The 57671-nt window shown below is 65.5% G+C and carries 51 protein-coding genes (2 of these 51 only partly in view); 24 read left to right on the top strand and 27 right to left on the bottom strand.

Going from position 1 to position 57671, the window contains the following annotated elements; translation table 11 throughout:
- A protein-coding gene (clpA, locus tag A3OK_RS0112035) for an ATP-dependent Clp protease ATP-binding subunit ClpA (protein WP_019905123.1) crosses the window boundary here: on the top strand, positions 1-509 show its 3' portion. Its footprint begins 1984 nt before the window's first position; only the last 509 of its 2493 coding nucleotides appear in the window; its start codon lies beyond the left edge, outside the window; it ends in the stop codon at positions 507-509.
- 282 nt (positions 510-791) lie between these two features.
- Positions 792-1067, top strand: a complete 276-nt coding sequence (locus A3OK_RS0112025; RefSeq protein ID WP_019905121.1) for a hypothetical protein — start codon at positions 792-794, stop codon at positions 1065-1067.
- A gap of 3 nt (positions 1068-1070) precedes the next feature.
- Here A3OK_RS0112025 and egtD read toward each other — a convergent pair whose 3' ends face one another.
- Complete coding sequence (gene egtD / locus A3OK_RS0112020) at positions 1071-2045, bottom strand: L-histidine N(alpha)-methyltransferase (RefSeq protein ID WP_026597192.1); 975 nt, start codon at positions 2043-2045, stop codon at positions 1071-1073.
- A 49-nt stretch (positions 2046-2094) separates the two neighbouring features.
- Positions 2095-3369, bottom strand: a complete 1275-nt coding sequence (gene egtB, locus A3OK_RS0112015; protein ID WP_026597191.1) for an ergothioneine biosynthesis protein EgtB — start codon at positions 3367-3369, stop codon at positions 2095-2097.
- A gap of 195 nt (positions 3370-3564) precedes the next feature.
- Here egtB and murI point away from each other — a divergent pair, with 195 nt between their 5' ends.
- Both murI and rpsD read left to right on the top strand, forming a co-directional pair.
- Positions 3565-4443 carry a glutamate racemase gene (murI, locus tag A3OK_RS0112010; RefSeq protein ID WP_026597190.1) on the top strand — a complete coding sequence of 293 codons (879 nt, stop codon included), beginning with the start codon at positions 3565-3567 and terminating at the stop codon, positions 4441-4443.
- 205 nt (positions 4444-4648) lie between these two features.
- Entirely contained in the window at positions 4649-5266 is a 618-nt protein-coding gene (gene rpsD / locus A3OK_RS0112005; protein ID WP_019905117.1) for a 30S ribosomal protein S4, read from the top strand.
- 201 nt (positions 5267-5467) lie between these two features.
- Here rpsD and gltA read toward each other — a convergent pair whose 3' ends face one another.
- Both gltA and gltX read right to left on the bottom strand, forming a co-directional pair.
- A complete protein-coding gene (gene gltA / locus A3OK_RS0112000; RefSeq protein ID WP_019905116.1) occupies positions 5468-6757 on the bottom strand; it encodes a citrate synthase in 1290 nt (429 codons plus the stop codon).
- Positions 6758-6986: 229 nt separating this feature from the next.
- Positions 6987-8414 carry a glutamate--tRNA ligase gene (gene gltX / locus A3OK_RS0111995; protein ID WP_019905115.1) on the bottom strand — a complete coding sequence of 476 codons (1428 nt, stop codon included), beginning with the start codon at positions 8412-8414 and terminating at the stop codon, positions 6987-6989.
- A gap of 207 nt (positions 8415-8621) precedes the next feature.
- Between gltX and A3OK_RS0111990 the strand changes: the two genes are divergently transcribed.
- Positions 8622-10895 (top strand): ComEC/Rec2 family competence protein, encoded by a 2274-nt coding sequence (locus A3OK_RS0111990; RefSeq protein WP_019905114.1) that lies wholly within the window; start codon positions 8622-8624, stop codon positions 10893-10895.
- On the opposite strand, the gene lexA is transcribed toward A3OK_RS0111990, so the two are convergent.
- The 7 genes from lexA to A3OK_RS0111960 form a co-directional block, all read right to left on the bottom strand.
- Positions 10889-11626, bottom strand: a complete 738-nt coding sequence (gene lexA, locus A3OK_RS0111985; protein WP_019905113.1) for a transcriptional repressor LexA — start codon at positions 11624-11626, stop codon at positions 10889-10891. The two genes, A3OK_RS0111990 and lexA, sit on opposite strands and share 7 nt — an antisense overlap.
- 906 nt (positions 11627-12532) lie before the next feature.
- Positions 12533-12925, bottom strand: a complete 393-nt coding sequence (locus A3OK_RS0111975; RefSeq protein WP_026597189.1) for a helix-turn-helix transcriptional regulator — start codon at positions 12923-12925, stop codon at positions 12533-12535.
- Positions 12926-13122: 197 nt separating this feature from the next.
- Positions 13123-13338 carry a hypothetical protein gene (locus tag A3OK_RS24010; RefSeq protein ID WP_155912010.1) on the bottom strand — a complete coding sequence of 72 codons (216 nt, stop codon included), beginning with the start codon at positions 13336-13338 and terminating at the stop codon, positions 13123-13125.
- Between the two features lie 382 nt (positions 13339-13720).
- The gene (locus A3OK_RS24005; protein WP_155912009.1) at positions 13721-13975 is read right to left on the bottom strand and encodes a hypothetical protein; all 255 of its coding nucleotides are present in this window, start codon (positions 13973-13975) and stop codon (positions 13721-13723) included.
- Positions 13976-13999: 24 nt separating this feature from the next.
- On the bottom strand, positions 14000-15343 hold the full coding sequence (locus A3OK_RS0111970; RefSeq protein WP_019905110.1) for an HlyD family type I secretion periplasmic adaptor subunit: 1344 nt from the start codon (positions 15341-15343) through the stop codon (positions 14000-14002).
- Positions 15343-17088 (bottom strand): type I secretion system permease/ATPase, encoded by a 1746-nt coding sequence (locus A3OK_RS0111965; protein ID WP_036302263.1) that lies wholly within the window; start codon positions 17086-17088, stop codon positions 15343-15345. The genes A3OK_RS0111970 and A3OK_RS0111965 overlap by 1 nt, the downstream gene beginning before the upstream one ends.
- 194 nt (positions 17089-17282) lie before the next feature.
- On the bottom strand, positions 17283-19883 hold the full coding sequence (locus tag A3OK_RS0111960) for a hypothetical protein (RefSeq protein WP_019905108.1): 2601 nt from the start codon (positions 19881-19883) through the stop codon (positions 17283-17285).
- Positions 19884-21600: 1717 nt separating this feature from the next.
- On the opposite strand from A3OK_RS0111960, the gene A3OK_RS0111950 reads away from it, so the two are divergent.
- The gene (locus tag A3OK_RS0111950) at positions 21601-22008 is read left to right on the top strand and encodes a CBS domain-containing protein (protein WP_155912008.1); all 408 of its coding nucleotides are present in this window, start codon (positions 21601-21603) and stop codon (positions 22006-22008) included.
- Here the strand turns inward: A3OK_RS0111950 and A3OK_RS24325 are convergent.
- Positions 21957-22355, bottom strand: a complete 399-nt coding sequence (locus A3OK_RS24325) for a hypothetical protein (protein ID WP_196805496.1) — start codon at positions 22353-22355, stop codon at positions 21957-21959. The genes A3OK_RS0111950 and A3OK_RS24325 overlap by 52 nt on opposite strands.
- A gap of 52 nt (positions 22356-22407) precedes the next feature.
- On the opposite strand from A3OK_RS24325, the gene A3OK_RS0111945 reads away from it, so the two are divergent.
- The 3 genes from A3OK_RS0111945 to A3OK_RS24320 all read left to right on the top strand — a co-directional run bounded on the left by A3OK_RS0111945 (position 22408) and on the right by A3OK_RS24320 (position 25032).
- Positions 22408-22620 carry a hypothetical protein gene (locus tag A3OK_RS0111945; RefSeq protein ID WP_245259349.1) on the top strand — a complete coding sequence of 71 codons (213 nt, stop codon included), beginning with the start codon at positions 22408-22410 and terminating at the stop codon, positions 22618-22620.
- 76 nt (positions 22621-22696) lie between these two features.
- A complete protein-coding gene (locus A3OK_RS0111940; RefSeq protein WP_019905104.1) occupies positions 22697-24568 on the top strand; it encodes a hypothetical protein in 1872 nt (623 codons plus the stop codon).
- Between the two features lie 302 nt (positions 24569-24870).
- A complete protein-coding gene (locus A3OK_RS24320) occupies positions 24871-25032 on the top strand; it encodes a hypothetical protein (protein ID WP_019905103.1) in 162 nt (53 codons plus the stop codon).
- A 150-nt stretch (positions 25033-25182) separates the two neighbouring features.
- On the opposite strand, the gene frc (A3OK_RS0111930) is transcribed toward A3OK_RS24320, so the two are convergent.
- Both frc (A3OK_RS0111930) and oxc read right to left on the bottom strand, forming a co-directional pair.
- Positions 25183-26457, bottom strand: coding sequence for a formyl-CoA transferase (frc, locus tag A3OK_RS0111930; RefSeq protein WP_019905102.1), 1275 nt, complete (start codon positions 26455-26457; stop codon positions 25183-25185).
- Between the two features lie 93 nt (positions 26458-26550).
- Positions 26551-28287: an oxalyl-CoA decarboxylase gene (gene oxc, locus A3OK_RS0111925; RefSeq protein WP_026597186.1), complete on the bottom strand. Its 1737-nt coding sequence runs from the start codon at positions 28285-28287 to the stop codon at positions 26551-26553.
- 813 nt (positions 28288-29100) lie between these two features.
- Between oxc and A3OK_RS0111920 the strand changes: the two genes are divergently transcribed.
- The 3 genes from A3OK_RS0111920 to A3OK_RS0111910 all read left to right on the top strand — a co-directional run bounded on the left by A3OK_RS0111920 (position 29101) and on the right by A3OK_RS0111910 (position 32257).
- Entirely contained in the window at positions 29101-29793 is a 693-nt protein-coding gene (locus A3OK_RS0111920; protein ID WP_026597185.1) for a GntR family transcriptional regulator, read from the top strand.
- A 738-nt stretch (positions 29794-30531) separates the two neighbouring features.
- The gene (oxlT, locus tag A3OK_RS0111915) at positions 30532-31845 is read left to right on the top strand and encodes an oxalate/formate MFS antiporter (protein WP_026597184.1); all 1314 of its coding nucleotides are present in this window, start codon (positions 30532-30534) and stop codon (positions 31843-31845) included.
- A 130-nt stretch (positions 31846-31975) separates the two neighbouring features.
- A complete protein-coding gene (locus A3OK_RS0111910) occupies positions 31976-32257 on the top strand; it encodes a hypothetical protein (protein WP_019905098.1) in 282 nt (93 codons plus the stop codon).
- Positions 32258-32293: 36 nt separating this feature from the next.
- On the opposite strand, the gene A3OK_RS23325 is transcribed toward A3OK_RS0111910, so the two are convergent.
- The 4 genes from A3OK_RS23325 to A3OK_RS0111890 form a co-directional block, all read right to left on the bottom strand.
- Positions 32294-34147: a M10 family metallopeptidase gene (locus tag A3OK_RS23325; protein WP_019905097.1), complete on the bottom strand. Its 1854-nt coding sequence runs from the start codon at positions 34145-34147 to the stop codon at positions 32294-32296.
- A 155-nt stretch (positions 34148-34302) separates the two neighbouring features.
- Positions 34303-35529, bottom strand: a complete 1227-nt coding sequence (locus A3OK_RS0111900) for an HPP family protein (protein WP_019905096.1) — start codon at positions 35527-35529, stop codon at positions 34303-34305.
- Between the two features lie 112 nt (positions 35530-35641).
- Positions 35642-36892, bottom strand: coding sequence for a formyl-CoA transferase (gene frc / locus A3OK_RS0111895; protein ID WP_019905095.1), 1251 nt, complete (start codon positions 36890-36892; stop codon positions 35642-35644).
- Positions 36893-37002: 110 nt separating this feature from the next.
- Positions 37003-37446: a PAS domain S-box protein gene (locus tag A3OK_RS0111890; RefSeq protein WP_019905094.1), complete on the bottom strand. Its 444-nt coding sequence runs from the start codon at positions 37444-37446 to the stop codon at positions 37003-37005.
- A 402-nt stretch (positions 37447-37848) separates the two neighbouring features.
- Here A3OK_RS0111890 and A3OK_RS0111885 point away from each other — a divergent pair, with 402 nt between their 5' ends.
- The 3 genes from A3OK_RS0111885 (at position 37849) to A3OK_RS0111875 (ending at position 39450) form a co-directional block, all read left to right on the top strand.
- The gene (locus tag A3OK_RS0111885; RefSeq protein WP_019905093.1) at positions 37849-38292 is read left to right on the top strand and encodes an OsmC family protein; all 444 of its coding nucleotides are present in this window, start codon (positions 37849-37851) and stop codon (positions 38290-38292) included.
- A 74-nt stretch (positions 38293-38366) separates the two neighbouring features.
- Positions 38367-38735, top strand: coding sequence for a hypothetical protein (locus A3OK_RS0111880; protein ID WP_019905092.1), 369 nt, complete (start codon positions 38367-38369; stop codon positions 38733-38735).
- Between the two features lie 16 nt (positions 38736-38751).
- Positions 38752-39450 (top strand): hypothetical protein, encoded by a 699-nt coding sequence (locus A3OK_RS0111875; RefSeq protein ID WP_019905091.1) that lies wholly within the window; start codon positions 38752-38754, stop codon positions 39448-39450.
- Positions 39451-39479: 29 nt separating this feature from the next.
- Here the strand turns inward: A3OK_RS0111875 and glp are convergent, their stop codons facing one another.
- From glp to A3OK_RS0111840, 7 genes are all read right to left on the bottom strand, one after another.
- Positions 39480-40709, bottom strand: a complete 1230-nt coding sequence (gene glp / locus A3OK_RS0111870) for a gephyrin-like molybdotransferase Glp (protein WP_019905090.1) — start codon at positions 40707-40709, stop codon at positions 39480-39482.
- Positions 40706-41191, bottom strand: coding sequence for a cyclic pyranopterin monophosphate synthase MoaC (gene moaC / locus A3OK_RS0111865; RefSeq protein ID WP_019905089.1), 486 nt, complete (start codon positions 41189-41191; stop codon positions 40706-40708). Before moaC ends, glp begins: the two co-directional genes overlap by 4 nt.
- A complete protein-coding gene (gene trpC / locus A3OK_RS0111860; RefSeq protein ID WP_051093005.1) occupies positions 41188-42039 on the bottom strand; it encodes an indole-3-glycerol phosphate synthase TrpC in 852 nt (283 codons plus the stop codon). Before trpC ends, moaC begins: the two co-directional genes overlap by 4 nt.
- Positions 42040-42050: 11 nt before the next feature.
- Positions 42051-43064 (bottom strand): anthranilate phosphoribosyltransferase, encoded by a 1014-nt coding sequence (trpD, locus tag A3OK_RS0111855; protein WP_019905087.1) that lies wholly within the window; start codon positions 43062-43064, stop codon positions 42051-42053.
- A 35-nt stretch (positions 43065-43099) separates the two neighbouring features.
- Positions 43100-43714 (bottom strand): aminodeoxychorismate/anthranilate synthase component II, encoded by a 615-nt coding sequence (locus A3OK_RS0111850; RefSeq protein WP_019905086.1) that lies wholly within the window; start codon positions 43712-43714, stop codon positions 43100-43102.
- 70 nt (positions 43715-43784) lie between these two features.
- Positions 43785-45140 (bottom strand): MFS transporter, encoded by a 1356-nt coding sequence (locus tag A3OK_RS0111845; protein WP_019905085.1) that lies wholly within the window; start codon positions 45138-45140, stop codon positions 43785-43787.
- Between the two features lie 3 nt (positions 45141-45143).
- Positions 45144-46031, bottom strand: a complete 888-nt coding sequence (locus tag A3OK_RS0111840) for an alpha/beta hydrolase (protein ID WP_019905084.1) — start codon at positions 46029-46031, stop codon at positions 45144-45146.
- A 192-nt stretch (positions 46032-46223) separates the two neighbouring features.
- On the opposite strand from A3OK_RS0111840, the gene A3OK_RS24315 reads away from it, so the two are divergent.
- Positions 46224-46892, top strand: coding sequence for a DUF5625 family protein (locus A3OK_RS24315; protein ID WP_245259348.1), 669 nt, complete (start codon positions 46224-46226; stop codon positions 46890-46892).
- 18 nt (positions 46893-46910) lie between these two features.
- Here A3OK_RS24315 and trpE read toward each other — a convergent pair whose 3' ends face one another.
- Together trpE and A3OK_RS0111820 are read right to left on the bottom strand one after the other, a co-directional pair.
- Positions 46911-48431, bottom strand: coding sequence for an anthranilate synthase component I (gene trpE, locus A3OK_RS0111825; protein WP_019905081.1), 1521 nt, complete (start codon positions 48429-48431; stop codon positions 46911-46913).
- Between the two features lie 7 nt (positions 48432-48438).
- Positions 48439-50340, bottom strand: a complete 1902-nt coding sequence (locus A3OK_RS0111820) for a SurA N-terminal domain-containing protein (protein WP_019905080.1) — start codon at positions 50338-50340, stop codon at positions 48439-48441.
- A 195-nt stretch (positions 50341-50535) separates the two neighbouring features.
- Here A3OK_RS0111820 and tpiA point away from each other — a divergent pair, with 195 nt between their 5' ends.
- The 8 genes from tpiA to A3OK_RS0111780 form a co-directional block, all read left to right on the top strand.
- Positions 50536-51297 (top strand): triose-phosphate isomerase, encoded by a 762-nt coding sequence (gene tpiA / locus A3OK_RS0111815; RefSeq protein WP_019905079.1) that lies wholly within the window; start codon positions 50536-50538, stop codon positions 51295-51297.
- A gap of 152 nt (positions 51298-51449) precedes the next feature.
- Positions 51450-51845: a preprotein translocase subunit SecG gene (gene secG / locus A3OK_RS0111810; RefSeq protein WP_019905078.1), complete on the top strand. Its 396-nt coding sequence runs from the start codon at positions 51450-51452 to the stop codon at positions 51843-51845.
- Positions 51846-52009: 164 nt separating this feature from the next.
- On the top strand, positions 52010-53638 hold the full coding sequence (locus A3OK_RS0111805; protein WP_019905077.1) for a CTP synthase: 1629 nt from the start codon (positions 52010-52012) through the stop codon (positions 53636-53638).
- 16 nt (positions 53639-53654) lie between these two features.
- On the top strand, positions 53655-54053 hold the full coding sequence (locus A3OK_RS0111800) for a DUF350 domain-containing protein (RefSeq protein ID WP_019905076.1): 399 nt from the start codon (positions 53655-53657) through the stop codon (positions 54051-54053).
- Positions 54054-54203: 150 nt separating this feature from the next.
- A complete protein-coding gene (locus A3OK_RS0111795; RefSeq protein ID WP_245259346.1) occupies positions 54204-54815 on the top strand; it encodes a DUF1190 domain-containing protein in 612 nt (203 codons plus the stop codon).
- Entirely contained in the window at positions 54815-55984 is a 1170-nt protein-coding gene (locus tag A3OK_RS0111790; protein ID WP_019905073.1) for a glutathionylspermidine synthase family protein, read from the top strand. Before A3OK_RS0111795 ends, A3OK_RS0111790 begins: the two co-directional genes overlap by 1 nt.
- Before the next feature lie 52 nt (positions 55985-56036).
- Entirely contained in the window at positions 56037-56489 is a 453-nt protein-coding gene (locus A3OK_RS0111785) for a DNA polymerase III subunit chi (protein WP_019905072.1), read from the top strand.
- A 211-nt stretch (positions 56490-56700) separates the two neighbouring features.
- Positions 56701-57671: the 5' portion of a peptidase S10 gene (locus tag A3OK_RS0111780; protein ID WP_245259428.1), read on the top strand. 523 nt of this gene lie beyond the right edge of the window; 971 of the gene's 1494 nt are visible here — the first part of the coding sequence; the start codon lies at positions 56701-56703; its stop codon lies beyond the right edge, outside the window.

Here is a 57671-nt window from a genome sequence, read left to right as displayed (position 1 = left end):
TCTCCTTCGGACATTTGCCGAAGGACGTGGTCGCCAAGGTGGTCGACAAGTTCGTGCTCCAGCTCGAGGCGCAGCTGGCCGATCGCAACGTCACGATCGAGCTCTCGGACGAGGCACGCGAGTGGCTGACCGAGAACGGCTACGACGAAGCGATGGGTGCGCGGCCGATGGCGCGCCTGATCCAGTCCACGATCAAGACACCGCTCGCCGACGAGGTGCTGTTCGGGCGCCTCAAGGATGGTGGCGCCGTGCGCGTGGTCCTGAGGAAAGCCGAGGACGGCGAGACGATCGCGCAGAAGGACGCGCTCGCTTTCGAGTTTCCGGCCGGTCCGGTGACGCCGAAGCCGGAGAAGGATGTGACCAACGCGGGCGGCAGCAAGCGCAAGCGCAGCCGGGCCAAGGCGGCTCCGCGCAAGAAGGACGACACGACGAAAAAGGACGACAAGGGCGGGTCGGGCGGTTCGGGCGGGGTCCGCACCGTGCCGAAGGTGCCTCTCGTCCGGGCCTGATCGTGTCGGCATCGCGCAGAGCGGGGCATGGCTTTCTCACCCGAGAGAGCCATGCCCCGCTTGCGTTCGACGTCGAAAAGAACGGCTCGACGGTCGACATGCTGCGGATCGACCGCTAGCTACCGCCCTTGAAGAAGCGCATCGACACCATTCGATCGTGAAACCTGCGAGGGGGCTCGCCGAGCGACGTCAACGCTCCGTTGTCCATTGCCGGCCAAGGCCGTGGCAGAGGATGTCGGGTTTGGGATCGTTGAAGCCACTCGCGAAAACGGCGGAGTATCCATGAGCGAACTGCAAGAGGGCCCCCTGACGCCGCTCTCCAGCCAAGCGCCTCACGCGCCGGCTCGCCCGCAGAAACTCACACGGCGCGAGGAGCGCAGGCGCCGGCGCGCGCAGCGACGCCGTGGCGAGGAAATCCTCGGCTGGATCCTCGTTCCGATCATCTGCTACGGGATCTACTGGGGCGTGAGCGCCGGTTTCGACGTCCTCGGCACGACCCCCGGCACGGTCTGGGACCAGCTGATGCAGGTCAAGCAGATGCTGGAGAAGAAGGCCTGATCCTCACCGACGGGTGAGGGCATGGACCGAGAAGAGTTGCTCGGCATCGGTCCAGGTCTTCGCGGCATTCCATCCGGCCTGGTCGGCGAGGTCGCGGAACCGCTCGATCGTGTATTTGTAGCTGTTCTCGGTGTGGATCGTCTCTCCCTCGGCGAAGCTGAAGCGGCGGCCCGCCACCACCACGTCCTGAGCCCGCAGGCTGACGAGGTGCATCTCGATCCGCGAGGCGTCGGTCGCGAAGAAGGCGCGGTGAGCGAAGGCCGACGTGTCGAAATCGGCTCCGAGCTCGCGGTTGATCCGAGCGAGCAGGTTGAGGTTGAACCCCGCCGTCACCCCGGCCGCGTCGTCATAGGCCGCATCCAGGACGGCCTTGTCCTTCACCAGGTCGACGCCGACGATCAGGGTCGCATCGCGCCCGAGCACCCGCCCGAAATGAGCGAGCAGGTGGACGGCCTGGGGCGGCTCGAAATTGCCGATGGTCGAGCCCGGGAAGAAGCCCGCCACCGCGCCGTCGGACAACCCCTCCGGCAAGGTGAAGGGCCGCGTGAAATCGGCGGCGACGGGCAGGATCGACAGGTGCGGGAAATCGCCCGAGAGCGTTTCGGCCTCGCTGCGCAGAAAGCTCTCCGAGACATCGACCGGGACATAGGCGGCGAGATCGCTCAAATGGGTGAGGAGCCGCCGCACCTTCACGGTCGAACCGCTGCCGAACTCCACGAGATTGGCGCGTGCGGGAAGCAGGGCCGCGATGTCCGGCCCCGACGCGTCGAGAATGCCGATCTCCGTTCGCGTCGGGTAATATTCCGGCTGGACGGTGATCGATTCGAACAGGTCCGAACCGATCTCGTCATAGAAGTATTTCGCGGGAATGAACTTCTGCGCTGCGGCGAGACCGACCAGCACATCGTCCCGGAACTGCTGCTCCGGTGCGACGGGGTTGAGGGGCGTGGCGCCCGTGAAGACTGGATTGATGGTCACGGACAAGTCTCCGGGGAACGCGGATACGCGAGATCTATGGAAACGACGATCAGTCGCGATAGTTCGACAGGCGAAGCCCCGTGAACTGCCAGCGCTGGTGCGGATAGAAGAAGTTGCGGTAGCCGATGCGGGCATGGCCGTCGGAGGTCGCCACGGAGGACCCGCGCAGGACGAACTGGTTCGACATGAACTTGCCGTTATATTCCCCGAGCGCGCCGGGAACCGGCCGGTAGCCCGGATAGGACACGTAAGCCGAGCGGGTCCATTGCCAGACGAGGCCGAAGGCATCGGCGAGGAGCCCGTCACGGGCGGCGGCCTCCCACTCGAACTCAGTCGGTAGGTCGCGGCCGGACCAGCGGGCGAAGGCATCCGCCTCGAAATAGCTCACATGGGTGACGGGGAGCGAGGGGTCGATGCCCATCTGCCCTGCGAGCGTCATGCTGGACCATTGGCCGGCATCGCTGCGCTGCCAGTATCCAGGCGCTTCCCAGCCCTCCGCCTGCACCGCGAGCCAGCCATCCGAGAGCCAGAGTTCGGGGCGGGCGTATCCGCCATCCTCGATGAAGGCGAGCCATTGCGCGTTGGTGACAAGGCCCTTGTCGATCGCGCAGGGCAGGATGAGCGTCTGGTGACGCGGCGATTCGTTGTCGAACGAGAACCCGTCGCCCTCATGCCCGATCTTCGTCACACCACCCGGTAGCTCGGCGAGCCCGGTCTCGGACCGTGGCCGGGGGAAGCGCCATGCCGCGTCATAGACCGGGCCGAGCGGGTTCTGCGCGAACGCGTGGAGGATGTCGGTGATCAGCAATTCCTGATGCTGCTGCTCGTGATAGAGCCCGATCTCGAGGATCGGCAGCACCGCGTCGAGGGTCTCCTCGGATGCATCCGTCAGCAGAGACTCGACGGCCCGATCCACATGGGCGCGGTAGCCGGCCACCTCCTCGGCGGTTGGCCGGGTGATGAGGCCACGCATGATCCGCGGCTGCCGCGGCCCGGCGGCGACGTAATAGGAATTGAACAGGTAGTGCAGGCGTTCGTCGTAGACGTGGAAGCCTTGCAGGTGATCGCGCAGAAGAAACTGCTCGAAGAACCACGTCGTATGGGCCCGGTGCCATTTCGTCGGGCTGGCATCGGCCATGGACTGGATCTGCTGATCTTCGGGAGAGAGCGGCGCCGCTCGGCGCTCGGTCTCGTCCCGCACAGCCCGGAACGCCGCGATCCAGGCGGCCCGGTCGACCGGCCTCGCCGAGATGCTCGGTGGCGGGAACGCCGCCCGGTCCGATCGATCGTGCGCGGTACCGCGAATTGCCGCCGTCGCTGCCATATCGATCACTCCGCTCATATCCGACAAGGCGGGAGATATGGCTCGTTCACGGTTCGACAACGGGCAGCGTCCCGCGCCCATCGTCGCGGCGATGCGGCATGAAAAAGCCGGGCCTTTTTAACGCCTCAGTGACACGGCCTTAACCGTGCCTGCCCGACACTCGTCCATCCCCACACAGTGTCCGGGCAGACTCGTATGCGGATCGATCTGATGGCAGGAGCGATGACAGCGGCCCTGGCGGCCGAAATCCGGCCGACGCCGACGATCCTCGTCTTCGATTCCGGGCTCGGCGGCCTCACCGTGCTGGAGCAGGTGAGGCGCGCGCGGCCCGACGCGCGCTACGTCTACGCCGCCGACGATGCCGCCTTTCCATACGGCCGGCTGTCGGAATCGATCCTCGTCGGGCGTGTGCTGTCGGTGATGGAGCGGCTTCTCGCGCGCCACGCTCCCGACCTCGTCGTCATCGCCTGCAACACGGCGTCGACCCTGGTTCTGCCCGCCCTCCGGGCCCGCTTCTCGACGCCCTTCGTCGGCGTGGTGCCGCCGATCAAGCCGGCGGGCGAGGCGACGCGCTCGCGCCTGATCACCCTGCTGGCGACGCCGGGTACGGTGGCCAGGCCGTATACCCACGACCTGATCGAGACCTATGCGAGCGCCTGCTCGGTCACCCTCGTCGGATCGCCGAACCTCGCGGCATATGCCGAGGCCGAACTCGCGGGCCATCCCGCCGACGACGCGTCGCTCGCCGCCGAGATCGCGCCGTGCTTCGTCGAGAGCGATGACGGGCGGCGCACGGACGTGATCTGCCTCGCCTGCACCCATTATCCGCTGCTGCTGCCCCGCTTTCAGCGTCTCGCCCCGTGGCAGGTGACCTGGATCGACCCCGCGCCTGCCATCGCCCGACGGGTGACGCAGCTTCTCGGACCCTCCCGGCGCAACCCGCTCGACGACGTCCCCCCCGGCCTCACCGCCTTCACCAGCGGCGCCGGTGTGACGCCGTCCCTGCGTCGCTCCCTCGACGCGCGCGGCGTCGGCGACGTCGCGGTGGAGGCGATGCCGCTCGTGCTGCAATAGATCCATTGCCGTCTCGGCATTGACCTGCGGGCATCTCTCGCCTATGCACCGCGACAGTTACGGGGCTCCGAGAGGGGCCCCGCAGCTTTTTCAAGCGCACCCGTGAGCGGCAATGTCCGCTCTGTCGTTCCACTTCGGCCCCCGGCCGGTTCGGAAAGAGGAGGGCGCGTTCCTCGACCAATCTCACTCGCTGAGAGGAACCGCGATGTCAAAACGTATTCAGGCGAAGCACAAGCTCGATCGCCGTATGGGCCAGAACATCTGGGGCCGCCCGAAGAGCCCCGTCAATCGCCGCGAATACGGCCCCGGCCAGCATGGCCAGCGCCGCAAGGGCAAGATGTCCGACTTCGGCACGCAGCTGCGCGCCAAGCAGAAGCTCAAGGGCTACTACGCCAACATCACCGAGAAGCAGTTCCGCCGTTACTACGCCGAGGCGATCCGTCTCCGCGGCGATTCGAGCGAGAACCTCGTCGGCCTGCTGGAGCGTCGCCTCGACGCGGTCGTGTATCGCGCCAAGTTCGTGCCGACCCCCTTCGCTGCCCGTCAGTTCGTGAACCATGGCCACGTCAAGGTGAACGGTCGCCGCGTGAACATCGCCAGCTTCCTCGTGAAGCCGGGCGACGTGATCGAGGTGAAGGATTCCTCGAAGCAGCTCGAGATCGTCGTCGTCGCTTCGCAGCTGCCCGAGCGCGACGTGCCCGACTACATCGAGGTGGATCACGCCAAGATGACGGCTCGCGTCACCCGCGTGCCGAGCCTCAGCGAGGTTCCCTACCCGGTCCAGATGGAACCGAACCTCGTCATCGAATTCTATTCGCGCTGATCCCTCCGGGGCATCGCCGAGACGAGAAAGGCCGCCCGAGAGGGCGGCCTTTTTTGTTGGGAGCGACGACCCGGATCGTCTGCCGACGTTTCAAGCATCTGGCGTGCGTATCTCCCTGCCGGGGGGAGGGGGCGGACGGACAGCCGCTTGTCCCGACGGGTCGCACCCTCTCCCGCCAAGGGGAGAGGGTCGCTCACGGCGTCAGCCGCGATTGCCGATGGGCACGTAGTCGCGCTTGTCCGGCCCGATATAGAGTTGGCGCGGGCGGCCGATCTTCTGCGAGGGATCCTCGATCATCTCGGCCCATTGGGCGATCCAGCCGACGGTGCGAGCGAGCGCGAACAGCACCGTGAACATCGAGGTCGGGAAGCCCATCGCCTTGAGGGTGATGCCCGAATAGAAATCGATGTTCGGGTAGAGTTTCTTCTCGATGAAATACTCGTCCTTGAGGGCGATCTGCTCGAGCTGTACCGCGACTTCGAGCAGCGGATCGTCCTTGATGCCGAGCTGCGCGAGAACCTCATGCGTGGTCTTCTGCATGATGCGGGCGCGCGGATCGTAGTTCTTATAGACGCGGTGGCCGAAGCCCATGAGACGGAACGGGTCGTTCTTGTCCTTGGCCTTGGCGACGTATTTCGCCACGTTTTCCGGCGTGCCGATCTCTTCCAGCATCTTCAGCGCCGCCTCGTTGGCGCCGCCATGCGCGGGCCCCCACAGACAGGCGATGCCGGCGGCGACGCAAGCGAAGGGGTTGGCGCCCGACGAGCCGGCGAGACGCACGGTGGAGGTCGAGGCGTTCTGTTCATGGTCGGCATGCAGGATGAAGATCCGGTCCAGCGCACGCGCGTAGATCGGGTTGACCACGAACTCCTCGCACGGCACCGCGAAGCACATCCGCAGGAAGTTCGATGTGTAGTCGAGGTCGTTCTTAGGGTACACGAACGGCTGGCCGATGGAATACTTGTAGGCCATCGCGGCCAGCGTCGGCATCTTGGCGATCATGCGCAAGCTGGCGATCATCCGCTGCTTGTCGTCCGAGATGTCGGTCGAGTCGTGATAGAAGGCCGACAGCGCGCCGACGCAGGCGACCATGATCGCCATCGGGTGGGCGTCGCGGCGGAACCCCTGGAAGAAGCGGTTCATCTGGTCGTGCACCATGGTGTGGCGCGTGACCCGGTAGTCGAAATCCGCCTTCTGGGCGGGGGTCGGCAATTCGCCGAACAGCATCAGGTAGCAGGTCTCGAGGAAGTCGCCCTGCTCGGCGATCTGGTCGATCGGGTAGCCGCGATAGAGCAGGATGCCGGCGTCGCCGTCGATATAGGTGATCTTCGATTCGCAGGACGCGGTAGAGGTGAAGCCCGGATCGAAGGTGAACATGCCGGTCTTGGCGTGGAGCTTGCCGATGTCGATGACGTCAGGTCCGATCGTGCCGGTCTTGATCGGCAGATCGACTTGGTTGTCGCCCACGGAGATCGTGCTGGAGGCGCTCATGGAGACATGGACCCTTTCTTGGCGGAAGGCAGACCTTGGCAGAGGGTAGCACCGGCCCGCGTGGTGAAAATCGCCACTTCGGCCCAGGGCGCACCGGCAGATTTATGCTGCAAGTGCTCACACATCTATCGCGTTAGCGGATCGGCCGACCGCCATCAACCGATGCCCCTCGCCACCGGCTGGCTCAAGCGAAAACCGGGCCGATCTGTCACCCGCCGCAGGATGACGATCAGCCCGCCGAGACCTGATCTCCGAGGCGGCCGAGACACTCGTCGCGACCGAGCACGGCCATGACGTCGAAGACCGGCGGGGACGTCGCGCGGCCGGTCAACGCGGCCCGCAGGGGCTGGGCGATCAGGCCGAGCTTGAGCGCGTTCTCCTCGGCGAAGCGGCGCACCGCACCCTCGGTGGAGGCCGCATTCCATTCCGGCAGATCGGCGAGGGCCGGCAGGATCGCGGCGAGACGCTGACGAGCCTCCTCGCTCAGGAGCGTCTTCGCCTTCTCGTCGAGGCCGAGGGGGCGCGAGGCGGTGAGGTAATAGGCGCTGTCGAGAAGCTCGACCAAAGTCTTGGCGCGCTCCTTCAGGCCGGGCATCGCCGCGCCGAGTTTCTCGCGCAGGTCGGGAGACAGGGCATGCGGCATTCCGCGATCGGCGGCGAGCACCGGCAGGATCGTCTCGATCGCATCGATCAGCACGGTATCGTCCGCACCACGGATATAGAGTCCGTTGAGGTTCTCGAGCTTCGCGAAGTCGAACCGGGCGGCGGAGCGGCCGATCGATGTCAGGTCGAACGCCGCGATCATCTCCTCCGTGGAGAAGACCTCCTGGTCGCCATGGCTCCAGCCGAGGCGGACGAGGTAGTTACGCAACGCCGCCGGCAAGTAGCCGAGATCGCGATAGGCGTCGACGCCGAGGGCACCGTGGCGCTTCGACAGCTTGGCGCCATCGGCGCCGTGGATCAGCGGGATATGCGCCATGATCGGCGCCGACCAGCCGAGCGCGTCGTAGATCTGGCGCTGGCGGGCGGCATTGGTAAGGTGGTCGTCGCCACGGATCACGTGGGTGACGCCCATGTCGTGGTCGTCGACGACGACGGCGAGCATATAGGTCGGATTGCCGTCCGAGCGCAGCAGGACGAGATCGTCGAGATCCTTGTTGGCCCAGGTGACGCGGCCCTGCACCTGGTCCTCGACCACCGTCTCCCCCTCCAGCGGGGCTCGCAGGCGGATCACGGGCTTCACCCCGGCCGGCGCCTCGGCGGGATCACGATCGCGCCAGCGGCCGTCGTAGCGCATGGGGCGACCCTCGGCGCGCGCGGCCTCCCGCATGGCGGTGAGCTCGTCCGGCGTGGCGTAGCAATGATAGGCGTTGCCCGAGGCGAGCAGGCTCTCGGCGATCTCCCGGTGCCGCGCCGCGCGGGCGAACTGGTAGACGACGTCGCCGTCCCATTCGAGGCCGAGCCAGCGCAGACCATCGAGGATCGCGTCGATGGCGCCCTGGGTCGAGCGCTCGCGGTCGGTATCCTCGATGCGAAGAAGCATACGGCCGCCGAAATGGCGGGCGTAGAGCCAGTTGAAGAGCGCCGTGCGCGCTCCCCCGATATGCAGGTACCCCGTGGGGGAGGGGGCGAAACGCGTGACGACGGGTGACGACATCGGGCGGCTAAACTTGTGCGTGAAGGTGGGGGGCGGATCGACCGGCCCGGATCGGCGCATGTAGCATGCGTTTGCGGTGACGTTAAGAAACCGTCTTGCCGATCCGGCGATCAGGTGACGATCCGGGGGGCAGCGAGGTGATCGCCGGCGCGACGATCCCCTCGCGTCGGTCGAACCTCGTCAATCTGAGGGAGGGCGCACCGGAGGATGGCGCAGGCCAGCGCGCGAGCGACGGGCGCCGCTATCGCCTCCTGGAGCCGGTGGCGATCGCCGTCGTTCCTGATCGAGACGGCGAAGGACTGGTGCCTCGACGGACTCCGCCAGGAATCCGAACAACGGCGGCTGTTCCCCTGGCTGGCTGTCGCGTTCGGCATCGGCATCCTCGTCTGCCTCACGGCGACGAGCGGGCAGCCGTCATTGGCGGCACCTCTCCTCGTCGCGTCGGTCCTCGCGGCCGCGATCCCCTTCCTCGGCGCCAGACCAATTGCCCTCGCTCTGGTGCTGGGGCTCGCCGCGTCTTTCTTCGGCTTCTCGGCCACGGTGCTGCGTCTGCAGCTCGTGGCGGCTCCGGTCCTCGCCCGGACCACCATCGCGCCCCTCACCGGCCTCGTGGAAGCCCTCGACGAGCGTGAGGTCGGCGCGCGCCTGATCGTCCTCGTGGAGAGTTTCGGCACTCTCCCGCCCGATCGCCGGCCGACCCGCGTCCGCGTCTCCTACAAGAAGGCATTGGCGCTGAAGCCGGGTGATTTCATCTCGGCGACCGCACGGCTGCTTCCCCCGCCCGAGGCAGCGCGGCCCGGCGGTTACGACTTCGCGCGCGACGCCTATTTTCGCGGGATCGGCGCCGTCGGCTCCCTCGTCGGCAAGATCGAGGTGAAGCCTCCTCCGACACCGCTCCCCTGGACCGTCTCCCTCGCGGCCGCGGTGGACGACGCGCGCAATGCCCTGACGCGGCGCATCACCGACGCCAATGGCGGTCAGGCCGGCGCGGTCGCCGCCGCCCTGGTGACCGGCAAGCGCGGCCTCATCAATGCGGAGACCAACGAGATCCTGCGCGCGGCCGGCATCTACCACGTGGTCTCGATCTCGGGGCTCCACATGGTGCTCGCCGCCGGCGTGGTGTTCTGGCTCGTGCGCGCGCTCCTCGCCCTCGTGCCCGGCCTGGCCTTGCGCTGGCCGATCAAGAAGATCGCCGCCGGCTTCGCCATGGTCGGCGTCACCGCCTATTGCGTCTTCTCGGGCTGGGACATCGCCGCCGAACGCTCACTGATCATGACCCTGGTGATGCTCGGCGCGATCCTGGTGGATCGCCCGGCCCTCAGCATGCGGAACCTCGCGCTCGCCGCATTGATCGCGCTGGCGCGCGAGCCGGACGGGCTTCTCGGTCCGAGCTTCCAGATGTCCTTCGGCGCGGTCGCCGGCCTCATCGCCTGCGCAGGGGCTCTCAACCGCGTGATGCCGCAACGAGAAGGAAGCGGCCCGTTCGGCCGCGCATTCCGCTTCGTCATCGTCGCGATCACCGGCACATTGGCGACGACCCTTGTCGCCCAGATCGCGACCGCTCCCTTCGCCACCTACCATTTCCAGACCGTCCAGCCCTTCGGCATCGTCGGCAATGCCCTGACCCTTCCCCTCGTCTCCCTCGCGGTGATGCCGGCCGCGGTCCTCGGCATCCTCGCCTATCCCTTCGCGCTCGATCAGCCGGTCTGGTGGCTGATGGGGCTCGCGGTGCGCGGGATGCTGACGATCTCCGGGTGGATCAGCGGGTTCGGCCACGCCACGCTCGTCGTCCCGGCCTTCGGCAGCGCGGCGCTGTGCCTGCTCGCCGTCGCCCTGCTGCTGCTGACGCTTCCCGTCTCGCGCCTGCGCTGGATCGGTCTCGCTCCGGCAGCTTTCGGCCTCCTGCTCGCCGCGACGCCGCAACGCTACGATCTCTACGTCGATCGCGAGGGGGCGGGTGCCGCATTGCGCGATCGGGACGGCCGCCTGACGATCCTCGGCAAGCCACCGGATTTCGTGCTGGAGCAATGGCTCAAGGCGGATGGTGATTCCCGCAAAGCCCGCGACGTGACCGCCTCGACGGCGAGCCGATGCGATGCCGTCGGCTGCACCATCTCCGTGGAGCCCGGTCGTGTCGTCGCCCTGGTCAAGGACAAACGGGCCTTCGCGGAGGATTGCGCGCGCGCCACCGTCATCATCGCCCGCCGGGACGCGCCGCCGGGCTGCCGGGCGAGCCTCGTCATCGACAGAGCGTTCCTGGCTGCGCGAGGGGCGACGGCTCTGCGCTTCGAGCCGGATGGCCCGGTCGCGACATCGGCCCGCGAACCCGGTTCCGCCCCGCCCTGGCGACAGGCCGTCGCGGACCCGCCCTCGACGCCCTCGACGATGTCAAAGCCGGTGGACCTTCCGAAACCTTCAATCCCATCCGAGGAGGACGAGAGCGAGCCGCCGGCGGATCCGCTCCCGGATCGGCTTCAGTAGCGACGCACCAGACTGACGAGGCGGCCCTGGATCTGAACGCGGTCGGGACCCAGAACCCGGGTTTCGTAGGCAGGGTTCGCGGCCTCCAGAGCGATAGAGGAACCGCGGCGACGCAGGCGCTTGAGCGTCGCTTCCTCGTCATCGATCAGGGCGACGACGATATCGCCGGTATTGGCGGTGTCCTGCTTCTTGATGACCACCAGATCGCCGTCGAGGATACCCGCCTCGATCATCGAATCGCCGCGGACCTCCAGGGCGTAATGCTCGCCGCCGGACAGAAAATCGGGTGACAGCGTCACCGAATGGCTCTGGTTCTGAATCGCCGAGATCGGTGTACCGGCCGCGATGCGACCCATGACCGGGATCGTGATCGCCCGTCCGCTCTCATCCTGCGCCTGCGCCATCGGCTGGCGCATCGGCGGCGCCGCCTTGGACCGGCCCCCTTCCACCACGCTCGGTGTGAAGCGGCGAACCTCGCCCGTCTGGACGGGACGTTGAGCGGGAGCGCTGGTCATGCTCTCCGGCAACCGGATCACCTCAATGGCCCTGGCCCGGTTCGGCAGCCGCCGCAGAAAGCCACGCTCTTCCAACGCCGTGATCAGCCGGTGGATGCCGGATTTCGACTTCAGATCGAGCGCGTCCTTCATCTCATCGAACGAAGGCGGAACGCCGCTCTCCTGCATCCGTTGCTGGATGAATTGGAGAAGTTCCAGCTGCTTACGCGTCAACATACTGATCACTCTTCCACTGAAGCCAACGGCCGCGGCTAACGCCCATCGAAACAAAACACGAACACGGTAGACGTTCCGCAAGTGTTCTGCAAGGGTTCCGTTAACTTAGCTTTGGGGCGGTGGTCGAAGGTGAGAGGTGGTCCGGGGAATCAGAACAGTCGATCGAGCGGAACTCCGGCCTGACAGCGGCCGAGATGGTCGTGGTTCGGGCGGCGGGGTGAGAGAGGAAGCATGCCAGATCCCTCCGGGCCGCCGAAGTGACGGTTACTCCGCCCAACTGGCTGAGCAGGTCAACGCGACCAAGTTAACCCGGCATGTTGCCGTCACTTCAATTCGGACCATAAAGAGGCTTCTCACGGGGGCTGCGGTGACAACCGCGCATTCCAATGATGGCTGGTTTTGGCCTATACGTCCCTGCACTGCCTGCCATAGGTCTCAGTGCCGCTCGGGCTTCCGCGATGTAAATGGCAGAAAGAGCCGGTAGCCAGCCGTTGCGGCCGGGTCGCGATCGTTAGAGCAGCCGAGGCCAATTCTGCCTACCTGTGGTCGCGCATGGACAAGCAGGCGATCTTGTGGACGGCGCCGTAAGAGACGGCAGCCATAACGTTGCATCTCTGCTGAGAGACGGGAGGTTTCCCTTGATAGAAGTGCGTTTCTAGCGACACCGTAAGAATCACGGCGTGAACACTGCTCGCGACCAGATACATCGTCTGGATCTTCACGTTGAGCTTAGTACTCACGTCCCGTCACTGCAGACAAACCCCTTCCCCGTCAAAATCAAACGGCCTCGAGATCGCCGCGTAACTGGGGCAGGGTCAGATGCGCGCTAGTAGATGGATTGCCAGTAGGGCAATAGTAGTCTCTCAGCGCCGTACCTGACGAACCTCAGCGCAAATCCGCCAAGCCTCAAGCGCTTTGCAGTGGAGGCTTCACGCTGATCCGAGCGATGCTTCGAACGATGGACAATACCGCGCGCTTATATTGATCGTCATCGATCGAAGCATAGGAACGCAGGATCTCAATAGCGCCCGGCTCGGCTAAGAAACGGAAGATCTCGATCTGCTCGTCAGGTTCTTGCTCGCCGAAAAGGGCGGAGACCGGGACTTTAAGCGTATCTGCTAATTGTTGCAGACGACTGCTACCGATGCGGTTCGTCCCCTTCTCATACTTTTGAATTTGTTGGAATGTGATGCCGACAGCGGTGCCCAAAGCCGTCTGTGACATCCCTCTAGCTTTGCGCAGTGCAGCAAGACGAGCGCCAACTTCTCGATCGATGTCAGAGGTGATTCGGAGAGCCACAACTAGCCTCTATCCACATAAATAAAAACTAACATAGATTACGGGCACAAGTTCAAAATCGAGAACATTTGTGATGAGACGCTGCCTCTGTTATTAGAAAACTTTTAGGCAATATGGAAGCGTCATTTGCATCAAAAGACGCTTTAATGAGCACGGATGTTGTTTTGATATGCTACCGCTGCGACATCCAGGACGTGCTATCCGCGAATGTTGCTCCAGCAATGCTCGGAGCATATCCGCGCATACATCAGCTTCGTTCTATTTTTGTTTTTGGCGACTTCATCGACGGAGTTGTTGACCTTTTCAGTATAATACGTGATCTGCCCAATGTATTCTTTTTGTAAGGCCGACCAGATGGCGTTCGTCTTTTTATAGGCCTCTTGAATTTTACGATCTGACGCCGCATCCGCCATGTTGCTCTACCCTCGACAAATTACTTCTGGATATTTTTAGACAAATATTGTTGCTAGTCTCAAAAAAGCGAGATCTCCATTCGATGGAATATTTGTGCATCGAAGACGACCGATTTGCTGAGTTAGGCGCTAGTCGATCGACATATTTGCCACAAACGACCGCATCTTATTAAAACCCATTCCGATAAGAGCGATCGAAATTATGACGGCTGCTCCGACCCAAGGTCCGAACATAAAAGCTAAGCCCGAGATTAGCCCTGCCAGATATATATATACTGTCATGTCTCTATCCCTTTTGAACGCTCATCTTTAATTGTCTACAGTCCCAGGCATTAAACGACACCGCGGTAACAGCTCGAAATCGCTAGAAACAAATCATCTCTCAAGATTTCAAAGCAATTCGCTCGACCTCTGACCTGACTTTCTCCCGCGTCTCTTCGGGCGAGGCGAACCAAAAGACGGACAAAATCAGACAAATGGCGCTGAAGGCATAGCCAAGAGATTGGACGACCCCCATCATGCTTAGAATGAGCGGAACAAAAGCTGAAGCGATAGATATATTCAAATTCCCGCTCATATAGAAAACAGAGCCAAATGCAATGGCTGCCATTATTATGGGTTTGGTTATATTATCCATTTTTCATGTTCCATGTGGGAAGATTTACTTCTCTCGCCAGGCTTTCGAGATTTGATCGGAGAGAGGCTTGATAAGATATGAGAGCACGGAGCGGTCCCCGAGTTGCATGAAGGATTCGACAGGCATTCCCGGAACGAGCTGAACTTTGCCCAGGCGACCGATCTGCTCTTCGGACAGGCGAATACGGGCCGTGTAGTAACTGACACCTGTCTTCGCATCCTGGGTCACATCAGCGGATAAGCGATTGACCTCGCCATCAATCTCCGGCGTCGTGCGCTGGTTGAAGGCAGGAAAGCGCAGAACGGCACGTTGGCCGACGCGAACGTTGTCGATGTCCTGCGGCTGGATCTTTACCTCGACGGTCAGCTTGTCGGCATCCGGGACGATCAGCATGGCGGGCTCCCGCGGATCGACGAGGCCGCCGATCGTGTGCACCGTCATTTGATGAACCGTCCCGCTCTGAGGCGCGCGCATATCGATTCTCTTAAGTTGATCCTCGGCTGCAATCCGTTTCTCATCGTACTCTGACCAACGCCCACGAATATCGGCGAGTTCCTTTCCAGTCTCAGACCGCATATCCTGATCGACCTGAAGGATTTGTAGTTCAGTCTCGGTAATCTTTCCTTTTGCCGACGCGGTGGAAGCGATAATCTGCCCGCGCTCACCCTGCAGGCGGGCGCCGTCTCGCTCCAGAGCGGTCACCCTCGGCAGGGGCACAAGGTTCTTGGCGTAAAGCTCACGCACGCCCTTCAGCTCGCTCTCGATGAAGGTCGTTTCCCGCGCCTTCGCGGCGGCCTGCTCGGTGAGCCCCTTGATCTCTTCGTCGAGCTGCGAGACTCGCTCGCGCAGCTGAGCCTTCTTGCCTTCTCGGCCCGCGATACGGGACTCGAACAGGCGGGTCTCGCTGTCGATCAGGTGGCGAACCGCCGGATCGAGGGTCTTGCGGAGTTGGAGTTCGAGCGGAAAGGCGATGGTTTTCGCACCATCGCGCTCTGCTTCGTTCCTGGCGCGACGGCCGGTGAGCTCATCGAGCGCCTTCAGGACGATGTCGAGATTGGCGCGGGTCTGGGTCTCGTCGAGGCGGATCAGGATGTCGCCGGCCTTGACCCGCGCGCCCTCCCTGACTCGCAACTCACCGACGACGCCGCCGGTCGGGTGCTGCACCTTCTTCACGTCGGATTCGACGACGAGCTGCCCGGGCGCGATCACTGCGCCCGAGATCTGGGTGAAAACGGACCAGCCGCCAACGCCGACGACGAGGAGGACGCTGACACCGATCGCCACCAGGAGGTGGCGATCGATCGCGGACTGAGCCGTCGTCTTGGATTGTGCCGGTGCAATGCGGGTCGGTGCCAGGGCGATGGTCATCACGCGCTCTCCCTCACGGTCGACAGACCGGGAGCGGCACGCTTGGCTTCCACGGACCGATCGGGTGCTGCGTGCAACACGCGTTTGAGCACCTCGTCCTTGGGTCCGAAGGCCTGCGCGCGTCCGTCGGCCATCATCAGGATCATGTCGACGGCGGCCAGGGCGCTCGGGCGGTGGGCGACGACGATGCAGATGCCGCCGCGCTGGCGCACCCCGACGATGGCCTGGGTCAGGGCGTTCTCGCCCTCGCCGTCGAGGTTCGAGTTCGGCTCGTCGAGCACCACCAGGAAGGGTTCGCCGTAGAGGGCGCGGGCCAGGCCGACGCGCTGGCGCTGGCCCGCCGAGAGGCCGGCTCCGCCCTCGCCGATCCGCGTGTCGTAGCCCTCGCCCAGCCGCAGGACGAGGTCGTGGATGCCCGCCGCCTTGGCGGCNGCGATGACGGAGCCCGACTGGGCGGCCGGGTCGAACCGGGCGATGTTCTCGGCGATGGTGCCGGCGAACAGCTCCACCTCCTGNGGCAGGAAGCCGATATGCGGCCCGAGATCGGCGCTCGACCATTGGTCGATGGCGGCGCCGTCGATCCGGACCTTGCCGCGCTGGGGCGGCCAGACGCCGACGACGGCGCGGACCAGGCTCGACTTGCCCGACGCGCTCGGGCCGATGATGCCGAGGCCCTGGCCTCGCTGCAGGGTCAGGCTGACATCCTGCACGACGATGCGCTGGGTGCCGGGCGGCGCCAGGCTGACGCCTTCGATGGACAGGGATTGCGTCGGGGCCGGCAGGGCATGCGGCTGTTCGACGGCAGGCAGGCGCGCGAACAGGTCCGAGAGCCGGGCCCAGCTCTGGCGCGCCTGGACGAAGCCCTTCCAGTTGGCGATGGCGAGTTCGGCCGGCGCCAGGGCGCGGGCGACGAGGATCGACGAGGCGATGATCACGCCGGCCGAGGCGAGGTTGTTGATGACGAGCCAGGCCCCGAGCGCGAGCACGCCCGATTGCAGCGCCATGCGGAAGATCTTCGAGCCGGCGCCGAAGCCGCCGGCCACGTCCGACACGCTCATCTGCGACTGCATGTAGTCGCGGTTGGCGCCGCCCCAGCGCTCGGCGAAGCGCCCCTGCATGCCCATGGCGGCCAGGACCTCGGCGTTGCGGCGCCCGGCTTCGGCCAGACCGTTGCGGCGCATGCCGTGGGCGGTGGCGGTCTGGGACGGACCGCGGGTCGAGCGGTCGGTGGTGAGCGCGAGCACGGCCAGGACCGCCGCGCCGACCAGGGCCGCCGCGCCGATGAGCGGGTGGAACAGGAAGCAGATGAAGACGTAGATCGGCATCCACGGCAGATCGAAGAAGGCCGAGGGGCCGGTGCCGCCGAGGAAGGCGCGCAGCTGGTCGAGATCGCGCAGGGGCAGCAGGCCGTCGCCGGGGGTGGCGCCCTTCAGGGGCGCGCGCACGACGATGTCGAACACCCGTGCGCTCAACGCCTCGTCGAGGGCCGCGCCGACGCGGGCCAGGATGCGCGACCGGATCGTCTCCAGCACACCCTGGAAGACGTAGAGCACCAGGGCGAGCACCACGAGGCCGATCAAGGTCGGCACGCTCCGGCTCGGGATCACCCGGTCGTAGACTTCCAGCATGAAGAAAGAGCCGGTGAGATACAGGACGTTCACCAGCCCGCTCATCACCGCCACGCCGATGAAGGCGGTCCGGCAGCGGGCCAGGGCCGCGGATATCTCGTTCACGTTACGGCTCATGCTGGCCAATTCCTGACGTGGATCCCGTGTCGAGTCTTCGTGCGCGCCAATATCGAGGCGATCGCCGATCAAACGAATGCTTTGGAAATTCCGTCTTTGATTCTGAAATATTGGCAGTCGGTCATGATGGTGAAGGGGCGGCCTTGCGGCCGCCCCTTCGTGTGTCGGTAAGTCAATCCTCCGAGAGGATCGAATTACACGATGCCGTTCGTCGTCAGGCCGAGATCGTTGAAGGACAGGCCGCTGGTGCCGAGACCGGCAACATTGATCTGCATGTCAGCCTGCGTCAGCGAACCGTCATGGTTGGCATCGACGTAGAGCGTGCTCGACGACCGATCGAACACGGCCGCGTAGTCCTCAGCGTTACCGGTATGGAACGTGGCAATCGCAGCCTGAGCTTCGGCGAAGCTGACGGCATTACCGAGGAAGTTCAGCGTTGTGATGTCGTTCACAGCACCGGAACCATTGACGACAGCAGTGACGTCGTCGCCAGTGGCGCCACTGAAGACGCTGCCTGAGCCAGCACTGTACACGTTATTGAACACGAGGGTGTCTGCGCCGGGGGCATTGTTGGCGCCGTGCGAGACGAAGTTGTTGACCGTGTCGGCCGAGTTGAGCGCGAGATCGGAATCCAGCGAGTTCTTGTACACGATCGTGTCGGTGCCGCCGGCAGACAGGTTGAAGACGTCTGCACCGGCGCCGCCGATCAGGGTATCGTTCCCCGAACCACCGGTGACGGTGGCACCGTCGCCCGAGATTCCGAGCCCGGCATAGGCAGTCCCGCCGTTGTAGCCAGCGGTCATGTTGAGATCGCCGGTCAGTGCGGACGCGTTGACCGAGGTCAAATCGGAGCCGGTGAAGTCAGGATCGGTGCCGATGCTGAGATCGCGGCCACCGTCGATGATGATCGACGACAGGCCGTCCTGATCGATGAGGTTCAGGATGTTGCCCGCGCCGGCATCGGTGCCGAGGCTGGAGAGGTTCAGCGTGGCTGTGTCGGAGTTGAGATCGAGATTGATCGAGACGGCGTTGGTGCCGGTGATGTCTCCAGGGATCGTCTCGCTCAGATTGACGTCAAGAACATGGCCTGGAACCGGAGAATCGACGAAGTCTGTCTGGACATTGCCGCTGCTGTGGAGATTGAAGGTCACTGCATTGGTAACGTTGGTGAAGTTCAGATCCTGGCCGATGCCCTGGTCGGCATTGATCGTCGTGATGGTCGCGAGACCAGTTCCGAGATCGAACTCTCCTGTCGAATCGCCCACGAGGTCGAGGGTTTCGAAGTTGACGATGTGAGTTCCTTGCTCGGCCGAGATGCCAGCCAGGTCCACGACGATGCGATCCGTGCCATCACCGGTGCCGCCGTCGAAGGTGTCGAAGGTCGGGCTAAGCACGGTTGAAAGCAGATCGGGAGTGATGTCGCTGATATCCAGCAGATCGCTGTTGGCGCCCATCTGAACCGAGTTGTTCACGCCGGTTGCGATGGACGTGATGTAGACCTGATCCGAGTTGGCGCCGGCGTCGATCGAAAGCGCACCCTGGAACATATCGACGTTAATGACGTCGCTGCCATCGCCGCTGGCGATGGTGACGTTGCCAGTGCTTTGGCCGAACTGGTCAATCACGATGCTATCGCGTCCGGCGCCGCCGTCGACGGTGACGGAACCAGCATCGAACATGTGGATGGTGGCCGCGTCATTGCCGGCGCCCAGCACGACGTTCGACGCTGCCGCACCCTCGAGGTCGACATGATCGAGAGTATCGTTGCCGGATCCCAGATTGATGCTGACAGCCAGGGCTTCGATGTAATCGATTGTATCAGCGCCCGATCCACCGGTGACACGCACGGACGATGCGGTGTCCGACGTGATCGACTCGACCGAATTGGTGCCACCGTTCAGAGCGACCGCGAAGGTTCCGGCCGTAGACGACGTGATGTCGGCGAAGGTGTCGTTGCCCTGGCTTCCACGAACAACCGTCAGATCGCCGGAGATGTCAGAGTCGACCGTCAGCGCGCCAGTCATGGCCGAGGCATCGAACGAGGTACCGAGGGTGAAAGTACCCTCGTTACCAGAAGTCGAGACTTCGAGATCGCCGGACCCGCGCAGGAGCAGCCGGGTGTAGCTGTCGTCGAGGAGGGTGACGTCGTTGGAACCGCTCGCGCCGCCGGAAGCCAGCTTGAGCGTACCGGTGACGTCAGCATCCAGACGGACCTGGGAATCGGTCACCGTGAACAGCACGTCGCGGAAATCGGCGCCCGAGCGGGTGTCGAACGACAGGGTCTGAGCGTTCTCGGGATTTGCCGCGAAGACGTTGTCGGCGGTGATGCTGATATCCGACCGGCTGATCCCGGTCACGGCCAGGCCATCGTTATCGGCCGGATCGGCAACCGTATTGCGCACCTTGTAGGACGCGATGTCACCGGCGTTCCGCACCTGGACGAAGTTGTTGGACGACTCGCTGACGAAGGTCTTGATGCCGGTCGACTGCAGGAAGTCGAGGGTCGAGGGGCTCTGGTCGTTGGAGCCGGAGTTTCCGGACAGGGACGTCACCTGCACGGTCTCGATCGAGGTCAGCAGCGGCCGAGCGAAATAGGCTTGGACCAGTTCGTTGCCGTCGGCCAGCAGGGTCGCCACGAGACGATCGGTGCCCGCGCCGCCATTCAGCCGGTCACCGGTCTGGAGCGTCGAGCTCTGAGCGCCGAACGTGCTCGTGAAGAGCGGAGCGTTGAAGAGATCCGGATTCGAGGTTCCGGTCAGGTTGTCGACGTTCTGGGTTAGATTTCGAGTCGCCATGACAATGTTCCTACCAAGCGTTTCTGGTCGCGCGATCGTGAAAAATTCAGCCTGGATATGAGGCCGCCAACCGCCGAGTCGAGCGAGCGCAACTTCTCTACAACGCGCCCTGGTGGCATTTCAAGGCGTATATTGCATTGAGATAAGGCCGGTAATTACGGTGTGTCCGGCACGCAACATTACTATAAAAGGAATTTACTGAATGATTAATGGTATTAACTTACGAATAAAACCTTATTAGCCGCGATAAATATCATATCATATGTCATTTTATCGAGATAAAATCTGTTTAGCTTCGTGATTAATTGGAATAAACACACGGTTAGAGATATATTTGGATGATAAAGATTCCACGATTAGCCTAATTCGGAGATCGGTCTCAATCGCTCGTTTCTACGTCTCAAGCGATAAGCACCGTAGTTGATATCGCTCCGGTTGTATGAATGCGGCCTAGTCGGCATTATTATGCATGCCCTCACAAGTTGGAGAGGGTAGGAATTTAGCGACATTCTGCTCATTTCAGTTGCACAAATAAATTTTACTGAATGCAATATCGAGCGACGCTTGATTTTGGATAAAATTGGATAGTTCTGCGTGAATGGTCGGATTCATTCGCAGCATTGCCTCGCAGGGCGAAAAAACGCGCTGAACTGGCATGCTTGGGCCAGCGAATACGGTGCTGCCGTATTCCGCCGGTCATCCGGCGGTGTGCCTATGGAGTGCGATGGTCATTTGTCGTGGGAGCGCGAGATTTAACGCGAGAGTCGGCTGCTCATTTCCCCGGCGCTGCGCCCATCTCAGCGAGGAGATGCAAGATGCCGGAGGTGCAAAGACCCGGGATATGGCCGTTGCCGGGGCCTCGCGCTGCGGGAAGGGGGCAGACACGGTCTGCCGGGGTGACCATCAACTGGGCGCATTGGATGCGGATGGCTCGTGCGGGATAGGCCTCCACGGTGGAAGGCGCGTCCGCGCTTCGTTCCTTGCCCTTGAGAGGTAGGACGAGGCGATCCCTTCGAGGATCGCCGATGCGGGCGGGATGGCTACCGCGCAACGGAGTGAGGTCGCTTGCTCTCTCTATTCTACAGGAGGGTAAGGAAGGCTGCCGCATACGCCGACGGGGTCGTGCGGCGGACGGTGCTGTAATCCGAACGGCCGACCGACCAAGAGTGTATGTGGAGGACCCCGCCTCTAGCCAACCCCCAGAAGCGAAGCTGCAACCCAAAGCGGATCCGCGGCGTCCGGTGGAGAAGGGACGCCGGTACCGAGCTCGGGGAGACGAGTAAGCCCGCAATCGCTGCGGCCGCCCTTGAGGTGATCGAGCCGGCCGACATCGCCGGTAGCGTCTTCAAAGGAGCAGCCCTCATCCGCCGCTCTGGCGCGATCCGTTTGAACCGGACAGCGGGAGGAGCGTACGACTGGTGGGCGATATCACCATGCAGGGAGCGCCTCGATCGGCTTGGATCCCATCGTCGGCGCCCGGCCCAGTCCGAGATGACTCTGGTTCCCGCTCCAGGACGCCAGGGAAGTGACTGGGTAGCGACGCCTGCCGTGCCGCCAAAGCAGCATGAGATGTCCCGCGATGCGTGAGCGGTTCCCTGCAAGGACCCTTACATTCAGTCTCGCCTGATGCACCATAGTGCCCCATCGACGTTGACATGGGGTATTATGAATACCAGTGTTGCAGTCAGAAACGCCATTCCGCAGGGAGGACGACGCCATGGCAGCCAGCCGACCGAGCGGACAGGGCGGCGCGGGTCTGCACTATATCCGTATGGACCGCTCCGCTCGTGACGCGTTGCGCCTGTTGCGCGATCCTGGCGTGGACGCCCTGGTCGTCATCGATGGCGATCGCGCGATGGATGGCGCCATCGTCGGCATCGTCACCGAGCGCGAGATCTTTCGGGCCATGGCGGCGCGTGGACCCGACGTGCTCGACAATCTGGTCTGGGTGGTGGCCAAGGAGGATTTCACCTCCGTGGATGTCGGCATGTCCAATTCCGATCGACTGAAGCAGTTCTGCGCCCACAAGACCGATCAGATCGCGATCACCGACGGCTTCGTCCTGCAATCGGTTCAGAGCATCTGGAGCTGCGTCGACGACACCTCCGCCTCGGCACAGGCCTGACGCCCGATGGGTGGCCGGCGGGTCGGACAGGGATACTTCCTCCGGTTGTGATGGCTGGCGATGAAAAGTAAATGACGCGCAATCGACATGTCTTTGCTAGTATTGCATCGCAATAAATCGATGGCGCAAACGCAAAATGAGATATTCGGCCTGTCATCATTGACCCGAACCCATTTTGCATTCAAAATTTCTCCAAGGTACCTCGGCGCTTCGTCCTTCGCCTGAAGGCGCGATTCAAGCTCGGTATCGCAGCAGGGAGACGCCGCGGGGCCGCTCATGTCGGACGAGAGATCGACGATGCGCGGCACGTGGCCAACAGGGTTGGCAGCAATGCGGTACTTGGCCATTCTCGAATGCCCCGTCATCTTCAGCGGTGAATCCGCCTACGGGATGACCAGCATGGATATGTGTCCCTCGGCGGGCATCACGCGCGGGCTCATCAGCCGCCACGTGAAGGTGATCGATTCGAGGATCATCGCCGTCTGCATCTGGCAGAGCGAATTCTGCGCCAAGCTGTTCTTCAACGCGGATTGGTACGAGAAGGCCGAGGTTCTCTGGGGCGACCGCTACCAGCTGCGGCTCGAGGCCATCGACGAGGCGGCCGTCGCCTGAAGCCGGGCGAAGAGTGCGCCTGTCGATCACGCCGCCTGGTCTCTCTCGAAGGCGCTGAGTTCCGGAGCGGCGGGCCATGTCGATCCTGAATTGCGACGCCACACGAACCGTCGCGCCGCTCCCGTCGCCGGATTTCGGCCCCTGGAATCCGGGGCTGGAATCGAGCCTGCCCAGGGGCTTCCTCCCGTTAGCGACGGTCTTCAGGCCGGAGAACATCGAGACCGGGCTCGATGCCGCCCGCGAGATGAGCGACGCCAGCGGGCTTCCCCTCACCAGCGTGGTGCGGTTCCGGGTTCAGCGGCTCGTCGTCCATGAAGTGCTGATCCGCGTCATGGCCGACCTGTCGGTCCCGGTCGGCCGGACCTACGGCGATCTCGGCGTCAACTTCCGTGCGATCGTCAGCACCATCCTGCGTGACGGGATCGCATCCCATGCGCACGACCTCTCGATCCTGCTCGACGACATTCGCCGCGATGCGGCGCTGATCCTCGATCGCGAACTCTCGGAGATGCTGGGCGGTCGGCCTCCGGCCGAAGTCGCTCGGGAACGGCCTTCCCTCTGGCAGGCCCTGTTCGGCAGGCAAGAACCGGCAAGACGCCGCGAGGTGTCCGGCACGACCGAGGATCTGGTGCTCCAGCGTCTCGACGCCTGGCAGGAACGCTGCACGAAGCCTGTCGAATCCCTGGAATCGGCAGCCTGTGCGGCCTTGCGGGCCGTCGTAACCAGCATGATCAGCCGGCGCGGTTTCCTCATTCGTGACAAGGCACTTCTGTCCCATCTCGCCTGCACGCTGGTCTCGAATCAGTACGGCAGCAGCCGGATCGGCGAGAGGATCGAGCCCCTGTTCCGCGACGTCGTCGTCCGCGAGGGCTATCATCGGCTGAATGCCCAGGCGCATCCCGTGATCATGAACGTCAAGGGCGCATCGGCCTCGGGCAAGAGCACGATCCGGCCCTATCAGCGCGCTCTAGCCGGGGAGTTGGGCCTCCACTGGTCGGATTTCGCGGTGATCACCCCCGATGTCTGGCGCAAGTTCCTGCTCGATTACGACAGTCTCGGGCAGGCGCGGCGCTATGCCGGGACGCTGACCGGCCACGAAGTCGAGATCATCGACCGCAAGCTCGACCGGCACATGGCGGTGAAGGCCGCCGAGGGGCGCATCTCGCATCTCCTCATCGATCGGTTCCGCTTCGACAGCTTCGCGGTGGATCCCGGCGCCGAGACCGGGAGCCAGTTGCTCACCCGCTTCGGTCACCGGGTCTACATGCAGTTCATGATCACCCCGCCGGACGCGACCGTGGAGCGGGCGTGGAAGCGCGGCGAACAATTCGGCCGCTACAAGGCGGTGGAGGATCTGCTGGCCCATAACGTCGAGGCCTATACCGGGATGCCGCGACTGTTCTTCACCTGGGCTCTGCGATCCGACAAGGAAGTGCATTTCGAGTTTCTCGACAACAGCGTGCCCGAGGGCGAGCGGCCGAGGACGATCGCATTCGGCGTCAACGGCACGATGAACATCCTCGACCTGAAGTTCATCTTCGACATCGACAGGTATCGTCGGATCGACATCGCCGCGCGATCGGCCGACGAAGTCTATGCCGATGCCGGCTCGATGGAGCCCCGGCAGAACATGAGCTTCCTGCGCGACTGCGTCCGCCGGATGACGACGATCCGTTTCGCCGATCATGAGACGGGCCGCGTCTATGCCCGCGTGGATCGGGGTCGCCTGACCGGTCTGGCGGCGGAGGTCATCGCGCGGGCGGTGGAGGATTCCGACCTGCAGGCCGCCTTGTCGGCCATGGGTGTAGTGGGAATGGGGGTAGCGGGAATGGGCGCATCGGGAATCGATGCATCCGGGTCTGGGCTGGGTGTTCCCCAGCCGGATGAGCAGCTTCGGCCGGACGAGGCTCAGACCTTGGGTCGTTGGGGCGGCTCGGTCTCAGGCTGAGTCCAACGCGAACGCGACCTCCGTTTCTCCCGACTTCGCACGAACGATTTTCGCAGGCCGCCTATCGAGCGGTCACCGGGCCGAGACCGCGCGCCGAATCGAGGCGCGATCGTGTCCGCATCGGCTAAGTCGATGAACAAGAATGGATTCTCAGCCCTGCTCTCGGATGCGCTCAGCGCTGGCCGGCTGCTGGAAAGGCTCGTGACATGCAATGACGGAATGCCTGGTCGATGGAATGTGGTATATCAACTTTTGCTGCGGTGCGGCATGAATGCGGTGCAACACGTCACCGGGAGCCCACCATGCTCGTCACCATCCTCGCCGCCGTCCTCTGCATGATCGCTCTTCAGGTGCTCCTCGTCGTGAAGGCCGCCGATCTCCTTTCGGTCCGCGCCGAAAAGAGCCGCTCCGAGAGCCGCGATTACCTGCCGGGTTCGGCTGGCCGCTTCACCGGCATCGCCTGATCGAGCCGGCACTGCGACGTCGATCCGTCCTCCACCGGAAAGAGCGCGGTACCGGGCCTTTGGCCGATACCGCGCCAAGTCGGGAGGTTCACGTCGTGCGCAAGAACCGGGATGCCGAGACACCCGGCTCGCGCGTCGTTCAAGGGCTGATTATTCGGCGGCGATCCTCTGGATCGCGCCTATCGCCCCTGATTCCGAGATTTTGAGCCGGTCGTTCTCGGAGTAACCGAGGACGTCGCGCAGGATTTCTTCGGTATGCTCGCCAAGCAATGGCGAACGCTTGACCTCGACTTGGCTGGCCGAAAGCCGGATCGGGTTGCCCACGGTCAAGTATTTGCCGCGCTCGGGATGGTCGACCTCGACCACCGTGCCGGATTTCCGCAGCGATTCGTCCTCGGCGATCTCTTTCATCGACAGGATCGGTCCGCACGGGACGTGCAGCGCGTTGAGGATCTCCATCGCCTCAAACTTGGTCTTGGACATGGTCCAGGCTTCGACCCGCGTGAAGATCTCGTTGAGATGGGGAAGCCGCCCCTTCGGCGTTGCGTAATCGGGATCCGTCTTCCAGGTCGGCTCGCCGATGACGTCGCAGATCGGCTCCCAGGCCGCGCCCTGGGCGATGAAATAGATGTAGGCGTTGGGATCGGTCTCCCAGCCCTTGCATTTCAGGATGCGGCCCGGTTGCCCTCCACCTGAATCGTTGCCGGCACGCGGCACCGAATCGCCGAAACCGATGCCCTCGCCGTATTGGCTGTATTCCTTGAGCGGCCCCCGTTCGAGCCGCTGCTGGTCGCGCAGCTTCACCCGACACAGGTTGAGGACACCGTCCTGCATGGCGCAATCGACCCGCTGCCCGAGACCCGAATGGGTCCGCTGGTACAGGGCGGTCACGATGCCGAGGGCGAGGTGGAGGCCGGTTCCGGAATCGCCGATCTGGGCTCCCGACACCATCGGGATGTCGGTGCGAAACCCCGTGGTCGAGGCCGCGCCGCCGACGCATTGGGCCACGTTCTCGTAGACCTTGCAGTTCTCGTAGGCGCCCGGACCGAAACCCTTCACCGAGGCGAGGATCATGCGCGGATTGGCGGCCTGGATCGCTTCCCAGGTGAGGCCCATCCGGTCGAGCGCGCCGGGGGCGAAATTCTCCACCAGGACATCGCATTCCTTCACCAGGCGCCACATCACCTCGATCCCCTTGGGGTTCTTGGTGTCGAGGGTGATCGAACGCTTGTTGTGGTTCAGCATCGTGAAATAGAGGCTGTCCACATCCGGAATGTCCTGAAGCTGCTGACGCGTGGCGTCGCCGATTCCCGGACGCTCGACCTTGATGACGTCCGCGCCGAACCAGGCCAGGAGCTGGGTGCAGGTCGGTCCCGATTGGACATGGGTGAAGTCGAGGATCTTCACGCCTTCGAGGGCATTCATGGGCTTGATCCGAGTTGAAGGATGTTCGGTGGAGGCGAGCGCCGCCGGCTCTCACGCATCTCGCGCGAGAGCCGGCGGGCGCCCGGACGCGACCTACTTCTTCTTCACCACGCTCTGCGGGTTGAGACTGCCGATATTGCCGCTCTCGGTGCCGGCCTGGGGGTCGATCACCGCGTTGATGAGCGTCGGGCGGCCGGAATCCATCGCCGCATTTACGGCCTGGGAGAGTTCGTCCGGCGTGGTCGCGTTGACGCCGACGCCGCCGAAGGCCTCCATCATCCGGTCGTAGCGGGAATCCCTGACGAACACCGTGGTGCCGGGATCGCGGCCGGTCGGGTCGATGTCGGTGCCGCGATAGATGCCGTTGTTGTTGAACACGACGATGCAGACCGGCAGGTTGTAGCGGCAGATGGTCTCCACCTCCATGCCGGAGAAACCGAAGGCGCTGTCGCCCTCGACCGCGAGGACGGGCTTGCCCGTCTCGACGGCGGCGGCGATGGCAAAGCCCATGCCGATGCCCATGATGCCCCAGGTGCCGACATCGAGACGCTTGCGCGGCTGATACATGTCGATGATGCCGCGGGCGAGATCGAGGGTGTTGGCGCCCTCGTTGACGAGGATGGCGTCGGGCCGTTCCGCGATGATGGTCTTCAGCGCGCCCAGCGCACCGTGGAAGTCCATCGGCGTCGAGTTCTTGCGCAGCTTCGACGCCATCTTGGCGAGGTTCTCCTCCTTCTTGGCGGAGATCGCATCGGTCCAGGATGCGGGCGGGACCTGCCAGCCGCTCTTCATGCCGTCGAGCAAGGCGGTGACGCAGGAGCCGATATCGCCGACGATCGGCGCGACGATCTCGACGTTAGAATCCATTTCCTTCGGCTCGATGTCGATCTGGATGAACTTCTTCGAGCCGGGAGCGCCCCAGGTCTTGCCCTTGCCGTGGGAGAGCAGCCAGTTGAGGCGCGCACCCACCAGCAGCACCACGTCGGCATCCTTCAGGACCAGCGAGCGCGCCGCTCCGGCCGATTGCGGATGGTTGTCGGGCAGGAGGCCCTTGGCCATGCTCATCGGCACGTAGGGGATGCCGCTCGTCTCCACCAGGGCACGAACCTCGTCATCGGCCTGGGCATAGGCCGCGCCCTTGCCGAGCACGATGAGGGGGCGCTTGGCGGTCTTCAGGACGTCCAGGGCGCGCTTGATCGCGGAGGGAGCCGGCAGCTGGGCGGGCGCCGCGTCGATGACCTTCACCAGCGACTTCGCGCCGGCTTCGGCTTCCATCACCTGCGAGAACAGCTTGGCGGGCAAATCGAGATAGACGCCGCCCGGACGGCCGGAGACGGCGGCGCGGATGGCGCGGGCGACGGCGATGCCGATATCGGCGGCGTGCAGCACGCGGAAGGCCGCCTTGCACAGGGGCTTGGCGATGGCGAGCTGGTCCATCTCCTCGTAATCGCCCTGCTGCAGATCGACGATCTCGCGCTCGGACGAGCCGGAGATGAGGATCATCGGGAAGCAGTTGGTGGTGGCGTTGGCCAAAGCCGTCAGGCCGTTGAGAAAGCCGGGCGCCGAGACCGTGAGACAGATGCCGGGCTTCTTGGTGAGGAAGCCGGCGATGGCGGCAGCGTTGCCGGCATGCTGCTCATGGCGGAAGGAGATGACGCGCATGCCCGCTGCCTGGGCGAGGCGGCCGAGATCGGTGATCGGAATGCCGGGCACGCCGTAGATCGTGGTGATGTCGTTGAGCTTGAGCGCGTCGATGACGAGATGAAAGCCATCGGTGAGTTCCGGCTCCGCCGCAACGTCGACATCGGTTCTCTGAGCCAAAGCGGACATCGTGTTCTCTCCCTGATTTTTTGACGTTTTGTTCTGGACGTTTCGTTCTGATGGACGGCCCGCTCGGCATGCGGACCGGTAATGCGGCTCTCGGTCGGCGCGGGCCTGGAAGGCGGCGTCGGCCCAGGAGCGATTTCGATGGGCCGGAGGCGCGATCCAGCCTGAAATCTCGTGCGGCGACCGCGCTACGATCCCGGCGACGGCCCCGATCGACCGGGGCAGAGACGAGCGCGGAGGACGTTCATTGCCGCTTCCTCACGATAAACCCGCATTTTTCTTTTCGCGGATCCAAAAATTTATGACCACGTCAAGTAGAGCCGGTGTCGTGACCGTCCGGGTACCGAAATCGCCTTCGCCGAAGCGCTGCGACTCACGTCTGAGTTATAATGCAGCTCTCGTTCCTGCCCTGGTGCACGGCACCCGTCGCTTTCGCCCTTCGGACCCGGTTGATAGCCTCGCTTACCTCTGCCAGACCCATCAGCCACCCCCGAAGCACTTGGTGACGACCTATCGATTGGTGGCATACCAAATACCAAGTGTCAATCGGATTTGCACCATCTTGCCGATCCGCGCGGGCTCGTCCGGAAGCGGGATCGATGAATCACACGACGGGATGGATGATGCCTGCTTGCACCACGTGCGGAAGCAGACCGGTTGCTTCTACCAGTGCGACAACATCGGACTTGCTATTCTTGTGTAGAGCCACTTTTCAGAGCCGAGGCGTTCCTTGTATTTCAAAGGCGGCTTCGGCATACTTCACACCATATGTGCTCGACCATGCGTGCGAGTTAGACGCGTTCCAGGTGCCCCCAGATGGTTAAAACCGACACGTTTCAGGTAAAGCCTATCGTTGCGACTTCGAGCTTGCGTGCCCTTGCTTATGATGCGCTCAAAGAAGCGATCACCAATATGAATATCTACAGCCAGCGCGAGGAGGTTCGGCTCGACGAGCGAAAGCTGTCCCTGAATCTCGGCGTCAGCCGCACGCCGGTCCGCGAGGCCCTCACGGTCCTCGAGCAGGAAGGGTTCGTCCGGTTCGAGGCCCGGCGCGGCGTCTTCGTCATCAAGAAGTCGAAGAAGGAGATCGTCAGCATGATCCAGGCCTGGTCGGCCCTGGAGAGCATGGCGGCGCGCCTCGCCTGCTTGAACGCCACCGATGAACAGCTTCATTGCCTGCGCGAGCATTTCCCCGAATTCTACGAGGGCCGCCCGTCGGATCATCTCGACGAATACTCGGAGGCCAATATCCGCTTCCATCAGAAGATCATTTCGCTCGGCCAGTGCGACGTGATCAAGGACATCACCAGCAACCTGCTGATGCATGTCCGCGGGATCCGCAACACCGCCCTTCGCCAGGGTGAACGCGCCGCCAATTCCATCAAGGAACACGTGGCGATCATCAAGGCGCTCGAAGCACGCGACGCGGACCTCGCCGAACGCCTCGTGCGCGAGCACGGCCTCGGACTGGCCAGCCATGTGGAAAAATACGGCGACTATCTCGACTGAGACCGGGGGTGGGAGAGGCGCAGCAGCGGGAATCGAGCGTCCGGCTGCGCTTCATCAGTCTCATGGACAGAGAATCAACACAGCTCTAAATGCGCCAATCGCGACGCAGCTCGCGGTCAGTGAGGAACCGGCTGGGCCGATCCCTCGTCGAGCAAGGCCGATGCGGTGCCGGCACGAGCTGGCAGGCATCCGCCGAAAGACTTCCGTTTCCGATGAGAGGCGGTGGCGCTTGACGCCGAACCCCTCGCGACGCGAGCCATGAGGCATAACGGTCATCGCGTCGATGGAGAGGATCGTCCTCCTCGGCCTTCCATCGGTGATCGAGCGAGACATCACACCGGTGGCGCACGGTGAGCTATCTGCTGCTTTCACCCGCGAGAAACATCCCTGTCCCGGCTTGAGACGATACAGCGGGGAGGGCCACGTCTAGGGGTCTGCCGCCGAGCTAGCCACGCCGGGAAAACGACAGCGTATTTATCGAGAACACCGCAATTATTGCGGAGCCTGTCTTAAATGCTGAAATCTCAAGCGAAAACTTCAATTTAATCCCTCTTTGCTGCAATGCGGAATCGATTTTTCTTCATCGCGCCCTTGACGAGCCAGCACGTACGAGAGAGGCTGGTATTCCAAATACCAGGACGTCGGCATCACCAGTTGCCGGCTTTCGATAAGAGTTGAGGTCGGTCAACCGGCCCGATGCCGCGATTGGTGCACAACAGAACAAACCGGAGGACAACAATGACGAGGGCGGAAACGACGACTGGGCGAGTATCCGATGGATATCGCTGGGGTCAGCTGGTGATCGGCGTGATCTGCATGGTGATGATCGCCAACCTGCAATACGGCTGGACGTTCTTCGTCCCCGACATCCAGAAGAAGTTCGGTTTCGATCGCGCCGCGATCCAGTGGGCCTTCACCCTGTTCGTGCTGTTCGAGACCTGGCTCGTCCCGATCGAGGGCTGGTTCGTCGACAAGTACGGCCCGAAGGTCGTCGTCCTGTTCGGTGGCCTGCTCTGCGGCATCGGCTGGGTCATCAACTCCTACGCCACCTCGCTCAACATGTTCTATCTCGGCCAGGTCATCGCCGGCATCGGCGCCGGCGCCGTCTACGGCACCTGCGTCGGCTCGGCCCTGAAGTGGTTCCCCGACAAGCGCGGTCTGGCCGCCGGCATCATCGCCGCCGGCTTCGGCGCCGGCTCGGCGCTCACCGTCGCCCCGATCCAGTGGATGATCGCCGATCACGGCTTCCAGGCCGCCTTCTTCAACTTCGGTATCGGCCAGGGCCTCGTCGTCTGCATCCTCGCCTTCTTCTTCGCCTCGCCGAAGAAGGGCCAGGTGCCCGAGGTCGTCGCCAACGCCAACATCATCCAGACCCGGCGCAACTACACCCCCGGCGAAGTCGCCCGCCAGCCGATCTTCTGGCTGATGTACTTCATGTTCGTCATCGTCGGCGCCGGCGGCCTGATGATCACCGCCAACCTCAAGCCCATCGCCGCCGATATCGGCGTCGACAAGGTGCCCGTCACCATCATGGGCATCACCATGGTCGCGATCACCTTCGCCGCCACCATCGACCGCGTCCTCAACGGCATGACCCGCCCGTTCTTCGGCTGGGTCTCGGACAAGATCGGCCGCGAGAACACCATGTTCGTCGCCTTCGCCATGGAAGGCTTCGGCATCTACATGCTCTACCTCTGGGGCCATGACCCGCTGTGGTTCGTGCTGCTCTCGGGCTTCGTCTTCTTCGCCTGGGGCGAGATCTACTCCCTCTTCCCCTCGACCTGCACCGACACGTTCGGCACCAAGTTCGCCGCCACCAATGCCGGACTGCTCTACACCGCCAAGGGCACCGCCGCCCTCCTCGTCCCCGTCGCCAACTACCTCCAGCAGAGCACCGGAAGCTGGGACGGCGTCTTCCTCGTCGCAGCAGGCGCCAACATCCTCGCATCCCTCCTCGCCATCGCCGTCCTCAAGCCGTGGCGCAAGAAGGTGGTCGCTGAAGCCCTCGCGGTTTCCGAGGCGCAGGCCGGCCCCCGCCCCGTCACCGCCTGAGACGGGACCGAGCGACACCACCGAGCGCCGCCCCATCACAGGGGCGGCGTTCTTCGTTGACATTCGGCCGGCACGGGAAGCCGGAGCGACAGCAGAGCCCATCCTTCACAGCGGAGCGGGAGACCGGCCCATGCCTGAGAATGCCCTGTGGCAGCCCATGACGACCGCGCCCGAGACCGTCGACCGGCTCTGGCTCAATCACCTCACCCTCGGGGCCATTCAGGTCGAGGGTCGGAGCGGACGCTGGTATTCACCGAGCCGGTCGCATCAGGTCTGGCGGTGGTATCGCCCGAACGGCGACGACGCCCTGGAGCCTTTCACCGGATGGCTGCCCTTCGACGTCGCCGAAGAGACCGGCGAAGAGACCGGCGACGGGACCGCCGCGCCCGAGGCTCATCTCAAGTCGCAATGAGGGTGACCCATAGGTCAGGCTCATCGAGGTCTGGTCTCAGAGCAGGAAATCGCCCGCCTGAAGCGTGAGATGACCGCGCAGGAGCACGCTGAAATCGGCGCTGCCGTTGCCGTCGACGTCGCCGCTCACCAGGGTATCGGCACCTGCCGCCACGGCCCGCAACTCGCCGGCGGTTTTATGGAACGCCGCGCCGCCGATGAAGCTGAAGGACTGATTGTCCGGCAGGCCGGCATGGGCATCGATGTCGCGAAAATCGAGGCGGTCGTGCTGGGCTTGCGAGAAGTCCTTGATCAGGTCGCGCCCGGCGGATGCCACCGTGCTGTCGGCCAATGTCCTGAACACGAAGAAGTCGGCGCCGGCTCCTCCGGTCAGCGTGTCGTGCCCGGCGAGGCCGACGAGCTTGTTGGCGGCGCCGTTGCCCGTGAGGACGTTGGCGAGGGCGTTGCCGATGCCGTTGATCGCCCCCGAACCGCTGAGCGTCAGGTTCTCCACGTTGGCGCCGAGCGTCAGCGTGCCGGAACTGACCACCCGGTCGGTGCCGCCCGTGGCGGAGGTCTCGGTGATCGTGTCGAGGCCGTCGCTGACATAGGTGTCGTTGCCCGCTCCGCCCTTCAGTTTGTCCGCACCGCCGCCTCCGGTGAGCGTATTGGCGGCCCCGTTCCCGGTGATGGAATTGCCCGCCGCATTGCCGGTGCCGTTGATCGCGCCAGAGCCGGTGAGAATCAGATTCTCGAGATTGCCGCCGAGCGTCAGGCTGACCGAAGACTTGACCGTGTCGGTGCCCTGACCCGCCGATTCGATCGCCCGGTCGCCGGCAGCGTCGATGAGGTAGACGTCGTTGCCGAGGCCGCCCTTCATCGTATCGGCCCCGGCCCCTCCATCGAGACGATTGGCGAGCCCGTTGCCGGTGATCCGGTCGGCGCCGGAACCGCCGATGGCGTTGGTGATGACGCAGCCATAGGCGAGCGTCACGGCGGACGAGCCGTCATATTGATCGGGAAGAGCGATGCCGAAGGGCAGGTCTTGGCTGATCGCGAGATGGCTGGTCTTGCCCGCGTTCAGGTCGATGGTCGAGGACCCGGTCAGCGCCGAGCAGTCGATCGTATTGTCGGGGCCGGTATCGTACAGCGTCGCGAGGGTCGGGTCGCTCGGCGAGAAGGCGAAGACCTTGTTCCCGGCCGAGGCCTGCGGCTTGCCGTAGAGGTATTGCAGGGCGGCGATATCGTAGAGCCCGTACGTCTCCGGGGCGAGGTTCGAATATCTGTACGAGTAGCTGCTCGCGTTGCCGGTCACGATGGCCACGTTCGAGGGCTGGTACGGCGTGTAGGACATCACCGTGCGCGAGAGATCGTCGAGATTCGTCGGCATGATCGAACCCGGATCGCCGGCGATGTTCGGCTCAAACGGATGTTTGAGGCCCAGCGCGTGCCCGATCTCGTGCAGCAGCGTTCCCCAGCCATGGCCGCCGATGTCGTTCGCCGTGATGCCGCCGGGGACGAAATCGCTGCCGGCGAGGCTCGATGACCCGGTATTGGAAAGGACGACAGTGGCGTTCTGGATGCCCGAATTCGTGTAGCCGTAGGTCGCCCGGCCGCTGACGCCGGAGCCGAAGGCGGAGAGGTCGCCATTGGCGAATTGCAGATCGCCGGCGGCCGCGCTCGTTTCCACGAAGGTGATGCCGGTGAGCGAGGCGATATAGTCCAGCGCCTCGCGCGTCGCCGCGATCTCGGTGGCCGAGAAGGCGGTGAAGTTGGGATAGCTCGTATCCGAGCGTTGGGTCGTGGCGAAGCTGTAGGAGATCGTCACCGGGCGGCCGACCGGGGAATCGGCACCCCAGCGCGCCGACGATTCCGATGCCAGAAGGTCGTAGACGTATGAGGGCGCTGCCATGGCACTGCTCCGTTCCGATCACGCTCGTCGAAACGGCGCAGACGATCCTCCGCCCCTCGTTGCGCGGAGGCAGTGCCGATGACGTAAGCTAGCGCGATTCGGCGATAAAAGCTGCGGGGAGGCGCTGCGATCCGCGGGCTCGCCCGATCATGGAGTCAGACCGCTTCGGCGATCGATACCGCGCTCGCCGGAAGCGGTGCCGGGTCACTCGCAACCCTGCGGGGCAACGGGTCGGAATGGCCCGACATCTCGGCCAGGAGTTCGGCGACGAGGTCGGTCTGAGACACGATGCCGACGAGCCTTCCGTCGGGCCCGACCACGGGAAGATGATGGAGGCCGGAATCCGACATCCACAGCACGATGTCGGCGATCGGCGTCTCCGCTCGCGCCGTTCGCACCGGCGCGGTCATGATGTCCTCGACGCTGCCATGGGGCGCGCGGCCCCGCGTCAGGGTCAGGCCCACCCGCCGGCCGAGGCCGAGGCGCGGTCCGCGCATCTCCCACACCGTCTTGTGCAGAATGTCGGTCTGGGTGACGATTCCCAGCACGCGCGCGCTCTCGTCCGTGACGGGGAGGGCCTTCACGCGGCGGCGGCGCAGGAGATCGAGGACGGTCTTGAGCGAATCGCCGGGTGCCACCGCGATGACGTCACGGGACATGATGTCGGCGCAGGTCGCCTGACCGGTGCGGCGCCGGTAGGCGTGGATCTGCGCCTGCAGGATGATCGCCTGGAGATCGCCGCGCCGGACATCGAGGATCTGGTCGTATTCGCCGAGCACCGCATCGAGATCGGCCGCCGTGATGCCGGCGCGGGCGGAGGGGGCGGGGTCCTTGGTTCCGTGATCGACCGGGGTCGGCACGGTCACGTGCGGATAGGAGCGGCCGGTCAGGTTGTTGAACAGCAGCGCCACGGCGAGGAGCAGGAGCGAGTTGGCGCCGACCGGCCACAGCACGAAGGCGTAGCCGAGTTCGTGGATCTCGTGGCCGCCGAGAACGGCGGTGAGCGCCACCGCTCCGCTCGGCGGGTGAAGGCAGCGCAGGGCCATCATCAGGGCGATGGCGCAGGAAATGGCGAGGGAGGCGGCCAGGAACGGGTTCGGCACCAGCGCCGCGACGGTCACGCCGACCAGAGCCGCGACGAGGTTGCCGCCGACGATCGACCAGGGCTGAGCCAGGGGGCTCGCCGGCACGGCGAAGAGCAGCACCGCCGATGCGCCCATCGGCGCGATCATCGCGGGGAGGGCGCTATCGGAACCGATGGCCGCCCGGCTGAGCAGGCCGGTGGCGAGAATCCCGATGAGGGCGCCCATTGCCGAGCGGATGCGCTCGCGATGGCTCAGGGGCGATGCATCCGGGATGAGACGGCGCAGGAATGAGTGCATCGGCTGACGGACCTCGTGTGGAGCGTTGCAGCGGGATTGAATCGACCGGCGGCAGAAACGAAGACGGCGCGCCCGAGGGCGCGCCGTATCCGATATCATGAGACGGCGTGCGTCAGACGGCGCGTGCCTGATGCAGGCGCTCGATCTGCTGCTGGGTGTAGCCGAGGTCGAGCAGCACCTCGTCGGTGTGCTCGCCGAGCAGCGGCGAGGCCTTCACCTCCACCGGCATGTCCGAGAACTTGATCGGGCTGCCGACGGTCAGGTACGAGCCGAGCTTCGAATGCGGAACCTCGACGATGGTGCCGCTGGCGCGGAGCGACGGATCGACCGAGAGCTCCTTCATCGACAGGACCGGCGAGCACGGGATGTCGAACTTGCGCAGGATGTCGACGGCCTCGAACTTGGTCTTGTCGGCGAGCCACTCCTCGATCGTGCCGAAGATGTCCATGATCTTGTCCTGGCGGGCACGGGCGGTGCTGTAGGCCGGGTCGTTCTCCCATTCCGGCTTGCCGATCGCCTTGCAGATCGGGGCCCAGGCATGACCCTGGATGGTGAAGTAGATGTAGGCGTTGGGATCGGTCTCCCAGCCCTTGCACTTCAGCACCCAGCCCGGCTGGCCGCCGCCGCCCGCATTGCCGCCGCGCGGCACCACGTCGGTGAACTCGCCATGCGGGTATTGCGGGTATTCCTCGAGGTAGCCGAGGGCGTCGAGGCGCTGCTGGTCGCGCAGCTTGACGCGGCAGAGGTTCAGCACCGAATCCTGCATCGACACGGCGACCTTCTGGCCCTTGCCGGTCTTGTTCTTCTGGTGGAGCGCCGTGAGGATGCCGATGGCCAGGTGCATGCCGGTGTTGGAATCACCGAGGGCGGCGGCGCTGACGGTGGGGGGGCCGTCCCAGAAGCCGGTGGTGGAGGCGGCGCCGCCGGCGCACTGGGCCACGTTCTCGTAGACCTTCAGGTCCTCGTAATGGTGGCCGTCGGAGAAGCCCTTCACCGAGGCGAGGATCATGCCCGGGTTGAGCTCCTGGATGCGAGCCCAGGAGAAGCCCATGCGATCAAGCGCGCCGGGGCCGAAATTCTCGACCATGACATCGGATTGCTTGATCATGTTCTCGAGGACTTCCTTGCCCTCGGGGGTCTTGGTGTCCAGCGTCAGCGAACGCTTGTTCGAGTTGAGCATGGTGAAGTAGAGGGCGTCGGCATCCTCGACATGGCGCAGCTGCGTGCGCGTCACGTCGCCGGAGCCGGGACGCTCGACCTTGATCACGTCGGCACCGAACCAAGCCAGCAGCTGGGTGCAGGCAGGCCCCGCCTGGACGTGCGTGAAATCGATGATCTTGGTGCCTTCAAGCGGCTTGCTCATCTCGACGTTCTCCCTTTCGATTGTAATTCTGTAACGATGGATCGGATATTTCGGCTGCCCGGTTCCGGCCCGGAACTGTTCTTGGCCTCTAGTCCGGCGAAATCGTTGATCTAGGTGGCGGTGCTTTCGAGTTCGGTCAGGCGCTTGCGCATCTGACGCTCGTCGTTCCACCTCTTGGTCTCATCCCGGATGATCGCCAGGATGCCCGTCACCGTCCCGTCCGCCCCGTGAAGCAGCCCGACGGTGAAGGCGATGGAGAGCGATCGCCCGTCCTTGTGGATCGCCGGCACCCGCAGCACCTCGGTGCCGTAGCGGGTGACGCCGGTGCGCATCGTCTTGGCGTAACCGTCCCAGTGACGCTGACGCTGGCGTTCGGGGGTGATCAGGTCGAGGGATCGACCGATCGCCTCGGATTGCGAGAACCCGAAGATCCGTTCCGCCGACGAATTCCAGACCACGATGGCACCGTCGGGATCGGAGACGACGATGGCGTCACCCGCCGCTTCGACGATCTGAGTCATGTCGATTGTGGCGGGATTGGCTTGGTCCGACATGCCCTGGCTCGTGTCTTCGCTCGAAACCCGTTTCACGTGCTGCGCCGGGTTACCCGGCTTTAGCTGCGATGGGTCGCCGGGAGAGCGCGGCGTCGTGCTACGCTCCAAGTCGTTGCGGAGGGACCGACCTCAACGGAGACAATATTGCGGTTGCGAATGCTGCAATGCATCATCGTGATCGCTTCCTCCACTTCGCGGAAAGGCGTGTTCCTTTCCGAGAGATGATCAGCGCACTTGCTTTTTCTGTGCGTCTATCGTTGGTATTTGGTATGCCAATGACCGCGGGCTGTCAACACGGGTGAAGAAGCCGGATCGGGATGGAACTGTCGCTCGGTCCCGGTTCGTTGCCTCACCGAGACGGACGGCCCCCGGCACCAAGAGCGCCTCGAGGAGACATCCCAGATGGGCGACAGCCCCGGCATCACGATCAAGCAGATCGAAGGCTATCGGTTCGAGATCGATTTCGGGGAGGCGTTTCCGAACCTCCTCGTCGACGAGGCGGCGCCTTATGGCAGCGGGGAGGGCCCGTTTCCGGAGCAGATTCTCGTGGCCGGCGTCACCAACTGCCTCTGTGCCAGCCTCGTCTTCGCGCTCGGCAAGTACAAGCAGGATGCGACCGGGATTGCCGCGCGATCGAGCTTCCGCGTCGAGCGCAACGAGGCGGGACGTTTGAGGATCACCGGGATCGAGGTCGGCATCGCGCTCGGCGCTCCGGCGGAGACCCTGCCGCGCATCGACAGGGTGCTGGAGCAGTTCGAGCGCTTCTGCACCGTCTCGGAGAGCGTGAAGGCGGGCATTCCGGTGACCGTCGCGGTGCGTGATTCCGAGGGAACCCTGCTGACCTAGACGAGATCTCGCAGACCAGACGAAGTCCGGCGGACAGACCGGCTCAGATGAAAAAACTCAGGAAAGGAAACACCATGGAGCGCTCGCCCGCCCACTCACCCGAAGATCTCGCGCGCCTGTTCAACGAACGGGCCAATGCCGGCGACGTTGAAGGGCTGGTAGCCCTCTACGAGACCGATGCCGTCCTGGCCGCCGGCAAGGTCGTGGCGACCGGACAGGAGGAGATCCGCACCTTCTACACCGACCTCCTCGCGCGCCGGTCGGAATTCCCGGCCGCCGAGGCGCTGCCGAGCATCCGCAACGGATCGGTCGCCATGACCTTCGCGCGCCTGCCGAACGGGACCATCTCGGTCGAGACCGCGCGGCTGCAGGAGGATGGCGGCTGGCTCTGGATCATCGATCAGTTGAAGATCAAGCCGGCGACCGAAGCGAAGCGCGATTAGAACGCAGGTCCGCAGCATGATCGATCCCCACCTCGCCGGGCGGCTCACCTTCGCGCACCGCCTGCCGACCCTGGAACCGCTGCCGCCGGGTCGGCACCGGCTCGGCCTGTTCGACGAGCGCGACGCCGTGCTCGTCGTGCCGCCGGGGATCGATCCGCGTCGGCCGGCACCGCTGGTCGTTCTCTTCCACGGAGGCGGGGGTAGCGCGGAGAAGATCCTGCCGATGCTGGAGGATCACGCGGCGGCGCGCGGCTTCCTCCTCCTCGCCCCGCAATCGCTGTTTCCGACCTGGGATCTCGTCATCGGCGGTCACGGGCCGGACCGCGAGCGGCTCGACCTCGCCCTGACCGACGTGGCGTCGCGCTACATGCTCGATCCGCTGCACATCGTCTTCGCCGGCCATTCGGACGGCGGCAGCTATACCCTCTCCGCCGGCCTCGCCAACGGCCATGTCGTGACCCACCTCATCGTGTCCTCGGCGGGGTTCCTCTCGGTCCACCTCCAATCCGGCGCACCCCGCATCTTCATCTCGCACGGGACGCGGGACGAGCAGATCCCGATCGATCGCAGCGCGAGGGTGCATACCGAGCAGCTGAGGGAGGCGGGCTACGACGTGACCTCGGTGGAATATGACGGCCCCCATGCCTACCAGCCGGAGATCGTGGCGAGGGCCGTGGACTTCGTCTTCAGACCCGAGGGCGACGGGTCGTCATAGGGCGCACGCTCAGCGGTTTACGCCGGGGATCAGAGCAGCGTCCGGTCGAGCCGGATGATCCGGCACGGATCGCCGATTTTCGCCGCCGGGGCGCCCGGCGCCCTGACGAGCAAGGCTTCGGAATGGCCGAGCACCGAGAGCATCGAGGAATCCTGGCGCGTCTCCGCGAAGACCAGAGGCGGACCATCCGACGCGACCTCGACGCGGGCGCGCATGTAATCCTGGCGCACGTCGTTGGCCGGCATGTCCGCACCGAGGATCGCGGGCTCGCTGCGATCGGCCCCGGCCTTGGGATCGCCGAGTAGGGCGCGGATCGCCGGCACGACGAAAAGCAGGCCGCAGACCACGGCGGAGACCGGATTGCCGGGCAATCCGATCACCATCATCGGCCCGAGCCGCCCGTGCATCAGCGGTTTGCCCGGCCGCAGGGCGACGCGCCAGAACCCGAGTTCCAGCCCCTCGCGGTGCAGGGCCGCCTGGACGAGGTCGTGGTCGCCGACGGAGGCGCCGCCAAGGGTGACGAGGAGGTCCGCCTTCGCGTCCCGCGCCCGGCCAAGCGCCGCTTCGAGGGAGGCGAGGCTGTCGCCAGCGATCCCGAGATCGATCGGTTCGGCGCCGGCCTCGCGGGCGAGGCTCGCCACCGCCAGCCCGTTCGAGGCGACGATCTGGTCCCAGCGCGCCGGGCCGCCCGGCGCCACCAGTTCATCACCAGTGGCGAGGATGGCGACACGCGGCTTGCGTCGCACCGACAGCGTGGCATGGCCACCCGCCGCCGCGAGGGCTAGGCGGCGCGCGTCGAGGCTCTCGCCCGCGCGCAGGAGCGGATCGCCGGACCGGAAATCGAGGCCGGGAACACGGATATGGCGACCGGCGGCCACCGGCTCGATCGCGGTGACGACCGTATCCGCGACGTCCGCGTTCTCCTGGATCAGGATCGTGTCGGCGCCCTGAGGAACCGGGGCGCCCGTGAGGATCCGCACCGTTTCGCCGGGACCGATGGTGCCGGAAAAGCCATGGCCGGCCGCGCTCATGCCGATGAGCGTCAGCCGCGCCGGCACGGTCGCTACATCCTCGGCCCGCACCGCATAGCCGTCCATGGCCGAGGCGGGGAAGGGCGGCTGCGTGCGCAGGGCGGCCACGTCCTCGGCCAGCGTCCGGCCATAGGCCTGCGCCACCGCGACGGTCTCGGCCTCCACGGGCTCGGCGGCGCTTTTCAGGATGCGGGCGAGGGCCTCGGCGACCGGGATCAGCTTGCTCACGAACCGTCCCCGGCGCGGTAGGAACCCGAGCGGCCGCCATCCTTGGCGAGCAGGTGGATCCCCTCGATCCGCATGCCGCGGTCGGCCGCCTTCACCATGTCGTAGATCGTCAGGCAGGCGACGGAGACGGCGGTGAGCGCCTCCATCTCGACACCCGTCGGACCGATCACCTTCACTTCGGCGGTGACGCGCAGGCCCGGCAGGGAATCGTCCGGCTCGCATTCCACCCGGACCTTGGAGATCAACAACGGGTGGCAGAGCGGAATCAGTTCGTGCGTGCGCTTCGAGGCCATGATGCCGGCGAGCCGCGCCGTGCCGATCACGTCGCCCTTCTTGGCATCGCCCTCGCGGATCAGGCGCAGTGTCTCGGGCAGCATCACCACGACGCCCTCGGCGCGGGCGGTGCGGGTGGTGGCGGCCTTGTCGGAGACATCGACCATGTTGGCGGCACCCGCCGCGTCGAGATGGGTGAGCGCGCTCATTTGCCGACCTTGCCGAACAGCAGGCGCTTCGTCGCCTTGGTCACGTCGGCCTCGCGCATCAGGCTCTCGCCGACGAGAATGGTGCGCAGGCCGCCGTTCTCCAGGCGCAGGACGTCGTCATGGCCGGTGATGCCGCTCTCGGCGACCGCGATACGGTCCGCCGGCACGCCCCTGGCGACGCGGATCGCCGTGTCGAACGAGACTTCGAACGTCTTCAGGTCGCGGTTGTTGATGCCCAGAAGCCGGGTGCCGAGCGGAATGGCGCGGGCGAGTTCCTCCTCGTCATGGACCTCCACCAGCACGTCCATGCCGAGATCGTGCGCGGTCTCGACGATGGCCAGGGCCTCGTCGTCGTCGAGGCAGGCCATGATCGCGAGGACGCAATCGGCGCCCCAGGCCCGCGCCTCGAACACCTGGTAGGGCTCGAACAGGAAGTCCTTGCGCAGCACGGGCAAGGAACAGGCGTCGCGCGCCTCGGTCAGGTATTCCGGCTTGCCCTGGAAGGACGGCGTGTCGGTGAGCACGGAGAGGCAGGTGGCGCCCCCCGCCTCGTAGGCGGCGGCGAGCACGGCCGGGTCGAAATCCTCGCGGATCAGGCCCTTCGACGGCGAGGCCTTCTTCACCTCGGCGATGAGGGCCGGCCGGCCCTCCCCGATATGGGCGGCGATGGCATCGGCGAAGGGCCGCACCGGGGCGGCCTTCTCGATGCGCTTCTCGAGCTTGGTCTGCGGGACGCGCAGCTTGGCTTCGGCGATCTCGCGGCGCTTGTACGCCTCGATCCGCGCGAGCACGTCGCGGCGGTCGGTCGTTGCCGGTGCGGCGTCCGCCATCGGTTTAGCCTCGCTCATCGGGGCCTCTTTCATGTGTTCGAGACCGCGACGAGGCGCGCGAGCGTCGCGCTCGCCGCGCCGTCGTCGATGGCGGATGCGGCACGCGCCACGCCTTCCGCCAGCGTCTGGGCAGCTCCGGCGACGACGAGGCCGGCTCCCGCATTGAGAACGGCGATGTCGCGGTAGGCGTTGCGTTCGCCCGCGAGGACCGCGTTCAGCGCGTGTGCGTTGTGATCGGGATCGCCGCCGCGAAGATCCTCGAGGGTCCAGAGCGGCAGGCCGACCTCGCGCGGGTCGATGGTGAAACGGTCGATTCGCCCGTTCTCCAGCGCCACCACCGGCGTCGGTCCGGTGACGGTGATCTCGTCGAGCCCGTCCGACCCGTGCACGGTCCAGACCCTTTTGCTGCCGAGTTCGCCGAGAACCCGTGTCAGCGGCTCGGCCCAGGCGGCGGTGGAGACGCCGAGCAGCTGGCGCTCGACGCCGGCCGGGTTCGAGAGCGGTCCGAGCAGGTTGAAGATCGTGCGAGTGGGCAGTTCGGAGCGCACCGGCGCCACGTGGCGCATGGCGCCGTGATGGGTCTGGGCGAACATGAAGCACAGGCCCGCCTCGGCCAGGCAGCGCGCCAGCCCGTCCGGGTCCTGGCCGATCCTGACGCCGAGGGAGACCAGCACGTCGGCCGCGCCCGAGCGGGATGTGGCGGCGCGATTGCCGTGCTTGGCGACGGGCACGCCGCAGGCGGCGGCGAGGATCGCGGCCAGGGTCGAGACGTTGTAGCTGCCGGAATGGTCGCCGCCCGTGCCGACGATGTCGATGGCGCCCGGCACCGGGGCGACCCGCACCATCCGCGCGCGCATGGCCTCGACCGCGCCGACGATCTCGTCCTCGGCCTCGCCGCGCACCTTCAGGGCGATGAGGAAGGCGCTGGCCTGAACCGGCGTCACCTCGCCGGAGAGCAGATGGTCGAACGCCGCGCGCGCCTCCACCCGGTCGAGACTCGACCCGGCCGCGACTTTGGCGAGGAGCGGCTTGAAGATGTCCATGGATTAGAACGCGTCGGTCACCCTTGATCGCTGCGTCAATGCACGCCGGGCTCGTGCTTGTCACGCGCCGCGTTCCAGGCCGCCGCGATGTCGAGGAAGTTGCGGAGGATCTGCGATCCGTGGTGGGAGAGGATGCTCTCCGGGTGGAACTGCACGCCGTGGACCGGGAGCGTCGCGTGTTCCAGCGCCATGATCAGGCCGTCCGCTTCGGCGGTGACGATCAGATCCTGCGGGCAGCCGCCGCGCTCCACCACGAGGGAATGGTAGCGCGTGGCATCGAACGGGCCGTTCAGCCCCCGGAAGACGCCGGTCGCCCGGTGGCTGATGCTGGAGACCTTGCCGTGCATCGGTTTTGGCGCGCGCACCACGTCGCCGCCGAAGGCCTGCCCGATCGCCTGCAGGCCGAGGCAGACCCCGAAGATCGGCACCGCGCCGGAGAGATCGCGCACCACGTCGAGGCAGATGCCGGCCTCGTTGGGCGTACACGGGCCCGGCGACAGTACGACGGCGTCGGGCGCGCGCTCGCGGATCTCGTCGATGGTGATCCGGTCGTTGCGCACCACGTCGATCGATCCGCAGAGCGGCCCGATGAGATGGACGAGATTCCAGGTGAAGGAATCGTAATTGTCGATGACGAGGACGTTGGACATGATCGCGCTTCTCTTGTCCTCCTCGTGTGACGACGTGAGGGAAGGGGGTCAAGCGTCCTCGCGTTGCGGCCTATCGCTGCGCGGCGTCCGGCGGCATGGCCCGGCACAGGACGAAACCCACGGCCCCGGCCGTCGCGATCACCGCCATGACCGCGTCGAGGCCGCCGGACTCGAAGGCGAGCGCGGCGAGGGTGACGCCGAGGCTGCCCCCCAGGAACGTCCCGGCATTGACGAGGCCGGAGCTCAGGCCCGCGCCCTCGGGTGGCAGTGCCGCCAGAGCGAGGCGCGGCGCCGTGGCATAGGGCAGCGCGAGGCCCGCTCCGATCAGCAGCAGGCCGAGCCCGAGGTAGACGAGCGTCCGGTCCCCGGCGCCCAGCGCGATGACGGGGCTCGCCCCGACGATCGCCAGCATCGCCGCCATCATCGACCGGCGCGTGCCGAGGCGGCGCACCAGAACCGGTGCTGAAAGGGAGATGCCGAGCAATCCGGCGCTCATCGGCAGGGTGGCGAGGCCGGCCTCCACGGCCGTGAGCGCGAGGCCGTCCGCTCCCTGAAGATCGAGGTTCAGGAACATCAGCAGCGGCAGGATGCAGAACATGGCGACCGCACCGGTCGCGGTCGCCCTCAGGAAGGCCGGATGCGCGAGGGTATCGAGGTCGACGAAGGGGTCGGTCGCCCTCCGCTCGACCCTGACGAACAGGAAGAGGGACATTGTCGCGACGGCGAACGGGACGAGGACGCGCAGGGGGGCTTCGAGCATCGTCCGCAGGCCCTGCAGCGTGACGATGGCGGCGACCATCAGGAATGCCAGCAGGACGAAGCCGGCGACGTCGAGCCGGGGCGGGGAGCCGGTGCGCTCCGGCGCAAGGAGGGGTGACGACAGACCGACACCGATCGCGGAGGCGAGCATCACCGCGCCGTTGACCCAGAAGATGTCACGCCAGCCGAAGAAATGGGTGAGGGCGCCGCCGATGAGCGGGCCGAGGCTGAAGCCGAGCATCAGGAACCCGGCCCAGGCGCCGATCGCCGCCGCGCGCCCGTTCGGCGGTACTGCCCGGCCCACCAGGGTCAGCGTGCCGGGAACGGCGAAGGCCGCGGCCAGACCCTGCAACGCCCGGCCGACGAGCACCCAGGGCGCGGAACCGGCGAGCGCGATGACGACGGAGGCGAGGGTGAAGAGGACGAGGCCGATCAGGGCGATTCGCCCCGCGCCGGCCCGGTCCGCCATCTTGCCGCCGAGGATGATGAAGGCCGCCGAGGCGAGGAGATAGGCGTTCACCACCCATTCCACCTCGATCCCGCCGAGGGCGAGGTCTTCGCGCATGGTCGGCAACGCGGCCATGATCGCGGTGCCGTTCGCGCCGAGGCACAGCATGCCGAGGCAGGACGCGGCGACGACGATGCGGCCTCCGGCGGCCTCTTTCACCGATCAGCTCGCCAGCCGGGCGCGCATGAAGCCACCTGCGCTCGCCAGCGACCGGCGCCCCTCCGAGAGCTGCCGGTAGAACAGGTGCCAGGCATGGATCATGTGCGGCCACACCTCGAGCGTCACCGCGACATCGGCAGAGGACGCTACGCCGGCCAACCGAAGGGCGTCGTCGAGTAGGGTCTCGGCCGTGCCGACCTGGATCAGCATCGGCGGCAGGCTGCGAAGATCGGCGTGGAGCGGAGAGATCAGCGGCGTGGCCGCATCGCTCTCGGCACGATAGGCTGTCGCGAGTTCCGTCAGGTACTCTCGGTTGATCAGGGGATCGACCGCCGCCTTGGTGTCCATGCTGGCGCCGGCCATCGCCAGATCGACCCAGGGGGAACTCAGCCAGAGACAGCCCGGGAGCGGCAGGCCCGCGTCACGCAGGGAGATCGCCGTCGCCACGGCCAGCCCGCCTCCGGCGCTCTCGCCGGACAGGGCGATCCCGTCCGGACCGATCCCCGAATCGAGCAGGAAGCGGTATGCCGCAAGGGCGTCGTCGAGGGCTGCGGGAAACGGGTGCTCGGGCGCGAGACGATAGGCGAGGGCGAGGGTCCGCGCTCCGGCCGCGCGGCCCGCTTCGGCCACCATGTGGCGATGGCTCGCGAGCGAGCCGGAGACGTAGCCGCCGCCATGCAGGAACAGGAGAACGCGGGCGGGATCGGCCGAGGGCGTCGTCGTCCATTCCGCCGCCACGCCGCCGGCATCGACCGGCACGACCGCGACATCCTCCGCCACGGGATAGCGTGCCCCGAACCCATCGAGACGCTCGCGGCGCTGCGCCAGATCGGTCGAACGCGGGCTCGCGGCGAGCAGAGCCCGAACGGCATCGATCTCGCTCCTCGCCATCCTGTCGCCTCCGCAGCCGTGACGACGATCTCGCACGCGACGGCGCATGTCGATGAAAGCTGGGCCGGCCCCGACGATGTACAACCGATTCGATGGCGGCCCGCAACTCATGCAGAAGTCCCGGCTGGATCGGGCGCTCCAAAAGCCCTAGCGCTTTCGGTCTGACGACGCGTCGATCCAGAGCTTCATCGAATGAGAGCCTTCCTCAAAAGGCGCCGAGCGTGGGCGACGGTGATCTTCGTCTTGGCCGCTTGGCTTGTGGGGTTCCGACTTTGGTCGGATGAGGTGACGGAATCTCCGCTGGATCGACCGATCTCGCTCTCTCCCGCCGGCCGCGTGGATCAGGATATTCGTGTGAGATTGGACGGGCCTCACGAACTGAGACTCGAATTCTCGATCGCCACGCGCCCTCGGCAACAGGCGATGACGCTCATCGGCAAATACTCGCCTCTTGGAGAGGACGGGCGCCGTCAGCGACCATCGGGAACCAGTGTCCCGCTACGATGGTCGCTCACCGATCCATCCGGACGAACCGTGGCCTCGGGCGATGGGGATACCTACGGACGCGATGGCCATGCGACGACGCAGGTCTGGCGGGTGATCTCCCGGCCGATCGTCGTCACTCCCGGACCCTATCGTCTTGAGGCCTCCATCTTGCGCGATGTGCCTGAACTCGACGGCATTACGGCGCGGCTTCAATTCGCGCTGCCGGGTGGCAAACGATCCTACGGCTGGCGGAGCGATCTCCTGTTCTGGGGCGGCCTCGCCAATCTATATCTGATCGGCCCCTTCACACTCCTTCTGGCCCTCATCCTCATGGGGCTGGAAGTTCGCTACTGGCTCGCGTCCCGCCGAACCTGACGCCGGGCTGATGTCGGCCTATTGCCCCCGCCGTGCCCGGCTCGCGAATATCACGGCATCCTCGGCTGCGCGGAACAGGGCCTTGGCCTTGTTCACGCATTCCTGCTGCTCCGAAGCCGGATCGGAATCGTAGACGATGCCGGCGCCGGCCTGAACGTGCATCCGGCCGTCCTTGACGATGGCCGTGCGCAACACGATGCAGGTGTCCATCTCTCCGCGCGCGCCGAAATAGCCGATGCAGCCGCCATAGGGGCCGCGCTTCTCGCGCTCCAATTCGTCGATGATCTCCATCGCCCGGACCTTGGGCGCACCCGAGACGGTGCCGGCCGGAAATCCGGCCGAGAGGGCACCGAGCGGGTCGTGGCGCGGGTCGAGATCGCCTTCGACGTTCGAGACGATGTGCATGACGTGGCTATAATATTCGAGGAAGAACGACCCCGTCACCGTCACGCTGCCGATGCGCGAGACCCGGCCGACATCGTTGCGGCCGAGATCGAGCAGCATCAGGTGCTCGGAGCGCTCCTTCGGGTCGGCCAGAAGCTCGTCGGCGAGGGCCTTGTCCTCGGCCGGAGTGGCGCCGCGCGGCCGTGTACCGGCGATGGGACGGATCGTGACGCGACCGTCCCGCACTCGCACCAGGATCTCGGGCGACGAGCACACGACCTGGAAGTCCTCGAAATCGAGGTAGCACAGGAACGGCGCCGGGTTGGTCCGCCGCAGGGAGCGATAGAGGGCGAAGGCCGGCAGCGTGAAGGGCGCCTCGAAACGCTGCGACAGTACGACCTGAAACACGTCGCCGGCGACGATGTACTCCTTCGCCCGCGCGACCATGGCCAGATAGGTCTCGGGCGTCGTGTTCGAGACCGGTTCCGGATGAGCGATGGAGCGGGGGTCGATCCGCGACTCGACCGGTAGCGGCCCTTCGAGAATCTCGGCGACCCGATGCAGGCGGGTGAGCGCGCCCTCATAGGCCGAGCGGGCGGAGATGCCGGCGCTGGGCCGCACCGGACCGACCACGGTGATGAGGTCGCGCACGGAATCGAAGACGACCATGATGCGCGGCCGGATGAGGATCGCGTCGGGGACGCCGAGCGGGTCCGGGTTCGGCTCGCCGAGCTGCTCCATGGCCCGAACCATGTCGTAGCCGAGATAGCCGAACAGCCCGGCCGCCATGGGCGGAAGCTCGGCGCCGTCATGGCCACCGATGGCGCTCTCGGCGATCAGCAACCGCAGGCTCTCCAGCGGCGCCGCATCCTCCGAGACAAAAGCCGACAGGTCGCTGCCCCGCGCGATTTCCGGCCGCCCGTCGCGGCAGCGCCAGGCGAGATCGGGATCGAGCCCGATCATCGAGTAGCGGCCGCGCACGACACCGCCCTCGACGGATTCGAGGAGGAAGGCCGGCCCGGCATGGACCGCGCGCAGCTTCAGGAAGGCCGCGACCGGAGTTTCCAGATCGGCCACCAGTGTCAGGTTGAGGAGGGTCGGCCGCCCAGCCTCGTAGGCCTCCGCGAAAGCGGCGTAATCCGGCTCCTGAAACATCGGTTGTTCAGTACTCGCCGCCGACCGCGCGCCGGAATGCCGTCTGGTTGACGGTGATCCCCACGGTCTTCTGAACGTCGGCGATGTATTCGCCGAGGATGTCGTCGATGATCGTCGCCTGGAAGCGCTTGGAGATCGCCTCATCGGAGGGGCTGCCGGGCACGAAGGCCGGCATGGTCGCCGCGGTGACCTTGGCGACGACGCGCGACTCGCCGGATTCGACGGAGGCCGCCTTATCGACGAGCGTCGAGAAGATGCGGTTGACCACATCCGCCGACAGGCCGTCCTTGGCCTGATTGCGGGCGATATCCGTGGAGGTCTGGACCTGCACGCCGACATCCGCCGCCAGGGTGTCGAGGGACTCGCCCTTGTCGAGCCGCTCGGTCAGGCTGCGCGCCTTCTCCGTCAGGCGCTTGGCGACTTCGGCGGCCCGCCATTGCGCGCCGGCCTGATCGCGCACCTTATCCAGGGGCTTGTCGTGGGCATGGTCGATGCCGGTGACGTCGACCCAGACATAGCCGCCGGATTTCAGACGCAGCGCCTCGGTATCGCTTCCGATCTCGGAGCGGAACACGATCGGCAGCGTCGTATCGCGGTCGGGAAGACCCTCGACCGGCTTGCCCGACGGATCGAGACCCTGGGCGCTCACAGCCGGCAAGGTGACGAGGGTGAGCCCACGCTCCTTGGCGATGTCGGCCAGCGGCTTGCTGTTGGCGCGCTCGTCCTCGATCGCGTCGTGGTCCTTCTCCACGGTCGTCTTGGCGCGCTCGAGGGCGATGGTCTTGCGGATCTCGGGTGCCACGTCGGCGAGGGGCTTCCTGGTCTCGGGCTCGATGGCGGTGACGCGAAGGAGCACCGTGCCGAAGCGGCCCTTGACCGGGGCGCTGACGGTGTTCTGGGCCAGTGCGAACGCAGCATCGGCCACGGCCGTGTCGAACAACTCGGCCTTGGTCAGGTTGCCCAGCGACAGTTCCTTGGCATCGACGCCGCGCGCCACGGCCACCGCCTCGAACGGCTTCTCGCCGGATTCGATCTCCTTGCGGGCCGTCTCGGCGGACGCCTCGTCGGGGAACACGATCTGCTGGATCGTCCGCCGCTCCGGCGTTCCGTACTGAGCCTTGCCGAGGTCGTAGCGCTTCTGCACGTCCTCCTCGGTCACCGCATCGGGCTTGGTCATCGCCTGCGGATCGAGGGCGAGGAGGGTCACGGCGCGGTAATCGGGCGCGCGGAAGGCGCTCTTGTTCTCGTCGTAATACGCCTTGACCTCGTCCTCCGTCGGCGCGGGAACGTCACCCGCCACCGAGGGAGGAAGCATGATGAAGGACGCGGACCGGCGCTCGGTGGTGTAGCGGTGCACGGCCTCGCGCAGGGCGGCCGGGACGTGGACGTCGGCGGCGACGGCCTCCGCGATCTGGAGGCGACCGGCGGCGGCGCGCTGGTCGCGCACGAACATCGCCTCGTTGATGCCCGCGCGCTGCAACGTCTGGAAGAACAGGTTCTGATCGAAGGAGCCGTTGGCGCCCTTGAAGGTCGGCTCTTCCTGAATCGCGCGCAGCACTGCCGAATCGGGGATCACGAGGCCGAAATCCTTGGCCTGCTGATCGAGGGAGGCCTCGCTGATGAGCTGCGAGAGAACCTGCCGGTCGAGTCCGAGGCCCCGTGCCTGATCGGGCGTCAGGCTGCGCTGCAGCTGCGTTTGATAGCGCTGCAACTGCAGTTGATAGGCCGACCGCACCGCTTCCGAGGTGATCTGCGTCTTGCCCACCGTGGCGACCGTCGTGGCGGAGCTCGAGCGGAAGAAATCTTCCACGCCGAAGATCGCGACGCCCGCGATGAGGAAGGTGAAGACCACCGTGAGGATGATCTTGCCGAGCCAATGCTGGCTCGCACTACGCATGTTCTGCAGCATCGGAAGGTTCGAAAATCCGTCGTGATGGCCTGCCGGGGCAGGGCTCCAAGCCGCCCGCGATAGACTATCCGCACGCGCCAGCAAAGGCCGGTCGAATCCGCGAGGCCATGTTTGCGCCGGCAAGTCGGCTCTGTTACGGCCCCGCTCACGATCCGGTGATGCCGGACCACCACCATGTGATGACGAGGGATACGCATGTCGAAGTCGGGACGGCGGCCGCTGATCGCCGGCAACTGGAAGATGAACGGCCTGCGCAGCTCCGTGCCGGTGGTCGAAGCCATCCGTGACGGGCTGTCCCCCGATCTCTCCTCCCGGATCGACGTCCTGATCTGCCCGCCCTCGACGCTGATCTCGTCCTGCGTGGCGGCCGTCTACGGGTCGGCCGTGTCGATCGGCGGCCAGAACCTCCATGCCAAGGCCAGCGGCGCCTTCACCGGCAGCATCTCCGCCGAAATGCTGGCCGATCTCGGCGCCAGCTACGTCATCGTCGGACATTCCGAACGGCGCGCCTATCACCACGAGACCGATGACGGCGTGCACGCCAAGGCGCTCGGCGCCCGCCGCGCGGGTCTCTGCGGCATCATCTGCGTCGGCGAGACGCAGGAAGAGCGCGAGGAGGGCCGCGCCCTCGACATCGTCCGCGCCCAGCTCGCCATCGGTGTCCCGAAAGGCGCCAAAGCGACCGACACTGTCATCGCCTACGAGCCGGTCTGGGCGATCGGCACCGGCTTGACCCCGACCCCATCCGACATCGCCGAGGTCCATGCCTCCTTGCGCGAGATGCTCGGCCAGCTCATCGGCGCGGAAGCGCAGAAGGTCCGCATCCTCTATGGCGGCTCGGTGAAGCCCGGCAACGCCCGCGAATTGATGGCGGTCGAGAATGTCGACGGCGCATTGGTGGGTGGCGCGAGCCTCGTCGCCGCCGATTTCCTGGGGATCGCGTCGGCCTACGCCTGATACGATCACCGCGAATACCCCCTGCAGGATTTGGCGCGAGACACCATCTCGTGTAGGAGCCTGCGCTTTGCGGACGTTCCTCGGCGGACCTCGTCGGCCGCCGGCGCGCGGCCCCCGTGGTTCTCGGACCAGGAACATCGGACTGAATCGACATGAATGCCGTCCTGATCTCCATTCACCTCATCGTCGTTCTCGCCCTCATCGCCGTGGTTCTGCTGCAGCGTTCGGAAGGTGGACTCGGGCTCGGCGGTGGCAGCAGTGGCGGCGGCGTTGCGGGCTTCATGACCGGACGCGGACAGGCCAATGCCCTGACGCGGGCGACGGCCATCCTGGCCGCCCTGTTCTTCACCACCAGCATGACGCTCGCCGTGATCTCGCATCGGAGCGCCGCTCCGAAATCGATCCTCGACGGCGCCGCGACGACGCAGCCGGTGGCCCCCAACGGCAACCTGCTCGAGACCCTGCGTCCGGGCCAAGGCGCGAACCAGGGCACGACCCAGCCCGCGCCCGCGCAGCCGGCGACCCCTGACGCGCCCCAGTCGCGCTGATCCGATCGCAAGCCGGCGGGGAATGGCGGTTCGGACGCCAGTCGCTCCGAGCCATCACCATCCCGCATTGTCCACAGCCCGCACCGATTCCGCCCTGCCGCTGCCCGCGGTGGGGTCGTTTGAAGTTTGGCGAATCACTCACCCTTGTTTATGAGCCGAAGCCCATGACGCGGTACGTATTCATCACCGGCGGCGTGGTCTCCTCGCTCGGCAAGGGTCTCGCTTCCGCCGCCCTCGCGGCCTTGCTCCAGGCGCGCGGGCATACGGTCCGCCTGCGCAAGCTCGACCCCTACCTGAACGTCGATCCGGGCACGATGAGCCCGACGCAGCACGGCGAGGTGTTCGTCACCGACGACGGCGCGGAGACCGACCTCGATCTCGGCCATTACGAGCGCTTCACCGGCCTGCCGGCGACGAAGGCCGACAACATCACCACCGGCCGGATCTATCTCGACATCATCACCAAGGAGCGGCGCGGCGATTATCTCGGTGCGACCATCCAGGTGATCCCGCACGTCACCAACGCCATCAAGGCGTTCGTGCTCGACGGCAACGAGGCGTTCGACTTCGTCCTCGTCGAGATCGGCGGCACGGTGGGCGATATCGAGGGCCTGCCGTTCTTCGAGGCGATCCGCCAGCTCGGCCAGGAATTGCCGCGCGGCACCACCGCTTTCGTGCACCTGACGCTGCTGCCCTACATTCCCTCGGCCGGCGAGTTGAAGACCAAGCCGACGCAGCATTCCGTCAAGGAATTGCGCTCCATCGGCATCCAGCCCGACATCCTGCTATGCCGCTGCGACCGCCCGATCCCGGTGGAGGAGCGGCGCAAGCTCGGCCTGTTCTGCAACGTGCGCGAGACCGCCGTGATCGAGGCCCGCGACGTCGCCTCGATCTACGATGTACCGCTGTCCTACCGCGAGGCCGGCCTCGACCGTGAGGTACTGGCGCATTTTGGGATCGAGCCGAAGGGCGAGCCCGATCTGCTGCGCTGGACGACCATCTCGGAGCGCGTGCGCAACCCCGAAGGCGAGGTCTCCATCGCCATCGTCGGCAAGTATACCGGCCTGAAGGACGCCTATAAGTCCCTGTCAGAGGCGCTCACCCATGGCGGCATCGCCAACCGGGTGAAGGTGAATCTCGAATGGATCGAGTCGGAGGTCTTCGAGCGCGAGGACCCGGCGCCGTTCCTTGAGGGGATCAACGGCATCCTCGTGCCCGGCGGCTTCGGCCAGCGCGGGGCTGAGGGTAAGATCCGCGCCGCCCGCTATGCCCGCGAACGCAAGATCCCGTATTTCGGCATCTGCTTCGGCATGCAGATGGCGGTGATCGAGGCGGCCCGCTCGCTGGCCGGCGTCGAGGATGCGAATTCCACCGAGTTCGGCGATACCGAGGAGCCGGTGGTCGGCCTGCTCACCGAATGGCTGAAGGGCAACGAACTCGAGCGCCGCGCCGCCGAGGGCAATCTCGGCGGGACCATGCGGCTCGGCGCCTACAAGGCGACGCTGGGCGCGGACACCAAGATCGCCGAGATCTACGGCAACACCGAGATCTCCGAGCGCCACCGCCATCGCTACGAGGTCAACATGGCCTATCGCGAGCGGCTGGAGGCGAAGGGCCTGCGATTCTCGGGTCTCTCGCCCGACGGCCTGCTCCCCGAGACGGTGGAACATGCCGGCCATCCCTGGTTCATCGGCGTGCAGTTCCATCCGGAGCTGAAGTCGCGGCCCTTCGAGCCGCATCCGCTGTTCAAGAGCTTCATCTCGGCGGCGATCGTGCAAAGCCGGTTGGTCTGAGGGGAAGACGGGCAGAATGGTCTCGATTTCGGGTCTGCCCGCCTTCCTCGCCTACGTCGCGGCAGCGTTCGGCCTCGTCGCGATCTATCTCGCGGTCTACCTGTCGGCGACGTCGCATCGCGAGATCGCCCTGATCCGCGCGAACAACGCCGCCGCCGCGATTGCCCTCGGCGGAAGCCTCATCGGCTACACGCTGCCGCTTTCGGTCGCGATCTACAACGCGCAGTCGATCCTGGATTGCATCATCTGGGGGCTCGTCGCGCTCATCGTCCAGATCCTGGTCTATTTCGTCGTGCGGCTGATCCTGCCGGACCTGTCGCGGCGCATCGAGGCCGGTGAGATCGCGGCCTCCATCCTGCTCGCCGCCGCGTCCCTGGCCGGCGGCATCGTGGACGCGGCCTCGATGACCTATTGAGCCGGCGCTGCGCAATTTTGCGGATCGACGGTTTTCAACCGTCAAGCTCGTTCCTACATCTTCTGAGATGCGGCATCGTGCCGTGAGGGAGAGGGTCGTCGTGAGACGATCCCGATCAGGATGCCATCCGAGGCCGAGACGTCGACACCCGTGAAACAGCCGCGCAGGATGCGCTCGCAGACGGTCACCCTCGTCATGCTCGCCGGCGCCGGAGCCGCCGCCATCGGGCTCGGTCATCTCGATCCGTCGCAGAACGAGGAAGACGTCCTCGTCTACGCGAATCCGGACGCCTGCATCGCCGGACGCATCCGGTCGGTAGCGGATTGCCGGAGCGAGTATCTCACCGCCGGCGGCGCCTATCCCGAATCCGCACCGCGCTACGCCACGTTGCTCGATTGCGAGGCGCATCACGGCGCCCGGCATTGTCTGTTCGGTGAAAGCGTCGCCGCGAGCGCGACCGGCAAGTTCGTGCCGATGATGGCGGGATACGTGATCGGTCGCAGGAGGAGCCAGGAGCTCGAACCGCAGCCGGTCTACGATCACGCCCCACAGGAGCGGACTGCCAGCGGCACCGGCGCCGGCGCGAGCGGCGGAGGCTACTGCACCGGATGGGGCGGCCGTATCGTCACCTCGTCGGCCGGTACGTCATCGAGCGCCCGCGTGGCCTCGTCGGCGGTGCGCAAGGTCGCCTTCGGCGGCTTCGGCAGCACCGGTCGTTCGTTCTCGTCGCATGGCGGGTCGGGCCACGGGAGCGGCGGCTGATGCGGCGCATCGCGGTTCGGGAACGGCCGGACTGGCGGGACATCGCCCGCCGGAACGGCTTCACCTTCCACACGATCGATGGCGCGCCGTACTGGTCGGAGAGCCACGCCTACGCCTTCTCCCTCGCCGAGATCGAGCGCGATCTCGAGGAGCCGAGCGCGGAGATCCATGCCCTCTGCCTTGCCTTCGTCGCCGACGCGGTCGAGGACGAACGCATCCTCTCCTCGCTCGATATTCCCGAGCGGGCCTGGGACGCCATCCGCACCAGCTGGAAGCGGGGGGACCCGTCCCTCTACGGCCGCATCGACTTCTCCTATGGCGGCGAAAGTGCCGGCCCGGCGAAGCTCCTCGAATACAATGCCGATACGCCGACGGCGCTTTACGAGACCGGCGTCTTTCAATGGCTCTGGCTGGAAGAGGGGCTTCGATCCGGTTCGCTGCCTGAGGGTGCCGATCAGTTCAACTCCGTCCACACGAAGCTGGTCGACCGCTTTCGCGCCTTGCGCGGCGACGGCACGCTGGCCTTCACCGCCTATGCCGATGCGCCCGAGGATCGCGGCACGGTGGCCTATCTGGAGGATTGCGCGCGCCAGGCCGGGCTCGCTACGCGGTTCCTCGACATCTCGGATATCGGACGGGACGAGGAGGGTCGCTTCGTCGATCGCGTCGGTGCGCCGATCTTGAGGCTGTTCAAGCTCTACCCCTGGGAATGGGCCTTCGCCGATGCCTTCGGAGGGAGGCTCGACCGGACCACGACGCGTTTCCTCGAACCGCCCTGGAAGGCCGTCCTGTCGAACAAGGGGATGTTGGCCCATCTCCATGCCCGCGAGCCCGGACACCCGAATCTGCTGCAGGCCTATTTCGAGGACGATCCTCGAAAGGCCTCGCTGGGGACGTCCTTCGTGAAGAAGCCGCTGGTTTCGCGAGAAGGCGCGAACATCCTCGTCCTGCGCGACGGAGCCGTCCTGGCACAGGAATACGGCCCCTATAGCGGCGGGCGCCATGTGCGTCAGGCCCTGGCCGAGCTGCCCGATTTCGATGGCCGGCGCCCCGTCATCGGTTCATGGATCGTGGGCGATGAGCCGGCGGGGCTCTGCATCCGCGAGGGGGCGAGCCCGATCACCGGCAATGCCGCCCTGTTCGTCCCGCATTTCATCGCGCCCGACTGAGAGCGGCAACCCGTCGCTTTCAAAACCGCGGCATTGGCCTATCCTGCGCGGCGTGACCGAGATCCTGTTCTATCATCTCCAGCAGCAGCCCCTCGAGAAGGTCCTGCCGAACCTCGTCGAGCGTTCTCTGGAGCGCCAATGGCGCGCGGCGATCCAGGCGTCGGGCGAAGAGCGGCTGCAAGCGCTCGACGACCATCTCTGGACCTATAGCGACGACAGCTTCCTGCCTCACGGTACCGACCGGGATCCGCAGGCGGCGAGCCAGCCCGTCGTTCTGACGCTGCAGGATACCAATCCTAACGCCGCCGCCATCCGGTTTCTCGTGGACGGTGCGCCGCTTCCGACCGATGCCTCCGCGTACCAGCGCATCTGCATCCTGTTCGACGGCAACGACCAGGATGCGCTTCTCGGCGCGCGCGCGCAGTGGAAGCAGGCGAAGGAGGCCGGCCATACCATCGCCTACTGGCAGCAGGATGAATCCGGGCGCTGGCAGAAGAAGGCGTGACCGGGATCGCGGTCCACCCCATCAGCGCAAAGGGAGATGCATGATCCGAGGTTCGACACTCTCAGACCCGATCCGGCGCGATGGGACCGTTCGATCGGGCTCGATCTCCGCGAACCATCGGAGCAAGCCGAGAGCAATCGGCAAGCGGCTCGTTCTCGAGCGAATCTTGCTCGCTCTGTCCGCTCTCCTGCTCGTCACCGCCCAACCGGCGATCGCGCAGGCGCCGCATGGCGCCGACAAGCCACCTGAGCGGCGCGCCGCCGAGCAACGAGGACCGGAGGGGCGCAAGCTTCCTCCCGACGTCACCACCGAGCACAGCGTCACCCTGCCGGGCGGGCGGATTCTGCGCTTCACCGCCACCGCCGGCAGCCTGCCCCTGGTGGACGAGGGCGGCAAGCTCCAGGCCGAGATCGCCTTCATCGCCTATCGCCTCGCCGACCGGAGCGAGACGGAGCGGCCGGTCACCTTCGCGGTCAATGGCGGTCCCGGAGCCGCCTCGGCCTATCTCAACATCGGCGCGATCGGCCCCTGGCGCCTGCCCCTCGGCGGAACCAGCATCAGCCCCTCGACCTCCGTGAGCCTGATCCCGAACGACGGCACCTGGCTCGATTTCACCGATCTCGTCTTCCTCGATCCCGTGGGCACCGGATACAGCCGCTCGGCCGATGGCGATGCCAAGCGCTACTGGAACGTCGATGCGGACGCGTCGGTCCTGGCCTCGGCCATCGCCCGCTGGCTCCGCACCAACGACCGGATCGCGGCGCCGAAATTCTATGTCGGCGAAAGCTATGGCGGCTTCCGCGGGCCTCTCATCGCGGCCAAGCTGCAGGAGGAGATCGGCATCGGCCTGTCGGGCATGGTCCTGCTGTCGCCGGTGCTCGATTTCGCTTGGCTGCAATCGCCCCGGACGACCCCGTGGGGACACGTGACGAAACTGCCGTCCTTCGCCGCCGCCGCCATCGAGCGGGCGGGCGGCACGCCGAGCAGGGCGGCATTGGCTGAGACGGAGGCCTACGCCACCGGCGAGTACCTGGCCGATCTCCTGAAGGGACCGGCCGATCGGGCCGCCATCGCGCGCCTCGGCGACAGGGTCGGCGCCATCACCGGCCTCGATCCCGATTTCGTCCGCCGTCAGGCCGGGCGCCTGAACGCGAGCAGTGTCCAGCGCGAGATTGGCCGGGA

The organism is Methylobacterium sp. 77, assembly GCF_000372825.1.
Taxonomy (GTDB): domain Bacteria; phylum Pseudomonadota; class Alphaproteobacteria; order Rhizobiales; family Beijerinckiaceae; genus Methylobacterium.
Note: the sequence above shows the minus strand (reverse complement) of the source record. Positions and strands in the feature narration are given on the sequence as shown.

Excerpts from the sequence above, each read along its gene's own strand:
- A3OK_RS0112025 (WP_019905121.1), top strand. The coding sequence starts at position 792 with ATGAGCGAACTGCAAGAGGGCCCCCTGACGCCGCTCTCCAGCCAAGCG.
- egtB (WP_026597191.1), bottom strand. The coding sequence starts at position 3,369 with ATGGCAGCGACGGCGGCAATTCGCGGTACCGCGCACGATCGATCGGAC.
- murI (WP_026597190.1), top strand. The coding sequence starts at position 3,565 with ATGCGGATCGATCTGATGGCAGGAGCGATGACAGCGGCCCTGGCGGCC.
- rpsD (WP_019905117.1), top strand. The coding sequence starts at position 4,649 with ATGTCAAAACGTATTCAGGCGAAGCACAAGCTCGATCGCCGTATGGGC.
- gltA (WP_019905116.1), bottom strand. The coding sequence starts at position 6,757 with ATGAGCGCCTCCAGCACGATCTCCGTGGGCGACAACCAAGTCGATCTG.
- gltX (WP_019905115.1), bottom strand. The coding sequence starts at position 8,414 with ATGTCGTCACCCGTCGTCACGCGTTTCGCCCCCTCCCCCACGGGGTAC.
- A3OK_RS0111990 (WP_019905114.1), top strand. The coding sequence starts at position 8,622 with ATGGCGCAGGCCAGCGCGCGAGCGACGGGCGCCGCTATCGCCTCCTGG.
- lexA (WP_019905113.1), bottom strand. The coding sequence starts at position 11,626 with ATGTTGACGCGTAAGCAGCTGGAACTTCTCCAATTCATCCAGCAACGG.
- A3OK_RS24010 (WP_155912010.1), bottom strand. The coding sequence starts at position 13,338 with ATGGCGGATGCGGCGTCAGATCGTAAAATTCAAGAGGCCTATAAAAAG.
- A3OK_RS24005 (WP_155912009.1), bottom strand. The coding sequence starts at position 13,975 with ATGGATAATATAACCAAACCCATAATAATGGCAGCCATTGCATTTGGC.
- A3OK_RS0111970 (WP_019905110.1), bottom strand. The coding sequence starts at position 15,343 with ATGACCATCGCCCTGGCACCGACCCGCATTGCACCGGCACAATCCAAG.
- A3OK_RS0111960 (WP_019905108.1), bottom strand. The coding sequence starts at position 19,883 with ATGGCGACTCGAAATCTAACCCAGAACGTCGACAACCTGACCGGAACC.
- A3OK_RS0111950 (WP_155912008.1), top strand. The coding sequence starts at position 21,601 with ATGGCAGCCAGCCGACCGAGCGGACAGGGCGGCGCGGGTCTGCACTAT.
- A3OK_RS24325 (WP_196805496.1), bottom strand. The coding sequence starts at position 22,355 with ATGGCCAAGTACCGCATTGCTGCCAACCCTGTTGGCCACGTGCCGCGC.
- A3OK_RS0111945 (WP_245259349.1), top strand. The coding sequence starts at position 22,408 with ATGGATATGTGTCCCTCGGCGGGCATCACGCGCGGGCTCATCAGCCGC.
- A3OK_RS0111940 (WP_019905104.1), top strand. The coding sequence starts at position 22,697 with ATGTCGATCCTGAATTGCGACGCCACACGAACCGTCGCGCCGCTCCCG.
- A3OK_RS24320 (WP_019905103.1), top strand. The coding sequence starts at position 24,871 with ATGCTCGTCACCATCCTCGCCGCCGTCCTCTGCATGATCGCTCTTCAG.
- frc (WP_019905102.1), bottom strand. The coding sequence starts at position 26,457 with ATGAATGCCCTCGAAGGCGTGAAGATCCTCGACTTCACCCATGTCCAA.
- oxc (WP_026597186.1), bottom strand. The coding sequence starts at position 28,287 with ATGTCCGCTTTGGCTCAGAGAACCGATGTCGACGTTGCGGCGGAGCCG.
- A3OK_RS0111920 (WP_026597185.1), top strand. The coding sequence starts at position 29,101 with ATGGTTAAAACCGACACGTTTCAGGTAAAGCCTATCGTTGCGACTTCG.
- oxlT (WP_026597184.1), top strand. The coding sequence starts at position 30,532 with ATGACGAGGGCGGAAACGACGACTGGGCGAGTATCCGATGGATATCGC.
- A3OK_RS0111910 (WP_019905098.1), top strand. The coding sequence starts at position 31,976 with ATGCCTGAGAATGCCCTGTGGCAGCCCATGACGACCGCGCCCGAGACC.
- A3OK_RS23325 (WP_019905097.1), bottom strand. The coding sequence starts at position 34,147 with ATGGCAGCGCCCTCATACGTCTACGACCTTCTGGCATCGGAATCGTCG.
- A3OK_RS0111900 (WP_019905096.1), bottom strand. The coding sequence starts at position 35,529 with ATGCACTCATTCCTGCGCCGTCTCATCCCGGATGCATCGCCCCTGAGC.
- frc (WP_019905095.1), bottom strand. The coding sequence starts at position 36,892 with ATGAGCAAGCCGCTTGAAGGCACCAAGATCATCGATTTCACGCACGTC.
- A3OK_RS0111890 (WP_019905094.1), bottom strand. The coding sequence starts at position 37,446 with ATGTCGGACCAAGCCAATCCCGCCACAATCGACATGACTCAGATCGTC.
- A3OK_RS0111885 (WP_019905093.1), top strand. The coding sequence starts at position 37,849 with ATGGGCGACAGCCCCGGCATCACGATCAAGCAGATCGAAGGCTATCGG.
- A3OK_RS0111880 (WP_019905092.1), top strand. The coding sequence starts at position 38,367 with ATGGAGCGCTCGCCCGCCCACTCACCCGAAGATCTCGCGCGCCTGTTC.
- A3OK_RS0111875 (WP_019905091.1), top strand. The coding sequence starts at position 38,752 with ATGATCGATCCCCACCTCGCCGGGCGGCTCACCTTCGCGCACCGCCTG.
- moaC (WP_019905089.1), bottom strand. The coding sequence starts at position 41,191 with ATGAGCGCGCTCACCCATCTCGACGCGGCGGGTGCCGCCAACATGGTC.
- trpC (WP_051093005.1), bottom strand. The coding sequence starts at position 42,039 with ATGAGCGAGGCTAAACCGATGGCGGACGCCGCACCGGCAACGACCGAC.
- trpD (WP_019905087.1), bottom strand. The coding sequence starts at position 43,064 with ATGGACATCTTCAAGCCGCTCCTCGCCAAAGTCGCGGCCGGGTCGAGT.
- A3OK_RS0111850 (WP_019905086.1), bottom strand. The coding sequence starts at position 43,714 with ATGTCCAACGTCCTCGTCATCGACAATTACGATTCCTTCACCTGGAAT.
- A3OK_RS0111840 (WP_019905084.1), bottom strand. The coding sequence starts at position 46,031 with ATGGCGAGGAGCGAGATCGATGCCGTTCGGGCTCTGCTCGCCGCGAGC.
- A3OK_RS24315 (WP_245259348.1), top strand. The coding sequence starts at position 46,224 with ATGAGAGCCTTCCTCAAAAGGCGCCGAGCGTGGGCGACGGTGATCTTC.
- trpE (WP_019905081.1), bottom strand. The coding sequence starts at position 48,431 with ATGTTTCAGGAGCCGGATTACGCCGCTTTCGCGGAGGCCTACGAGGCT.
- A3OK_RS0111820 (WP_019905080.1), bottom strand. The coding sequence starts at position 50,340 with ATGCTGCAGAACATGCGTAGTGCGAGCCAGCATTGGCTCGGCAAGATC.
- tpiA (WP_019905079.1), top strand. The coding sequence starts at position 50,536 with ATGTCGAAGTCGGGACGGCGGCCGCTGATCGCCGGCAACTGGAAGATG.
- secG (WP_019905078.1), top strand. The coding sequence starts at position 51,450 with ATGAATGCCGTCCTGATCTCCATTCACCTCATCGTCGTTCTCGCCCTC.
- A3OK_RS0111805 (WP_019905077.1), top strand. The coding sequence starts at position 52,010 with ATGACGCGGTACGTATTCATCACCGGCGGCGTGGTCTCCTCGCTCGGC.
- A3OK_RS0111800 (WP_019905076.1), top strand. The coding sequence starts at position 53,655 with ATGGTCTCGATTTCGGGTCTGCCCGCCTTCCTCGCCTACGTCGCGGCA.
- A3OK_RS0111790 (WP_019905073.1), top strand. The coding sequence starts at position 54,815 with ATGCGGCGCATCGCGGTTCGGGAACGGCCGGACTGGCGGGACATCGCC.